We start from the raw sequence: 57671 nt of genomic DNA on the forward strand, positions 1-57671 counted from the left end.
TGCCCCGGAATACGAATCGGCTAACGCCGCGTTGTTTATTCTGCCGGACGAGCGGTGGAGCCGCCGGGTAAGCGGAGTGTGGAGCAATGACTTAGCCAACCGCTATCCGGACAGAGCGCACGCCGTGCTCAGCCACAATCGGCAAGGCGGCTATACAGTAAGTGTTAGGGCTCCGTTACACAAAAAAGCCGGCGCCGACGAGTTATGCGCCAAATTTCCTACCGGCGGCGGACGCAAGGCGGCGGCGGGGATCAATCACTTACCGCACGAACAACTCGACTCGTTTATCGCCAATCTTACTCTACAATACAGCTGATATTTTGCCGTAGCGGAAATGAGTCAGTGAAAAAACAATTATCTATAGTATGCGTTTTATATACGATATTTGTTGTCTACGGCAGCTTGGTGCCATTGGACTACAGACCGTTTCCTCTTGCGGAAGCATGGTCCAAGTTTCAAAATATCCGTTATCTCAATCTAGGCATAGCCTCCAGAGCGGACTGGGTTGCCAATATATTATTATTCATTCCGCTCGCCTATTTATGGTGCGGCAGACTTTCGCTGGCCACGCAAAACAAACTATTAAGAGGTATCGGCAATACATTGGTTTTATTTGCCTGTATTCTGCTGACATTTTCGATAGAATTTTGCCAATTGTTTTTCCCTCCTAGGACGGTTTCTCTAAACGACATTATCGCCGAGACCCTAGGTGGATTTATCGGCTTATTTGCTTGGCTTTTCAGCGGAAATAGTTTTTTTGAATGGCTTAAAAAATATTATTTAAACAAATCGGATCCACTGATTTATTTAAAGCTTTATATCGGCGGATTGTTGTTTTACAGCGTAATTCCGCTGGATTTGACGCTCAGCCCGGTGGAATTTTTTCATAAATGGCAAGAAGGCCGAATCGTACTGATTCCTTTCACCCATTTACAATCCGACGTCATTCAAAACATTTATCAAACAGTCGCCGATATACTGTTGTGGTGCCCGGTACCGTGGTTGTGGAGCCGGAACGGAAATTTCACCCGTTCGCAACTATTGATTAAAACGCTGGTTGCCGCGACTGTAATCGAATTTTTGCAATTATTTGTCTATAGCCGAACCACCGATACTACCGATATTGTTACCGCTTTGATGGGAAGCGGCATCGGCTTGCAACTCGTTTCACAATCCGGGCAAAGCTTGCCTGGCCGAATTACACTGTTAAAACCGCTACTGATAGGCGCTTTTATCGCGTGGTCTTTTATCATAGCGGCAGTATTTTGGTATCCCTATCATTTCGATTCGACACTCGGCTTGACAAACTGGACGGCAAGTTTCTTCAAGCTACCGTTTTATTCTTATTATTACGGAACGGAATATCGAGCTATTACCGAGGTATTCCATAAAACCTTATTTTTCTTCCCGCTAGGCGCGCTTGCCGCACTATATCCGCTCAATAAAAAAACCGATAAGATTCCGGCATTAATTTTAGCCTTAATAGGCTTGATCGCATTCATGATCGAATTCGGTCAAGCCTTTATACCGCAAAAAAGCACCGATATAACCGATTGGCTGCTGGAAGTATTGGGCGGTTACGCCGGATATAAAATCATCGTGTTACTCGCCACCGCTCCGGCGCCTGTACCAATCTCGCAAAGCGGATTTTTCACCGACAGAAAATCCAAAAATCCGACCGGCCAGACACGGCCGATTTCGACAAGCGCCCCCGCACCTTTCGGTTTATTTTTCTCCGCCTTACCCTTTTTAGCGACTTTTATAACTCTGACATTACTTAAAAACAGTTCTAGGATTCCTTATAATTTTCGAGAATTGTTTGCCTCGGAATACCCGCTGCTGAATACATTCGGTTTCACCGTTTTACTGTATTGGTGTTTCTCGTTTCCGATGTGGTATTTACTGAAACTTGGCGGCAAATCGAAAAACCTTGGTTTTTTCGTCATCAAAACCGTGTCGATTCATGCCCTAATCGCCTGGCTATTGGTGAGAATCACATTACCTATGGAAAGTATATACGACGTGATCGGCAATCCGGTTTTATCGCTGCCGTCGGAATTGGAAATGGGGCTGCGCTTCGTGTTTCTATTTGGAATATTTTCCACCATGATAACAGCCGGAACATTCTTCTCCATCTACTCGGCCGTCAATCCTCGCCATTCCTTATTACCCGTTATTTTAGGAGCGATTGAAAGCGGAATATGTATAGGGCTGGCATTTTGGGTAGTGATCGTAGAAGCAGGCACAGACAACCTGATAGAGTTATTGCCAAACGCCGGTTATTCTTTTAAAACAATCAACCTGTTAATCTATTTATTTTTATTTGCTTGGCTCGGCAGTTCCCTGGCGGCTGCATTATCCTATCGCCAGTATATCAGAACCGGTATGCTAGGCATTATATTTGCTGTTTCATTACCCATGAGCTATCAATTGTTTAACTGGGGAACCGAACAATTTATATTTAAATACGGCCGATTATTCTCGGCAGCACAATTTCTACTGAGTTCCAACCGGGAGCAACTGACGTCCGGAGAAGAATTAAGCACGCGTTTTTATATACTGCATACTGCGCTAGTATTCTGCACGACGCTCGCGCAGTGGTCTATCCTAACCTTCCATAAGTCCGTATCCATCCGCACACCCGCCATACGCTCCTAACGCTATATAATATCGATCCCTTATCGTTTTTGACGCAGTAACACAATGAACGACTTTATTCCCGGCCAGCGCTGGATTAGCAACACCGAGTCCGAACTGGGCTTGGGCATGATCTTGGAGGCGGATTACAACCGCGTCACCGTAATGTTTTTAGCTACCGGCGATAAGCGGGTGTATGCGCGCGACAATGCGCCGCTGACCCGCGTCAAATTCGCCGTCGGCGACGTCATCGAGTCCAGCGAATTCATCAAGATCACCATACAGCAGGTCGCTCAACAAAACGGTTTGTTAAGTTACCTCGGCTTGGACCAAGATGGCCAATTGCAGCAAATCGACGAAATGGAACTGAATCACACCATTCAGTTCAACAAACCGCAAGATCGTTTGTTTACCGGCCAATTCGATCCCAGCGCTTGGTTTAGCTTGCGTTTCGACACCTGGCAACGCCAACAGCGTCACCAGCAATCGGCCGTTAAAGGCTTGCAAGGCGCGCGCGCCGCGCTGATCCCGCACCAAATTTATATCGCGCATCAAGCCGCGAATCGGGTAGCGCCGCGCGTGATGTTGGCCGACGAAGTCGGCTTGGGAAAAACCATAGAAGCCGGTTTGATCTTGCATCACCGCTTGGTGAACGGCTTGAGCAAAAGAATATTGATCTTGGTGCCCGAAGCTCTGATTTATCAATGGCTGGTGGAAATGCTGCGCCGTTTCAACCTGCGTTTTAGCTTATTGGACGAAACCCGCTGTCTGGCCTGCCAAGAAGACAATCCGTTCGCATCGGAACAATTGGTGCTTTGCAGCCAGCAATTCTTCGCCGATTTCCCGGAACGACAATCACAAGCCCTGGATGCCGGCTGGGATATGGTTGTAGTGGACGAGGCCCACCATCTGGCCTGGAGCGAACACGCACCCAGCGCCGAATATTCGTTCGTGGAACGGCTGGCCCATAACGTAGACGGTCTGATTCTTTTGACCGCCACGCCCGAACAGCTCGGCAAAGAGAGCCATTTCGCCCGCTTGCGTTTACTCGACCCGGACCGGTTTTACAGCTTCGAACACTATTTAAACGACGAACGTCAGTTCGCCCCGGTTGCGGAGTTAGCCAACCGCTTGTTGTCCGGTCACCCACTGGACCGCGCCGCACGTGAGCAACTGAAAAAAATTCTGCAACAAGACAATGCCGATGCCTTGCTGGAGCGTCTGCAGGCCGCCCCCGAACAAGATGCCGTGCGGGAAGAATTGATCGGTTTATTATTGGATCACCACGGCACCGGCCGAATCCTGTTCCGGAATTCCCGGCATACGGTGCAAGGCTTTCCCGAGCGACAACGCTTCGACTATCCGTTGCAGGGTGAAGACAACCTACCCCTGGCAGACAGCCCCTACTTTGTATGGTTGTTGGACTTTTTAAAACGGCTGGGCGAAGAAAAGACTTTGTTAATCTGCCGACGGGCCGAAACCGTCGTGCAACTGGAACAATTGCTTAGGCTGCACGTCGGTCATACCGGCGCGGTATTCCACGAAGGCATGAGCATAGTCGAACGGGACAGAGCCGCCGCCTTTTTCGCGGACGACGAAAGCCGCGCCCAAATACTGCTATGTTCGGAAATCGGCAGCGAAGGCCGCAATTTCCAGTTCGTCCGCCATCTGGTGCTATTCGATTTGCCCGATAACCCTGACCTTCTACAGCAACGTATAGGCCGACTCGACCGGATAGGCCAAAAACACGTCATTCAGCTGCATATTCCCTACATAGTCGGCAGCGCTCAACACGTGCTGTTTCGTTGGTACGACGAAGGCTTGGACGCGTTCAGGCGAAATTGCTCGGCGGCAGGACACGTGGCCAAACTGTTGGACCAAGAGCTACAACGCCAGCTTAGCACCCGCCACTCAGGCGAATTGACGGACTTTATCGAGCAGACGCGCCGGCTAACCTCAAAAATCGAGGACGAACTGCATAACGGCCGCGATCAATTGCTGGAGTTGAATTCCTGCCGAAGGGAACAAGCCGACGCGCTGATCGCCCAACTAACGGAAGAGGAAAACGACGGCAGCCTGTGGCCCTACATGGAAGCCATGTTCGATTGCTACGGGGTAGACGTCGAATACCATTCCGCCGACTGCCATATCCTGTGGCCTAGCGAAAACCTGCGTATTGCACACTTTCCGATGCTGCAAGACGACGGCTTGACGGTAACCACCAACCGGCAAATCGCACTGGCGCGCGAAGACATGCAATTTTTGACTCAAGAACACCCTATGGTGCTATCGGCCATGGACTTGGTACTTTCCAGCGAAACCGGCAACGCCGCGGTCAGCATCGTGAAGCAGCCGCAACTACGGCCCGGCCAGTTTTTGCTGGAATTGTTGTTTTTAGCCGAATGCAGCGCCCCGGCTCACTTGTTGCTGGGCCGCTTTATGCCGCCCACGCCCATTCGAATTTTGATCGATCAGCATAAAATAGATTTGTCGGCCGCGGTCAGCCATGAATCAATGACCGATACCAACGACAACGGGCTGGATAAAGAACAAATCGTACAGTTCTTGCACAATCAAAGAAGCTTGATTCAGGACATGATCAAAGTGGGCGAACAGAAAGCCCAAGCCAGAATGCAAAACTTAATCAACGAAAACAGCAACAAAATGATTACCGCGCTAACAGGAGAAATCAAGCGCTTGGTCAGACTGAAAAAAATCAATCCCGGCATCAAAGACAGCGAAATTCAGCAACTGAAAGAAATGACCATGCTGTCGCACGAATGCATCCAGGAAACCCAATTGCGTTTGGACGCAGTGCGCTTCGTTATTACCGCATAACACAAGCAGACGGTACGGGGCACACGCCCTGTGCCGCCTTGCGTGCCTTTAATGGGTTTTGATAAAAACGGTGGTTTCGTCCAGTTCCACGCATTCGAACATTAAATCGTCGATCGAACCATGGACGTGATCGATGTAATGAATCCCGCACTCGTCGTCTGCGCTTTGGTGCTTTAACACCCCATGCACGCAAAAAGGGGCGTTGGACTCCGGTAAAATCAAATTGATTTTAATGTTACCGGTTAAATGGGAAGCGATGGGTTTTTTCAATTTAACCCGAATTCCGCTGTAACTGATATCCAAAATATCCGCGTCCAGGGAAATTTCTCTATCCGCAGCGCTAACGGTTAAACCGGCTTGCAAACCTCTCGGTTTAATCCTTTTATGAACGCGCTTTTCTGACTTCATGCACCCTCCCTCATCTAGCACCCATACTTAACCGACCAAGTAGGTATTTTTGTTTCGATGTAGTGTAGAGACTTTTTTTAAAAAAACCATATTTTCATGGGGAATTAATGCTCCGCGCCGGCCCGAAGGCACATCCAGAAACCTAAAGTCCGCTTGGTCAAACCTGCGAGACCCGCAGATAGGCCACAAGCTGCAGCCGAAAATCAAAACTCAGCCTAGCCGTAAATGCAGCTTCCTGCGCATCGCACTGACCGGACACGCCTGAGCCACGCCGACCACCACTTTGTTCCAGGAGCAGCAAGCCTATCGAACGCTAGCCGCCTCGCTTAAGGTATCTCTGAATTCGGCCTGGACGCTGCCCGGCGCCGATACCAAATCGACAAACAGACGCCAGTTGCCGGCGATGTCGGCTTGACCTGTCGCCAACACGTCGCCGCCGGCTTTCAACTGCACCACTTCGACCAACGCATTGGCTTTGACGCCGCGCGACACGCCGCGCTTCCAGACGATTTTACCCCTAACCTCCAACTGCTGGCTTTGCGCATGCCAACGTGCAGCGCTTATCCGCACTCTCTCTACCGCCGCAGCCAATTCAGCATCAGGCAAATTCGCTTGTTGCGGCAACAGCACCTCGACTGTCAATTTCCGGTTCATAGATGATTTTCTCCCGTACAAACCGCTGGCCGATGCGCTGAAACGCACGCGTTTGCGGCGTTGAGCGTCGCTAGCTTGCGGCGTCCAACGCAGCACACCGGTTTGTTTTCCGCTCGCCTGATCGAAACTTTGCTCGAAGGTGGCACCGGCCGGCAGCCGGCCGGTATTCAAGGTAAGGATACGGTTCCAGCAATCGGACGCCGATACCTGCACTTGCAAGGTCTGGTTTGCCGGAATCGTCAATCGTTCAGGCAAATCATCCAACACCGGTCTACTGAATTTGCCGCAATCCGCGTCGTGGTTTTCCGGCGGTAGCACTCGAATTTTGACAGCGCTACCGATCACCTGTTTGCGTCCGTAAATTCCACTTACCGTCGCGCCGAACCGGATGGTTTTGACGGTGTCCACCTCGCCCTCGTTAGGTTGCCAAGTGAATTCGCCGATTTGCTTGACGGCGCCGGCATCGTAACGTTGCGAAAACTCCGCGCCCGCCGGCAATTTGTAGGTCTGCAACGCGATTTCACGCTGCCAGCAATCGGTCGCCGCCGTCGTTATATGCAGGGTATCGCCTACCCGGACGCTCCACACCGTCTGCATCGGCGCCATTTGCGGCTTGCTGGCGGGATTGCAAACCGCTTGTCCGGCTAACACGGTATAGCTTAATGATTTGGAATTGGAGGCCAGATTGCTACCGTCACCGGAATACAAGGCTCTAATTTTATGCATCCCTTGTTTCAGCGTGGCCTTGGTGCAACTCGCGCTACGGTGTTCCAATACCACCCCGCTGCACAGCGTTTGCGTTCCATCCATAAACGTGACGAGGCCGGCGGGGCCTAAACCGCCGCGGACACTGGCAGTAAAAGTAACCGACGAACCGGCGGCGCTGCTATCCTGCGACGCGCTTAACACTGTCGTGGTCGAGTTGTCGCTGACCGTGCTCGGCTCGTCGACGTCTTGGCGTAGGATTTTCGCGGCAGTAGCCGGGTTAGACCCGTCGCCTGCATAGCGCGCGTTTATCCAATAGGTGCCGGTCAATATTTTATTGATCCGACACACGGCTTGGCCGCCGCTCAGCGGCACCGCCTCGCAACCGGCTATAGGCGTGTTGCCGTCGCTGAAGCTCACCGTGCCGGTCGGCGCATTCCCTCCCAACAGCAAGGCAGTAATATCGATGTTCTGCCTGTCATCAGCCGGATTGCCGGACGATATCAAACTCAATACAGCCGGAGCCTGGTCCGGAATATCGACCTCCAAAATCAAGTTCGGCTTCAGCCAATTGTTAACTCGGCCCTCGCTGCTGATAAAGCGCTTGACGGTGCGGGTTTGCTTCTCGTTGCCGGTCATGATCCAGCCGAAATTGCTTGACGGATCGGTCAGCCAGGCGTTCAACGCGTCGGTCATCGCCGCGCTGTTCCATACGTAAACGGAACGCCTATCGCCGCCGACGCTCAACGGCCCGACTTGCCGGCTGACCAACACGGCGGAATCGAAGGAAGCGCCCGGCGTATTCCAGGTCAAACCGTTGGGATTGTCCGTGCTCGGCCAGCTGCGGTAATACCAGGTACTGTCGCCCGGCTCGGCGGACGCTCCCTGCCCTGGCGTGCCCAAGGCATCGGAATTGGAAGCCCCGGTGCTCCAGGCTTCGGTAACGGTGTGCAGCGACAGCGTCTGATAATCGCTGCTCGGCTCCCGGTCGCAAAATAAGGTCAAGCGCGCATCCGTTACCACGCTGCCCGCCGGCAATACGTTCAGGTCGAATTGCAGCAGACTGCGGCGCGCACTGCCGGTACCGTTGGTACCTACAAACAGCGTTTCACCGGCCCCGTTGGAATGTGTGGCAAAAGTAAACGTCGTCACGCCGTCGTCGGCGTATATCGGCGTGTCCTGAGAGGCTAACAGAGTCACCGTCGTCGGCCGGACCGGCGCAGACCACGCCATCGCCAAAATCACTCCGCAACACGCTAACGGATTCGACCGGCGTTGAGCTTCGTAAGCGTATCCATATAAAAACGCGCTCATGGGTGTACCTTTAACACTTTAGCCTCACTCGTTCTCCCGCGAAATACCGCTGAAACGCTGGTAGGTGTAGAGCTCATACTCGAGGGCAAAGCGAAACTGGCTTTCCACTGACCGGATAGCGGCGCTTGAACCTCCAGCAATAGGTTTTGTCCGTCGCCATCCAGCACTTGCACGGCTCTGGCAATTGCCAGCGCACGTTGTGCGCGGGTGCTGCCTTTTTGCCAAACGATACGCCCCCGCACGTCCATTTGATTGTTACCGGTACGGTATAGGGCACGACTGACAGTAATATTCGCCACTACCGCTTCGGCGGCGGCATCGGTATCAGTACCGGGCAGCGGCGGCAATATGCTGATTTTGCTTTGCCGGACCAGCGATGATTTGCTACCGGTTTGGGTTTTAAGCACGGTTTTAAAGCGCACACTTTTGCTTTTACCCACGTCGGCTAAAGACGGCGTCCAGTTGAACAACGCTTTCTGTTTGCCCAGTTCGTCATCGAAGTCCTGAGTAAAGCTGGCGGTTTTAGGCAATCCCGCCGCGCGAATTTCCACCGAGCGGTTTTGGCAATCGTACCCCGTTACGTAAAAGCCTACAGCCTGCCCGGCGCGTACTTGCCATTGATTTTGAATGGCATCTTCCAACGGTCGTTTATCGCTACAAGACCAAACCGGCGTCGGGGTCTCGCCGTTCGAGTCGTCGTCACCGCCGGCCGGTTTAAGATCCGCAGTCACCCAAATGCCGGGGTGCGCGTCCGGCTTAGTCAGTTGATTGATGAGATACACCACTTGATTGTCAGCCGGTGTTCCCAACAGCGACAGATAGCCGCCCGCTTTGATGTCGTTGAGCAGATTTACGGTTTTGATCAAAGAATACGTCGCCGAAAAACAGGGCGGCTGAGTCGGAGCAAAACTGCCGCCCCCGCAGGCCGTAGTGCCGTTGTAATCGCCGCCGGCCCAGTAAAATCCGGAATCAGGTGCAACGGTTTCTATGGTCGCACCGTTGAAGTAACTTTCGCGGTTGTTCCAGGTAAAGTCCGGCCGACTGCGGCCGGTAGCGCCGGCGGCGGAAGGGTCGAACCAAGCGTCGTTACTAAGCCAGGACAAATTGAAATATCCCGGATTCGGCACGTTGAATTGGGCATTGTTCGCCGGTACGCCGGTGATGGAAAAGTTGGAATAGAACCTTACCGTCACGTCGGTCACATCCCATTGCCCGGCCCCGAACTGCGCATCGAAACCGGCCTTGATGCCGGCCATGTCGTAAGCCACGACGGCATACATCGTCCTGGGATAGCTCACTCCTTGCACCGGGTTGGCGACGTCGGCGGAGATCATCATCGCCCCGTAACCGGAATTGTCGCTGCTTGCGCCCGCGCCGCCGCTGCCGGTTCCCGGATCGGAACTCAAAAAAGTATCGGCAATGGCCTCGACGCCAAGCGTGGTCTCGGCCGCAACGGAACGCATAGGCAACATCGCTCCGAATAGCGCGGCCACCGCACACATGCGGCCCGAGCTTGTCATATACCCGCAACTTATAAATCTGCGTTTCCGCACCGATATTGTCTGTATCACCGCAACCTCCGCTCCGATCTTGCATTCGGCAAAGTCTGACTAAAAGCATTTTATGTATTTTTATACATAAATTACCCTATGAACAACTTTTCACCCCGAAATCCCTTCCAATCCGAGCCGGACTACCCCCTAAGCGCCGGACGATGGCAGCACAATGGCAAAAATTTTTAACAAACTGTTTTAAATTGATTTTTTATAAATTTCCTTCTCAATTACCGGTTCACATTTGCAGTATGACGACACCCTCTCATTAGCGAGAATTTCCTCCTATTGCAACACGAATAGAAAATGATCATTTCCTTACCATGCATAATGACATTGTGAAAAACTGAATTTATTTTACATAAATTATTGTATTTATTAAATTAAATACACAATAACACCTGGAACATTAGCAGAGGTGCTTTGCTGCTAGTCGGCACATCAACAGCACTCGCGCCGGACGGCCCAATTTTTAGCCGATTGACCGCCAGTCTAGTTATGTATTAATGTTCATTTCGAAGACTGAATGTGAGACAGATCACACTGGCAGCAGCCGATGTCGGCTCGGTTTATTCAGTCTGACGGCGATACGGAGCCACTTAATTCGAATCAATATCGCCAAGTTGTTGCGACATCTCGCTTAGGACCGGCACTGCGGCCGGACCTTAAGCTCCATTTTCCATAGGAGACATTCAAATGAACCAAACCAGACACATCCCTTCCGCCGTCGCCGCAGCCGTAGCGGCTACTCTGGCAGGATACGCCGACGCTTCTTTCGCCTCGCTGACGTTGAGCACCGAAGCCACCGCCGACACCTTTCTTACCAGCTATTCGGTGCAAGCCAATTCCAATATGTCCAGTTACGGAGCGATGATGATTTCCTCGCCGCAGGCCGATCTCGTGCAAGGCATCAGCGAGGTGCGCAGCATGGAAAATCTGGTGTCTTACGATACGGCGGCCATCAAGTCCGGCTTCGACAGCGCCTACGGCAGCGGCAACTGGCACGTTACCGACGTACAACTGAAGTGGTATACCAATTTCGACATCGAAGGCGTACCGGCTAACAACAACCAATTCAACGTACCCCACGCCGGCTACTTCGGCATTTCCTATTTCAACGACGACGATTGGTTCGACCCGGCAACCGCCGGATTAACCGGTTTAACCAACAGCGATCTGACCTGGAATTCGGTTTACGGTAGCGGCGGCACCTACAGCGATTTATTTTCGGGCGAGGAAGCCTTAGGCACGTTTTATTATCCGACCGGCACCACCAACGGCACGACCGACTGCGTCAGCACGCCTTGTGCACCGCGCTTCTGGGATTTGGATTTAGCGACCGCCCTGGTGAACGACATCATGTCCGGCGACTTTTTGTCTTTCCACGGTTACGCCGCCGACGATCAAGTCGTATATCTGATCAACCAACTGACCAAGCCCGGCGCACACCCGCAAATTTACATCACCGCCGACGTCAATCCGGCGCAAGTCCCGTTGCCGGCCTCGGCTTGGCTGTTTTTAAGCGCGATAACCGGCTTGTTGAGCTACAACAAACACCGCCGTTCCCCGTACACGGCGGTTTCGGCTTAAGCCGGTTGCAGTTATGTTGCCGCCGGTTGCTTCCTGCCCCCAACCGCGCAATGCGGTGCAATCGGCGGCAACGCCCAAGCGGCGTTTCTCCGGAATAGCGCTGTTCAGCATAGCCTTACGAGTACAAGCCGAAACCATGATGCCCGAATTCGTGGTTACCGCGAACCGGCTCAGCGAGATGGAGCAGCGTTACCCCGACTTACAGGAAGACAGCGGACTCAATCCTTACCGGGTTGCGCCCAGCAGCCGCTTATCGGTACAAAAATTCAGCGCCGAACAGATCGAAGCCTTGAAACCTACCGACATCTTCGATTTGCTGAACCATGCGGTCGGAGTACTGACACTGTATCAGGGCCGCAAAATTCCATACTCGGTGCGTATTCGCGGCGATTTGTATTTCGGCTACATCATCGACGGCGTCTACGTGCCGTCGGAAGCCGGCGCCCGCATCTTGCAAAACTTGCCGGTCGCCGCAATCGAACAAGTCGAAGTTGTGCGCGACTCGACCGCGCTGACCTTAGGGCCCATGGTCGATTTCGGCCGTCCATCCGGCGCACCGAACGACGGTTTCATCATCGTCCGCACCCGGCGGCCCTTGAAAACCGAAGCCGGCGCATTGGCCCGCACCGAAAGTTTCCAGACCGATTCGGAATCGGTCCACGCCGGCAGCGCAGGCGACTTGGGTTATGCCTCCGCCCGTCTGAATCACTACCAAACCGACGGCAAAACCGACTATTACATGGCCAAAGAGTCCAATTCCGGCATGTTGCGCGCCGGCTTGGATTTATTCGGCCTGCGCGGCGAATTCGCCGCCTACCATGACGAAACCCGCCAGCAAATCCAAGCCGGCGAACCGAAAGAAACGCTATTAGGCTTGCAGCGCTGGCAACTGGCGCCGCTGCGCACCACCTTCTGGGGCGGCACGCTAAGTCGACAATTTCACGGCATTTGGGACGAAGAACACTCCACGGTATTCACCGCATCCGGTTTTCATGTAAATGCCAATCAGATTAACGGCACCCTCTTGCCAGGCATTGCGCCCAGCATGATTCCCAATCTGGAAGATTTGGCCGGCTACGATCTGAAGCACACCGTCCGTTTCGGCGACACCTTGCTGCGCATCGGCGGCCAACACATGCATTGGGATACGCCGACCGGTGCCTCCTATTACGAAAATTTTCCGCGTGAGGAAATCATCCGCGGTGCATTCGCTACCTTGGAACAGGGTTTGTTCGACCGCTTGCTGACTATCGACTTAGCCGGCCGTTTGGACGATCAATTCATCATCGAAGGGGTAGACCATTATTACGCCGATCCGATGCGCTATTCTCTGCCGGACATTGTCAACCGCGACTTGCCGGCCAGCCGTTTCGCAACGTTAGGCTTCTCTTTGCAACCCGGCGATTATCTGAAATTCAACGGCCGCGCCTATTACGCCCAACAAGGTGCGGTACAAACCGTGATTCCGCTTCCCGGCATACAACTGCATCCGGAAGGGCAAAAGAAGGCCGAACTCGGTTTGACCTACGAACGCTGGGCCGCATTTCATCCGGCCTTAACCGGATTTTTCGTCCGTATCCAAAACGTCAAATACCCGGCCCGCTCGGTACGCGACCGCGAAGGCATCGTCACCACCGAGTGGAACGAGACCAACACCAACCGCTACGGTTTCGAGTTCATGCTGAACGGCCAATTCCGTTCGGCCTTAGGCAACAGCCGTTACCGATTCGGCTGGACGTACATCAGCGGCGATACCACCACCCAAGACTACGGCCGCACCGCACCGCCCAACACCTATACCTTCAGCCTGCAACACGACGCCGATCCCTGGCAAATCAATCTGTCCTTATTGCGAGTGGAGAAGTTTTTTTCCAATTGGAAAGCGGTAGACGGCCGCTTGCATCCCATCGGCGACTTTTTGCGCATGGACGCCAATCTGTCCCGCAGTTTTCAAGCCGGCCCGGCTGTTACCCGGCTGTCGTTGTACGGGCGCAATTTGCTCGGCCAAAACTACGAAACCCAGCTCGGTTTCCGCGATCCCGGTGCGGTGCTTGGCATCGAATTACGACTAGACCTGTAGGACTTACCATGAAAATCAAGTCACTGCTCCACCTGCTACCCTTGCTGCTACCGATTTTTTCGGCTTGCCCTCTCCCCGCCGGCGCCGACCCGAACCCACTACGCGTTGCGGTGGTCGGCGGTCTGGCGTTATGCGGGGTTTGGGACAAACTCACGCCGCGGATCGAAGCGGCCACCGCTATCAAACTAGTCACCGTCTCCGCGGATAACAAAGAAGGCATTCTGCCGGACTTCAGCAACGGCAAAGCCGATTTGTTACTGGTGCACGGCGGCGACGAAACCTTTCAACTGCAAGCCTTAGGCATAGGCGGCCGCCAGCAAGTTTGGGGTTTTAACGAACACGTGGTGGTCGGGCCGGAAAACGACCCGGCCGGTATTGGCGCCGCACCCAATGCCGCAGCCGCGTTTAAACGAATCGCCGCAGCCCACGCGCCGTTCCTTGCGTTCCGCGACCCCGGCAGCCACGCGATGGTACAGAAAATCTGGCGCCGTGCCGGCATTCGGCCGACGCCGGATTGGGTGCTACCGGACGAAACCGCCGACCCGCACGACATCCTGACTTTCGCCTCCGCCCGCCGTGCCTACGTGGTGGTCGGCCACATCCCGGTCGCTTTCGGTAAATTGCGCGGCGACGGCCTGAAAGTCTTGCTGAAGGGCGACGCCAACCTGCGTAAAGCCTACGTTGTCATGGAACCCGGAAAAATCCATTCCGCTTCGCCGCAAACCAGACAGCAAGCCGCCAAAGTCGCCGACTTTCTGGTATCGCCGGCCGGCCAGGCCGCGCTGGTCAGTGCCGATGCCGAAGCAGGCGGTCCTTGGCTGTTCTCGCTGGCCGGCGCCAAGGACACCGGCGGACCGGGCAGCGACCAAGGCCGCAGGCAAACAAGCAGCGGGGAAGAATGAGACTGGCGGCAGGATTCGCCGATTTTCCGGTCTTCCCGTTCGAGCCCGGCCGGGGGGATAGCGCTTAGCCATCACAAATTACTTCCCGAAGTTGAAAGGCTGCCGCTTTTTGAGCTGCTGTCGCGTCGGCTTCATTTAACGTCGGCTCGCACCGACGCCGCCGCAGCGCGAGAGCCTGGAATGCCCGAGTCAACCGACACCCGGCCGCTACTTGATCCTGAACCTAAAGGATTTGAACGAAGTTTTCCGGGGGAGCTAATACTCGGGTGCATTCATATGCCGATCCGAACTATCGTCCGTTTTACCCATTTCGAACGGGTTACCTACGCTAGTCCGTACCTCGCTTTCGTTTCGCGCGGCCAACATTACTGCGTTGCTTTTGAACATGGCACCGACAATGACGCCGGGTTTTAACCCCATTCGCCCTGCGCTGGTTTGGGTAATCGTCGCAACCACACTGTCGGCGTAATCCAAACGAATCAATACTTCGGCGTCAACCCCATCGTCGCGAATTCGCACGACCTGTCCGACTAAACAATTGCGCGCCGAAACGTGTTGTAGACTCCAATCCGCAATGACGCCTATTTCCGCGGCATTAACCGATACCACGACGTCTTGATTCAAGCCGATTTGCAACGGCGCGAGTTCCGCTAAAGCTAAGGTCACCACGATGCGGGCGCCGCTTTTTAAGATCACATCGATTTCTGCGTCTATCTCCCCGGCCCGCATGCTTTTGACCGTACCAAACCATTGGTTAGCCGCAGTCGTCTTAATCGCTAAAGGTTTTAACAGTCGCAACAACTGCGGGTCTTCGGCTAAGCGTCTATTCAAATGGTCGATAAATTCGGCATGTTCTTGTTCCAGCTGCTTGAAAACGCTAACCAAATACTTGCCGGCCGCAGTCAATTTCGAATTACCGCCCCGGAAGCCGCCGCTGGCCGCCGACACCAACACCGTGGGCGCTAAGTTATTGGCCCGTTCCAACATCAGCCAAGCGCCCTTGTAGCTCAAGCCTACCCGCTTAGCCGCCATGTTCAACGAGCCGACTTCTTCGATAGCCGCCAACAAGCCGATGATGCGCCTATCCAGCGCCCCCACTAAGCGCAAATCGGCGCTTAACCATGTCGGCAGTCTGTCACTGGATTGCGACTGTTCTCCCATATTGAATTCCTATCTCGTCAAATTGACCGCACAGATCAAACTCCCCCTTTAATCGTCCCCCCCAACGATGGCCGATTGAGACGAATGCCTAGCCCACCCTATTGAAGCGCCATAGTCTTCAACCTCTCGGCCGACCGCCATATTATCGCTCCGCCGCATAAACAAGTCGCCCCGAACAGCTTCTCATCGGCCATAATAAAAATAACATTATGATTTTTAACGAAAAATACCAATTTTAGCGACAAACATGCGCGAACCTCATAGCGAAAGGTCGTCAACGCGCACTGAAACCTTTGAAGGATAAACGGACATAGATCCTAGGCCGAAACAACCGAAGACAGCGGGCTGCATGCGCGGTTGCTGTGCCGGCAAATCGGCCGCCCTGCCGATTTGCCCGTTCAAATCCTTCGCTACTCGGCGCGGCAAACGCGGAATCCAAGCCGCGTATCGGTAAGTTTGAAAAATTGGCGAATCAATAGCGGAGCGCGGGACGGCCGCGCAATCGTTCAAAACCCGGCCGACCTGTTTACCAAGGCCATTGCCATTGATCTTCTTCCGGCAAATCGGTGCCCATTTCATACGCGTAATTGCGGCATTCGATTTGCCGGTCGCGCAATTTTTCCTTGACGTGGGCGCCGGACACTTGCAAGACCGGAATGCGATTGATCGCATCGATCGCCAGACTGAAACGGTCGATCTCGTTTTGTATCGCCAGTTCCAAAGGCGTATTGATACTGCCCTTCTCCTTGTAGCCGCGCACGTGCAGGTTTTTGTGGTTGTTGCGTCTATACGCCAACCGATGGATCAACCACGGGTAACCGTGAAAGTTGAATATCACCGGCTTGTTCAAGGTAAACAGGCTGTCGAAATCGCGGTCGGACAAGCCGTGTGGATGTTCGCCGGCCGGCACCAGTTTGTATAAGTCGACCACGTTGACGAAACGGATTTTCAGATCCGGAAAGTTTTGCCGCAACAACACCGTCGCCGCCAACGCTTCCTTAGTCGGAATGTCGCCGGCGCTGGCCATGACCAAATCCGGTTCGCTGCCGCCGTCGTTGCTGGCCCAGGCCCAGATGCCTATGCCTTTGGTGCAATGTTTGATCGCCGCGTCCATGTCCAGATACTGCAAATGTTTTTGTTTGTCGCAGACGATCACGTTGATGTAATCGACGCTGTTCAAACAATGGTTGGCCACCGACAACAAGCAATTGACGTCCGGCGGCAGATAGATGCGGCTGACCTCCGGGCTTTTGTTGACCACCACATCCAGAAAGCCCGGGTCCTGATGGGTGAAACCGTTATGATCCTGGCGCCAAACGGTGGAAGTAATCAATAAATTCAACGAAGCCACCGGCGCCCGCCAGGACGCCGCCCTGGACATTGCCAGCCATTTGGCGTGCTGGTTGAACATGGAATCGATTACGTGCACAAAGGCTTCGTAAGTGGAAAAAAAGCCGTGTCGGCCGGTCAGCAAATAGCCTTCCAACCAACCTTCCAGCGTATGCTCGGACAGCATTTCCATCACCCGGCCGTCCGCCGCCAGCTCGCCGCCGTCCGCATCTTCCGGCAGGTAATCAGCCAACCAGACCTTTTTACTGACCTGATACACGTCGTCGAGTTTGTTGGAGGTATTTTCGTCCGGGCCGAACACCCGGAAATTGTGCATGTTCTCCTGCATGATGTCGCGCAAGAACTGGCCCAAGGGCCGGGTGTTTTCCGCCGATACCTTGCCCGGCGCCGGCACGATTTGCGCATACTCTCTGAAATCCGGCATCCTCAAGGCCTTGCGCAACAAACCGCCGTTGGCGTGCGGATTGGCGCTCATTCTGCGGTTGCCTCGCGGCGCCAACTCTTTCAGTTCGGCATGCAAGCTGCCGCCGACATCGAACAACTCTTCCGGTCTGTAGCTGCGCAGCCACTGCTCCAACTGCTGCAGATGGGCCGGATTGTCGCGCACCCCGGCCAAAGGCACCTGATGGGCCCGCCAAAATCCTTCCACCTTATGCCCGTCCACTTCGCCGGGGCCGGTCCAGCCTTTAGGGCTGCGCAGCACAATCATGGGCCAACGCGGCCGGCTTGCTATCCCGCTCATCCTGGCCTGTTGCTGAATGCGGCGGATTTCCAATACGCAGGCTTCCAAAACGACGGCCATACGCTGGTGCATCGCGGCCGGCTCGCTGCCTTCCACAAAATACGGCTGGTAGCCGTAACCTAAAAACAACTGCTCCAATTCCTGGTGGGAAATGCGCGACAGCAGCGTCGGATTGTTAATTTTGTAACCGTTCAAATGCAGGATGGGCAGCACCGCGCCGTCGCGTAGCGGATTCAAAAACTTGTTGCTGTGCCAGGATGTCGCCAGCGGCCCGGTTTCCGATTCGCCGTCGCCGACCGCCACGGCAACCAGCAAGTCGGGGTTGTCGAAGGCCGCGCCGTAAGCGTGCGAAATGCTGTACCCCAATTCACCGCCTTCGTGTATCGAACCCGGCAGTTCCGGCGTGCAATGGCTGCCTACGCCGCCCGGAAAGGAAAATTCCTTGAAAAATTCCAGCATGCCTTGTTCGTCTTCCCCCTTGTTCGGATAGACTTCGGCATAAGTCCCTTCCAAATACACCGGCGCCAAAACGCCGGGCGCACCGTGACCGGGGCCGGCCAAGAAGATGGCGTTTAGATCGTATTTTTTGATCAGGCGGTTCAAATGCACATACATAAAACTCAAGCCCGGACTGGATCCCCAGTGCCCCAGCAATCGCTGTTTGATGTGTTCCGGCTGAAGCGGCTCTTTCAACAACGGGTTGTCGCGCAAATAAATCATTCCGGCCGCCAAATAATTACAGGCGCGCCAAAATGCATCTATGCGCTGCAATTCGCCCACGTCGGGCACGGTTACGGAGTCGGGGGAAATAGGCGTCGCATGTTCTAACATTCGGGGTCTCCTTTCTGCAATACGTCCTCATCCCGCCAGGCGCGGTAGTCGCAAAAGATAGGTCGGGCTGAACGCAACAACGCCCAACCTGCATCATTGCTTTTACGACATTCCCCTAGGCCGGAAGAGTCGCCGGTCGAATAGTAACGATAACCCGATAATAGTAGCCGTTAACCGCTAACAATGTATGACAGTGGCATGTCGGCGCTCAAACGGGCGCGCGTCGACCCGGCTCGGCTAAACCACCATTTCCGCCTGCAGTAATTTAATTTGATCGCGAATGCGCGCCGCGTCCTCGAATTCCAGATTTTTGGCGTGCTGATACATCTGTTCTTCCAATTGTTTCAGCAATTTCGCTGCCTGCTTGGGCTTCATCGCCTTGTATTGGGCCGCGGGTTCGGCCACTTTAGCCCGCGTACCGGCAATAGAGCTCCCACCGGCACCGGGGATAGACAATTCCAAGATGTCCTTAACCGATTTGAATATCGTTTTCGGTTGAATGTTGTGCTCCAAATTAAAGCGAATTTGCTTGTCGCGCCGCCGTTCGGTTTCCTCTATGGCTTGCTGCATGGAATGAGTGATCTTATCGCCGTACAAAATCACCGTGCCGTTGACGTTGCGAGCGGCCCGGCCTATGGTTTGAATCAACGAGGTCAAAGAACGCAGAAAGCCTTCCTTGTCCGCATCCAATATCGCTACCAGCGATACTTCCGGTATGTCCAACCCTTCGCGCAACAGATTGATCCCGACTAACACGTCGAATACGCCCAGGCGCAAATCGCGGATGATCTCCACCCGTTCCACGGTCTCGATATCCGAATGCAGATAGCGCACTTTAACGCCGTGTTCCATCAAGTAATCGGTCAAATCCTCGGACATGCGCTTGGTCAAGGTGGTCACCAACACCCGCTCTTGAACGGCGACCCGCTTGGTGATTTCCGACAATAAATCTTCCACCTGCGTGCTTGCCGGACGCACTTGCACCTGCGGGTCCACCAAGCCGGTCGGCCGCACCACCTGCTCGATCACTGCGCCGGCATGCTGCTTTTCGTAAGCCCCCGGCGTCGCCGACACGTAAATGCGCTGACCGCAAATCAGTTCGAACTCCTCGAAGCGCAACGGCCGGTTATCCAAGGCCGACGGCAGGCGAAAGCCGTATTCCACCAAGGTTTCCTTACGCGAGCGGTCGCCCTTGTACATCGCGCCGATTTGCGGCACGGTCACGTGGCTTTCGTCGATGATCACCAACGCATCCTTGGGCAAATAATCGAACATGGTCGGCGGCGATTCGCCCGGACCGCGGCTGGACAAATGCCTCGAGTAATTTTCTATGCCGGAGCAATAGCCGACCTCCAAAATCATTTCGATGTCGAACAGCGTGCGCTGCTCCAGCCGCTGGGCTTCGACCAATTTATTGTTATCGCGCAAATACTCCAAGCGTTCGGCCAGTTCCAGCTTGATTTTTTCCACCGCTTCCAGCAATTGATCGCGCGGCGTCACATAATGGCTTTTCGGATAAATCGTATAGCGGGCCATGCGCTGCGTGACTTCGCCGGTCAAAGGGTCGAACATGGACAGCCGCTCCACTTCGTCGTCGAACAACTCTATCCGCACCGCCTGTTCTTCCGATTCCGCCGGAAACACGTCGATCACCTCGCCGCGCACCCTGTAGGTGCCGCGCCGCAATTCGGTGTCGTTGCGGGTATATTGCATCTCGGTCAAACGGCGCAGGATGTCGCGCTGCTTGATCAAATCGCCGCGCACCAAATGCAGCACCATCCGAAAATAAGACTCCGGCTCGCCCAAGCCGTAAATCGCCGACACGGTCGCCACCACCACGGTATCCCGCCGTTCCAGCAAGGCTTTGGTAGCCGACAAACGCATTTGCTCGATGTGTTCGTTTAGCGAAGCGTCTTTGTCGATAAAGGTATCGGAGGACGGAATGTAAGCCTCCGGCTGGTAATAGTCGTAATACGAGACGAAATACTCGACGCTGTTCTCCGGAAAAAACTCCTTCATCTCTCCGTACAGCTGCGCCGCCAGCGTTTTGTTGGGCGCCAGTATCATGGCCGGCCGCTGGGTGCGTTCAATCACGTTGGCGATAGTGAAGGTTTTGCCCGAACCGGTGACTCCGAGCAAGGTTTGATGCACCTCGCCGTCGTGGATACCTTCCACCAACCGGGCGATAGCGGTCGGCTGATCGCCGGCCGGTTGATAGCGCGATTCGATTTTGAACTCTTTGTGCGCGGGTTGGCGCGGGGCCGGTTGCGGCTTTTTCTCCGGAATAACCCCGGTAATCGCCGTCTGACTGATTTCCATGCGTCGCCTGACTGCCATCGTCGTTCTCGATAAGGTTGCAAGAATTGAAAACTTACTGAGTGTTAGGGTTTTCTGCAAGCCGCAATCGCCACCAGCTTCAGTACAAACGCAATTCCACGCCGGACTGATGCCAAGTATTGATGTATCCGCCTAACCGGTTTTCAAGATAATATTTCGGCTGATTCAAGATAATATGTCAGCGACGTAACCGTAACTTTTTGATATTGTTTGTCAATACAAACGATATTAAAGATATAAGAAACGTCACTTCAAGAAAACCGATACCATGCCCGCATTTAACCACTACGATTTGGCTCTGCTCAATCCGGCGTTCGATTCGCCGTTGGTGGACGTGTTGACGGAGCTCGAATACCTGCGGCGTTTGCAATTGAGCGGCACCACGCCACCACAGGTGTTTTTTCAACTGAAACGAATTTTCCACATGCTGGAAAGTTTGGGCTCGGCACGGATCGAGGGCAATCACACAACCCTGGCCGATTACGTGGAGAGCAAGCTGGGCGGCGGCCCGCAACCGCCGAGCGACCAGTTGCGCGAAATGGTCAACCTCGAAACCGCGATGGACTTCATCGAAGAACACTTTGATCCCGGCAAGGAACTGACCGAATACTTGATCCGCGAACTGCACGCGATGACGGTCGATAGCCTGGAACGCGAAGGCGACGCCACGCCCGGCGCGTATCGGCAACGGCCGGTACAAATCGCACAGGCGGAACATTTACCGCCCGAAGCACTGTTGGTGCCCGGTTACATGGCGGAGCTAGTGACTTTTATCAACGCGGGCGATCCCAAAAAATACGACTTGATTAAACTCGCCTTAGCTCATCATCGCTTTGGCTGGATACACCCGTTCGGTAACGGCAACGGCCGCGTCGTCCGATTGTTAACCTATGCGCTGCTGATCAAATACGGATTTAACGTCAATACCGGCGGCCGGGTACTAAACCCGACCGCCGTATTTTGCAACGACCGCGACCGCTATTACGCCATGCTCGCACAAGCCGATAAAGGCACAGTCGAGGGTTTGGAAAGCTGGTGCGTCTACGTACTGCAAGGCATTTTGGACGAATTGCGCAAACTAGACCAATTGGCCGACTTCGGCTATTTGGGCGCCAAAATCCTGGCCCCGGCATTAGCTTACGCCCGCGAGCGGGAATTGATCACGGCGCAGGAAGAAAAGATTCTGCACATCGCGGCAAAAGCCGGAACAGCCAAAGCCGCGGATTTTGAAAGCGCCATGCCCAACATGACCGGCATGCAACGCACCTATCAAATCAAAAAGCTGGTCGAACGCCAAATGCTGCAACCCCTCAAACCCGGCGCGAGACTATACACGATAGGCTTCAGCAGCAGTTTTTTGATACGCGGCGTGATATTGGCGTTGTCGAACGAAGGGTTTGTTCCGGCTTCTTTGCACAGTGCGCCGGGTTAGTTAGAGAAACCGGATGTATTACCCTGGGGCGGTTACCGCGAAGGCCGCTACGCCTCCACCAAGGTCAGAAGCTTCATCGATTTGATTGCCGAGCGCTTGAAACGGGAAGCGAGGTGGTTGTGAGGCGGATAAGCGCGGCTTTAGGTGCCACTGTCTGTAACAGCGCTCGTCATGGCATCCCTGGCAAAGGTTTGGCGTGATATGTTCAACGGCGGTTTTCAAAACAACCGTCCGGCTGATTCAAGATGATTTTTTAGCGATGCTTTCGTAACTTGCACGGACAAGAATACGATGTCATTTTCAGTCAAATCAGTTTGTTCGAGATTGCGATTAAACAAAAAATCGGCAAACTGCCCGACTTTACCGCTGAGTTAGAGGCGATTTATCGTCAATCGCTACGTGCCGGTTTTCGGTTCTTGCCCATCCAAAACGCCCGTCTGTTTGGCTATCACAAAATTCCGCTATTCGAACAACATCGTGATCCGTTTGATCGGTTGCTGTTGGCAAGTGCTTACCAGAAAAATTTGATTCTGTTGTCCGCGGACAATCATTTCGCCCTTTACAAACAGTGGGTTCAGGTGTTTTGGCCGCAGTGATAGACTATCTGCGTTCTTGGGTTATTCTGTATTTGCCTGCGCACTCAATAGGATGCCGCCGTTAGGCGCATCGTTCGCGACCGTTACGCCTCGCCGCCGGCTCGCAACCTATGTGGGGTGCGGGCTTTATTGGGTTGAATAAGTTGCTCGAATGCTCAACCTGACTCCGGTCTTCCCTGTCGTCGCCGTTGTAGACGGTCTGGGTGACGCGGTTGCCGCCCTCGGCGTCGCAGGCTTGCCTGGTGAATTTGCCCCGGACATTGGCAATGACAGTTTGCTGCACGTAATTGTTGGCGTTGTTGGTGTGCCTTCAATTCCTTATAATGAATGCACAACATGCATTATAGCGAGGTGATTTCATGGCAATGCTGACAGTACGTAATCTGCCCGACGACGTGCACCGAGCATTACGGGTACGCGCCGCTCAACATGGGCGCAGCACGGAAGCCGAGGTTCGCGAGATATTGACGATGAGCGTCAAGCCTGAAGAACGTATTCGTATGGGAGAAGCGCTGATGGCATTGGGTCGTCAGATCGGTTTAACCGACGAGGATGTCGAGGTATTCGAACAGATAGAAGACAAGGCACCAGCCGACCCTGTGAGGTTTGATTGATCGTCCTCGATACCAACGTCATTTCGGAAGCGATGAGGCCCGAACCACACCCGGCGGTGCTGGCTTGGCTGAATGAACAAGTTGCGGAAACACTGTACCTACCCGCCATCACACTGGCCGAACTACTGTTTGGCATCGCCGCGCTGCCTACGGGTAAACGCAAAGACATGCTGACAAAAATCTTGGAGGGTTTATTGCAACTATTCGGGGATCGGGTGCTGCCTTTCGATACCGACGCCGCAAGGCAATATGCCGAGCTTGCCATCACAGCCAGGACCGGCGGACAAGGATTTCCAACGCCTGACGGCTATATCGCTGCAATTGCAGCTTCACGCGGTTTCGTGGTGGCATCACGCGACACCACGCCCTATAAAGCAGCTGGCGTGTCGGTTATCAACCCATGGGAAACATAGAGCTAACATGCGATACCGGCCGAGGCTTATTAGTGGATCAGGATTTGCCTCCGGCTCTGGTGCTGGTCAGGCGGTGTTCTAATCACATGCGTCCGAATACGCTCGCTATTCGGACCTACGCGGGCTTGCACCCCATAAGTTCATGCCCATGCTGGGCGTACACACGTCGCTCCACCCGACCAAAAACCGCTACGCGGTTTTTGGTCGGGTGAGCTTGGCGTTAGGCTAAATCTCTTCGGGCATCGTAGTAATGACAGAAAAGCTCCTCATGATCCTGGGTGTCGCATACATCATTGCGTTGCTCGCTTTTGGAATCTATACAGCTACGATTCGTCCTTGGTGCAAATATGTAGCCGGCATCATAGTTTTTCTATTAGTCCTATTCGCAACTTCGATGTTGGCAATGCAGGGCGCCGATGGTCCTGACGGGTTTGCGGTCGGCTTGGTTTTCGGCTCGATGTTTTGGCTAGCCGTACTTGCACATATTGTGCGTTGGCTAAGGGTGTTGGTTGTAACGCTTTGGCAGCTACTAGCACGACAAAGAAAGGCTAAATCATCCAATTAAGATTAATTTGCTAGATTTAGCTTAATCGGATAGCCGGGGGATTTTCTCCCCCAGCCTCCACAACACCCCGCATGCGGGTCCGCACGGGGCGTTTCCTCCGTAACGCGATAACGTGCGCTAAATAGGATGTGCTGAACAACGTGAAGCGCATCGTTCGCGACCGATGCGCCTCCAAACGTCGGCACATCCTATTTGTGCGGCGCTTATCGAGTTATTCGACACCTTCAAGCTCAAACCGCTCGTTGCTCTCCCAATTCTTTGAATAAACGCCTTGTTCGACATATCGGTGAAAACTCGAATACGGCCAATCCACAACCCTTGTGACTAAGCCATGATTTACCGGATTCCAATGAATATAATCGAAATGCCGATTAAAGTCGTCTTGGTCTGTCATTAAATGCGCCCAAAATCGGCGTTGCCATATGCCGCGTTCCCGGCGTTTTTGCCGGCTTTTCGAAACTCTTTCGCCAGGATCGATTGTTCTGGAAAACCGGCCTTTCAACAAATTCCATCGGGTTGAATAATCGCCATCGCCCTGCGGTAATGTCCAAATGCAATGTAAGTGATCGGGCAAGACGACTATCGCCTCTATTCGAAAGGGCTTTTGCCGCTTTACATATCGAAAGGCATCGCGTAATTCGCACGTCTTTTCGACTAACAACTGATTGTTTTTCCGCTCGGCAAGATTGACGGTAAAAAACCAGGTGGATTTCGAAATATAAAATCGGCGGTAGTCGGTCATGGCGGGATTTTATATCCAAACGATGGGCATTCTGACGCCGGCACATCCTATTTGGCTATGTCCGCCAAAAGAAAATTATTTATCCTGGCCAATAAAGCGTCCTGATCCTTTACCTCGCATTCCCAAACCACCAGCACCTCCCAGCCCATTTCAGTCAATCCGGCCTTCACTTTTTTATCCCGCTCGATATTGCGGTTTAATTTAGGCAGCCAGTATTCCTGGTTGGACTTGGGCAGATGACCGCCTTTACAGCCGGCGTGCTGATGCCAGAAGCAGCCATAGGATGTGCTGAACAACGTGAAGCGCATCGTTCGCGACCGATGCGCCTCCTGACGTCGGCACATCCTATATGGCGCATCTTATCGCGTTGACTGGGAGCCAAATGTAGTTACAAAAACAAATTGCTCCGCTGTGTTTCTGTAACTACAATAATATCCATGAAGATTACTTGCGACCCTGTTAAGCGAGCCAAAACTCTTGAAGATAGAGGGCTGGATTTCATGGATGCCGCGTATGTGTTTGCCGATCGGCACTTTACCATGACGGATGATCGCAAGGATTACGGGGAAATCCGTCAAATCACCGTCGGCTTTTTGCAAGGGCGAACGATAGTGGTTGGCTGGGTTCAACGCGGCGAATGCCGCCATGTTTTTACGATGAGGAAAGCCAATGAACGCGAAATCAACAAATATCGGCAGCGACTTGAGCAAGGTTGATGCGCATGACATTACCGCCGAGGAGTATGAAGAAATACCGGAACTGACCGATGAGTTTTTCGAGCATGCTGATCTGTATGAAGGCGAAAAGCTCATTCGTGCAGGCAGGCCAAAGGCAGAACGCCCAAAAGTGTTACTGACTGTGCGATACAGCCCGGAAGTCGTCGAAGCCTTCAAGGCTACTGGAAAGGGTTGGCAAACGCGCATGGATGACGCGCTGAAAGAGTGGCTACGCGAACATCCGGCGTCGGTGTAGTCCATAGGATGTGCTGAACAACGTGAAGCGCATCGTTCGCGACAGATGTGATCTGTACCCTAGCGAATCACGAACTAGCGACGAGCGAGCGGGTAGCAATGGCTTGTTTGCGCTATCATATTTTGATAGCATCATCAAATGAATTCAAAACATAGCAAAACCTTGCAGGCTATTTTCGCCAAACCGACGTCATCCACACTGGAATGGGCTAAAGTCGAAGCGCTTTTTATTGCAATCGGCTGCCAAGTGATTGAAGGGCGCGGATCGCGGGTGAGGTTTGCATACAATGGCGTGGTGGCGACCTTCCATCGTCCTCACCCGTCTAAAGAAGCGAAGCCGTACCAGGTTGAGCAAGCCCGCGACTTTTTAACCGTGATTGGAGTTAAACCATGAATACCATGACCTATCAAGGCTATACCGCCCGTATCGATTTCGACGATCGAGACAATCTGTTTGTCGGCCGTTTACTGGGCATTCGCGACGTGATTGCTTTTCACGCCGATAGCGTGGCCGAATTACGTGCGGCGTTTGAAGAGGCCGTGACCGATTATCTTGAAACCTGCGCGGCGATTGGCAAAAAGCCCGAAAAGCCCGCCAGCGGCAAGCTGTTGCTCAGAGTGTCGCCGGAATTGCACGCTGCCGCTTTGGTCAAGGCTCAATCGGTCGGCAAGAGTTTGAACCAGTGGGCCACCGAGGCACTGAGCCGCGAAGTCAGCCTTTAGCCCGTAGAATGCGCTGAACCAAAGCTCGTAGGCTGGGTTGAGCAAAAGCGATACCCAGCATTGAAGCCAAGTCGCTGGGTTTCATTGCATTTAACCCAGCCCGCGTAGGTACGATTAGCTCTGCGTAATCGTACGAATGTTTCGACTCCATACCTCCGATAACGCTTTCGCTGATCGGAGCTGAGAGCTCTTGCAATCAAACGCGATAACGTGCGCTAAATAGGATGTGCTGAACAACGTGAAGCGCATCGTCCGCGACCGATGCGCCTCCTAACGTCGGCACATCCTATATGGCGCATCTTATCGCGTTGCTATTGATATATGGGGGATACGATTGATACCATAAATTCGCAAAACCCCACAAGTACATATAGTGAAAAAGGAGGTAATTAATGACTATTGAAGTATTGTTTTCTTTACTGGCGTTTATCTTCTTTTCTTGGCTTTTATGGGGAGTAATATTTGCCTTTAAACAGCTATTTGATGTAAATAGCAAATACTATCACAAATTTAATAATATATCACCGAAGCTAATTTTTACTTTAAAATTTGTTTTTCCAGTCATGGCTATATTGTTCGTATTTGAAATTATTCTTACTGTCATTTTTTTGCTGAAATATCTACCTGAATCCGTGACTTAACAAGGCGCACAAGAATATATCATATTGATTTATAAGATATATTCTTGGATAATACGCGCATTCCATTTTCATCCAACGCGATAACGTGCGCTAAATAGGATGCGCTGAACAACGTGAAGCGCATCGTCCGCGACCGATGCGCCTCCTAACGTCGGCACATCCTATTTGTGCGGCGCTTATCGAGTTATTCGACACCTTCAAGCTCAAACCGCTCGTTGCTCCCCCAATTCTTCGAATAAACGCCTTGTTCGACATATCGGTGAAAACTCGAATACGGCCAATCCACAACCCTTGTTACTAAGCCATGCTTTACCGGATTCCAATGAATATAATCGAAATGCCGATTAAAGTCGTCTTGGTCTGTCATTAAATGTGCCCAAAATCGGCGTTGCCATATGCCGCGTTCCCGGCGTTTTTGCCGGCTTTTCGAAACTCTTTCGCCAGGATCGATTGTTCTGGAAAACCAGCCTTTCAACAAATTCCATCGGGCCGACAAAGAAAGGATGATATACGGAAAAAATAAATCGTTGTGACTACAAGCTTATTTGAGCAACTCATCTTTTATGGTAGATAGATGAAATTCTCTAATCACTCATTAGGCCTAGAAAATATGAAGGATATCGACAAAGTAAAAACTGTCGCCAGACTCTTCTGGATTTATTTGTCATTAGTCGTCGTGGTAGGTGTAGCTGGCCACGAAATGGAGCATCTTCGCGACGCCCTCAACATCTCGGCCACGCTAATTGGCTCTTTTTTAATTTTTTTGTGGGTGCACTATGACAGTAAATCTGTCGGCAAGTTACTTAGTCCTCTGTTCAAAGTTGGGGTCGTGGGGCTGCCCATCGTATTCGTCCCAATCTACATTTTTATAACCAGAGGGGTTGCTAAAGGTATTGTTGTTATATTGGTGTTTGCCTTAAAGGTTATTGGCTTCTATGCGCTGATAGGACTTCTTTTAACGGGCCTACAAATGGCGGACTTGTATCGGCTTCCGGCCTAACATGGCGCTCATATGGCCGTAGGCTGTTTTCGCGATAGCAAAACACCTGTGTTGGCGGATTGCTATTGCGAATCCATCTTGCGGTCTTGTGGAACCACCCCGCATGCTCGTTGGCGGTCCCCGGTTTGGCGGAGAAACCGCGTCGAATGGACAGGGTGGGCAGTGATCTGCGAGCAGGCCATTGCGGTGCAAAGCGCGTTCCGTCAATAATACGGCGCTGACGTGCGACAGGGACGAGCGGGTTTCTGATGCACCTCGCGCCTATCTGGCTTCCAACTTATTAATTATTGAGCGGAGAGAAATGATGGCTACCGATTACCAGAAGCGTACGGAGTTAGGCAGAACGGAGAGTGTCGACAACCCAGTTACTTGCAAGAATGCTGACGTTTCCTGCTCGGAATCGGCGACCTTGTATGTGAGTGAACTACAATGCGAGGAGAACGCAGTTATCTCTGTCGACCACACTGCAAATGTCACTATCGGAAGGCTCATCTGTAAGAATGGGAAGCTGAATGTTTCATACACAAGCACCCTGAACATCCAGTATATCGAGTGCAGTGGAACGTTAGATATTCACGACACCTATTCAAGCACCATTAACATCGCTGTTCCCAATATCATAGGTGTGCTCTTGAGCCCTGTTATCCATCCTACCAGCAATGGCAGCCGCATCGGCAAGACAACCGGACTCGTGGATTATAGCAGCACGGGGCAATGCGGTGCGTGGATCGAGCGAGACGAAGTCAATACCGATCATTTGTCAACTTGGCGGGCCATACCGGCGGCCGGTAGTGGACATCAGGGATGGTCGGGATAGATCGTGATTTGGAAAGCCAAGGCAGCGACAGCAGACGAGCTGACCGAATAACGGCTCGGTCGGATTTCGGGTCTTGGCTGTGGTATGGCTCTCCGAACTCTCACAAAATTTGCGAGGATGTAAGGGTCGGGGCCGGGGCGCATGAACGCCAGACTGCTTCGAGCGCTGGTATCGCCCTGATTTGCCGCCTTCCGATACCAATTTACGGCGACTGCCTAGGGCCATAGGATGCGCTGAACAACGTGAGGCGCAACAGTCGCAAATGATGCGCCTACTTGCGTCGGCACCATCTTATCTTCGCATTCGAATAGCAAAACCTATTCGACTTATACAACTTACCGGCCCAATTTTTTCGACTTACTCAAGCGTGCAACGCCGCGTATTCCTTGGCCGAAAGAATATGTTGCGGCAAAGTTGACGCCGGTGGGGCGCACGGCTTCCCAGCCCAGGCAGGCCAGCCAGATCGCGCAGGGAATCGGTTTTTCGCCGTCGCGGAAATAAATCAGCATCCGGCGCGAAATCCCCAAAGCCTCGGCGGCTTGCTGCAGCGTGAGTCCGGTGTCGTGCAACCAATGCCGCCGGACTGCTCGACCGCCAGATTACGCAGGTTATCAGCGGCCGGATCGAGTTGGTGTTCGATCCAATCCACCGTTCTTCCCGCAAATCCGATTTTAGCTTACACAAACAAGGCCCGATTCTTTAATGGAGGCAGCACTGCGGTTGACGAATGCGCCCAAGCCAGTTCCGCTCAAAACCTTGGCCGGCCACGGCAACGCCGGTTCCGTCATTGGAGTGCCGTTACCAACTCCACTGTTACTCTGAAAGTCATGGTGGGAGCGACGCCCTCCTCGCGACGGGGGCGTCGCTCCCACAGAAAAACTTTTATTTGCTGGGGTGATGCCGCTTTTTCATGAACGTTAGCTTCGAACCGGGGAAGCGGAACAGTGATAAAAAACACTCCCCGGCGAACAACATTGAACCTTTGGCAGCATTCGGCACATTCACCCACTGGGTTAGCGCCAGTAACCGGGCGCTATTTATCGTTACTCAGCAAACAAGGAATGAATCATGAAATTAATCGCCGCTATTGCCTTAACCTTTTCCGGCTCGGTTCTTGCCGCCGAAATCATCACCGCTCCCGAGGCACCGGCCTACAGCATAGTCACCATCACTTCCGCAAAACTGAAAACCTCGCTGGCCCAGGCCTTGGTCGCCTGGCCGGGCAAGGAGTGCACCTCGTTTGCGGATCTGAACGGCCCCATCAACTGCCCCGGCATCGCCATCGCCGGCATCAATACCCTGGACTTTGCGCCAGTCGGCTTTCCGGAGGTGACGACAACGACAGTCGATAGCAAAGGCCGGGTGAAGACCACAACCCCCAGAGTCGACGGCCTCAAACAGAAGTATTTTCTGAATGCATTGGTAAACCGTAACGCGCCGTTGTCCTTGTTCTGTCCGCCGGATCTGGGTCTACCGTTCCCGCAACCGCAAGGGCGGCCGATCGAAGTGCTGGCCAACGCGCCGCTGACGGAATTCAGCATGGAAATCTATAACAACGGCGCGCTGACCGAAATTGAAATTGAAATCGACGGCGCGCCTATCGGCAACTACATTCCGGTGGAGGGCGTTCAAAGCGTCGGCGTCAGCGAACCTGCCGGCATGCGCCACATCAAATTCATTCCCCGCGACATTCAGCGCGGCCAGCCCTACAATTGCACCAGCAACTACGAGTACGGCTGGATAACCGGCAATCGATTTTTTTATCAATGAGGTATTCGCTATGCCGAGTTACGCTCGGCATACCGCTAAAAATCGGAACGCTGCATCGACCGACATGTGGCTCGGCTGATATCCGGTGGATTAGGTCAAAGCGCCGACCTCGTACGGCTGTCGCTGGATGGGCTTGAATGTTAAGGCTCGCCACCGAGCAACACGGTTATTTGCTTGCCGGGCACGGTCAGCAATGAACCGCTCAAAAACAACCATCTCGCGCCGGGAACGGCTACCGCAGCAAGATTGCTCAAGACATGCCGGACGGTTGCCGAGCCGGCCTGAAGCGGAGGCTTTGCCGGTTGGATGGCGGCGAGTAGACTGAGACGTTTCGTCTTCTTATTTAAAGTCAAAACCGCTGGACGGAGGTCAGTATGGACTTGAACAGTTTCAACAAACCGAGAACGGTTCGGCCGGGTCGCGAATGAACTTGGAACGACATCGGCACAACCACGTGGCGCAAGCCGTGCTGCAAGACCTAATCCGCATCGATCGCGGCATTCTGAATTGCGCGCTAATCATCGTGGCGGCACTGATGACTTGTCCCGCGCTGGCGGCAAAAAATCAAAAACCCATAGCGAATGCCGGTATCGGCCAAACCGTAACCTTATCTACTCTCGTAAGCTTGGACGGCAGTCTTAGTTACGACCCCGAGGGTTCCTCGCTCACGTATCGCTGGACGCAAACCAAAGGACCGAGAGTCAGGCTAAAAAGCGCGTCAACCCCAACCCCGACATTCTTGAGTCCTGTCACGTTAAAGAAACGTAAGCCCGTCGTGCTGAGATTCAAATTAACGGTGACCGATAAGCGTAGCGCATCGGCCAGTGCCGTTGTATCGGTGACCTTGGCCAATTGCCTACCGCCAAAAACCTTGCAAAACGGCAATTGTGTCGCGCGTTATGCCGCTCAAAGCGTGCATGCAGGGCAACACAATTGCGCGCTGCTCAGCGACGGCTCGATCAAGTGTTGGGGCTTCAACGAACGAGGCCAGCTCGGATTGGGCGACACCAAAAATCGTGGCAGCAAACCCGAAGACATGGGCGATAACTTGCCGCGCGTCGACATGGGCGACAATCTTCCGGATTTTGTGCCGATTGGGATGCGCACGGCCAAGGCATTGGCGGTCAACGTTTACCATACCTGCGCCATTCTGGACGACAACACAACCAAATGCTGGGGGCGCAACGACGCCGGCTTGCTGGGCATAGGCGATCAACAGGATCGCGGCGACAATCCCAATGAAATGGGCGGACTCTTGCCGCACGTGGATTTTGGCGAAGGTCATTTCGCGACGTCGTTGGCGCTTGGACTATTTCATTCCTGTGCGGTATTGGAAAATCGAAAAGTCAAATGCTGGGGTTTGAATTATGACGGCCGCCTGGGCATTGAAGAAATCGTGGCGCGAGGCGACGAAGCGAACGAAATGGGCGACCATCTTCCTTACGTCGATTTGGGGAATGGCAGAACAGTCCAAGCACTTGCTGCCGGAAACTCCCACACCTGCGCGCTGCTTGACGATAACACCATCAAATGCTGGGGTGCCAACGTGGCGGGTTGTTTGGGAACCGGCGATACGGCCAACCGCGGTTCGCATGCCGAGGAAATGGGCGATAACTTGCCACCGGTCAATTTGGGCAGCGGACGCACCGCAAAAGCCATCGCTGCCGGCGGTTATAGCGCCTGTGCGATCTTGGACAACGGACGAGTCAAGTGCTGGGGATATAACGACATAGGCCAATTGGGACTCGGCGACACCCGCAACCGCGGCACGAATGCGGGCGAGATGGGCGACAAACTGCCTTACGTCAATTTGGGCAAGGGACGGACCGCAAAGCAAATCAGTGTAGGAGGCTACGAAACTTGCGTCATTCTGGATAACGATCAACTGAAATGCTGGGGATCAGGTAGTCTTACAGGTCTGGGTGATTCGATGAATCGCGGCGGCTCTCCGGACACCATGGGAAATCAACTGCCCGTTGTTAATTTGGGCACGGGGCGCACGGCCAAGGCCATCTCAACAGGCATAGGTCATAGCTGTGCCCTCCTCGACGACGCCACCATCAAGTGTTTCGGCTCCTGGGCTGCCTACGGAGCACTCGGCCTTGGCGACACCGAGACTCGGGGGGATCAGCCTAACGAAATGGGAGACTATTTGCCCATCGTCGACCTAGGCCACTGACAGGCCCGCCATCGCGACCGGGCTACGAGGCGTTGCGGTATAGGTTGCACCAAACCAGGCGTTGAGATTGTTAGCTTGCGTTTAAACCGGGCGATTTTTCCGCACAGAATGCGCTAAATTCGTCAATGCGCCGTTTAGCAACCTGCGCGGCGACTGGTCATAGCGTGGTCCAAGGATGCACGGCTATCGCCGAATATCCGGATTGCCGCAAGCCGCCTTGTTTTGGACGTACCATCGATTTCATGCCGACGATTGGATTTAGTCGCACCGATCCGCGCTACTCGGACTACAGTTATAGCGGCGTAGACGCCATGGTTTTGTGTCCGCCTCCTACGTCTGATCCCATAAGCCGCGATACGCGAGGGGTGTTTCGCCGCTTGTGGTCCTTTCGATGTATGCAAAGGAGCTCTTATGTCAAAGCGTACACCTTGGCATGGTTTTGTCGCGGTTTTATTGGTGATGACCTTTACCTGTTTTTCTTCGGTCGCGGACGATGATGATTACGAGGTGGGAACTTCGGCGGTTCCGCTACCCGCCGGACGCCCGCAGAATAATCCGCCCCCGCCTCCTCCACCGCCCAAGCCCAAACCCAAGCCGCCGACACCCAAGCCGCAGGTCTCGGATCGGCTGATTCTGATTCCGCATGCCGTTCAAGCGGAAAAAACGGCGGGCGATTTGTTGTATTACCAGTACCTGGGGATCGGCGACGGTTCTGCGTCCTGGGGCAAGACCGGCATCAAAGTCGGCAACGGCTGGAACTTCAAGCAGGTGTTTTCCGGCGGTAACGGGGTGCTTTTTGCGGTTAACGATGCCGGGGAATTGTTTTACTACCAGTATCTCGGCATGCGGGACGGATCGTCGTCCTGGGGCGCTGCCAGCGCTAACAAAATCGGCGACGGCTGGAACTTTAAACAGGTGTTTTCCGGCGGTGACGGGGTTCTGTTTGCGATCAACCATGCCGGGGAACTGTTTTACTACCAGTATCTCGGCATGCGGGACGGGTCGTCGTCCTGGGGCGTCGCCAGCGGTAACAAAATCGGCGACGGCTGGAACTTCAAGCAGGTGTTTGCCGCTGATGCCGGGGTGATTTTCGCGATCAACCAGTCCGGGGAGTTATTTTATTACCAGTATCTCGGCATGGCCGATGGGTCGTCGTCCTGGGGCGTCGCCGGCAATAAGATTGGCGAGGGCTGGAATTTCCGCGAGGTGTTTTACGGCGGCAACGGGGCGATTTTTGCGGTCACCGACGCCGGGGATTTGCTTTACTATAAATATCTCGGCTTGCGCGACGGGTCGTCGTCCTGGGATGCGACAGGCAACCCGATCGGCAACGGCTGGAACTTTAAGCAGGTGTTTTCCGGCGGGCACGGGGTGATTTTTGCCCGGCCGTAACAAGCGGGTTGTCCACATCGTTGTGCGTGGACACTATCTTCGGCACTTTCAATCGGAGGAGAAACGCGGTTCAGTGAGCGTTTGCCTTGAATCCTGGTGCGATTAGCTTAAGTAATCGCACATTTGGAGATTCGCATGCCTTCGATTACGCTCCTTGCCGGTTCTCATCCCCTTCTGCGGCTTTTAATTCGCTGATGAATTGGATCAAACGGTTGTTGGACAGCAACGTTTCCATCGTGCGCGCCTGGGCAGGACCTAGCGTGCTGTCAATGTCAATGCCGGCAGCCAACACCACCAACACGTAGCCTAACATTTGTTGAGTGTTGACTTCGTTCAGCATGGCTAAAGCTGCCGAGAACGCCGTCATCAGCCGAGTCGCGGATTCGGCCGAATCGCCTGCGGCAAGCGAATTGTCCAGCGCCCCCAGACCCGCATTTGCGATGGTCTGCAACTGCGCCGCCAATTCGTCGGTGCTAGTGGCTGCCGCAGTGTCGCACACCTCGGCTGGCGACGATGTTACCGGGCGACTCAGTCGCATTTGTATCGCTTGGGTAAACGCCGCCTGCCCTACCAGATAAAGTTGGCTTTGGGCGGTAACGGCATTCTCGATCGCCAAGCCAAGGCCCTGCAGCACTTTGCCTTCCAACGCGTGTTGAAAATCGCCGGCGACGCCGGCATCGCGGTCTTGATGGAAAGTCGTTATGGTCATAAAAGCGGTCTCCGTAAGATGATGGTTGTCGACGATAGAGCATAGGTTATCTTTTGAGATTGCCCTAAACGACTCGCACATTCGTTACAAAGCCAGCGGCGCGGAGTTTGCCGGAAACATTTCAAACCACGTTTGCTCGGGTAATTTTCTAAGCCGCCTGTGCGGCGGCGGACAAATCCTGCACCGTGGCCGGGTCTACCGCGTCTTTCTAAGCCGCCTGTGCGGCGGCGGACCTTGGGAATTGTCCATCTCGGCGTAAAACAGCTTTCTAAGCCGCCTGTGCGGCGGCGGACCTTCTCTTGTTAACAATTTGTCAGGCTCAAAATTTCTAAGCCGCCTGTGCGGCGGCGGACTTGACGAAATAGCTAATTTAAACAGCGTGCAATTTCTAAGCCGCCTGTGCGGCGGCGGACGTGCTGCAAACCCTGCGCCGCCTGCGCGACCTTTTCTAAGCCGCCTGTGCGGCGGCGGACCATTACCGGTGGTTGACCACCAGATTCCAGCCTTTCTAAGCCGCCTGTGCGGCGGCGGACGCTTTAAATATTTCCGCTCTAACGCTGTCGACTTTCTAAGCCGCCTGTGCGGCGGCGGACTATGGTCGGCGATGTGGTGAGTTTCGGGAGGTTTTCTAAGCCGCCTGTGCGGCGGCGGACAATATGTTGTAAAGCGTTAAACATTCGTTCTTTTTCTAAGCCGCCTGTGCGGCGGCGGACTTGTTCAACCTGGAGCCTTACGACAGGCCGCTTTTCTAAGCCGCCTGTGCGGCGGCGGACTCGTTGTTCATTTGTTGTCCTCTCTCGATGTATTTCTAAGCCGCCTGTGCGGCGGCGGACCTCGACGTCTACACCGTGAAATTCGATTTGCTTTTCTAAGCCGCCTGTGCGGCGGCGGACTCATCAACCCAGCAAATCAAAATGCGACCTTTTTTCTAAGCCGCCTGTGCGGCGGCGGACTATCCGCATGTCTGGGAAGGTGAGCATATCACTTTCTAAGCCGCCTGTGCGGCGGCGGACAAGGCGGATTCGTCAATCACCCGGCAGACAACTTTCTAAGCCGCCTGTGCGGCGGCGGACGACTTAGCAAAGACCGCTGGCGACGTTGTGTCTTTCTAAGCCGCCTGTGCGGCGGCGGACGTAGAACATTCTATGTAGACTCGTCGTTTGATTTTCTAAGCCGCCTGTGCGGCGGCGGACTCACCGTGCACTATTCCCCAGCTGAGGTAGGTTTTCTAAGCCGCCTGTGCGGCGGCGGACTGATTATAAATAAACGGGAAGCCGGTTGCGACGAAGGCTGCGGGTTGTTTTGGGTATTTTTACCATCCGTAAACCACTTACCCATAACTAGTTGATTTTATTCGCACCGTTAAAGCGAAAATTTTTTTGGGTGCAAAATTCAGGCTCGGCGGCGAGGCTACGCCACCCGCTAGGTACGGTTGCGCTAAAAACGATAACCCTAACGACAGCCTCTTGTGCAGATATAGTATCCATCAATCTTACCGCGCATGCTGTCACTCACAATCCTCATTGAAACCGATAGGTGATTGAAAAACCGGAATACTCACATCTATGGAATCGGCGCAGCCCGCATTACACTCCGCACGCCCAAAGCGAGAAAATGTAACCTGACACTATAACTTTGCCGGTAGAATATTCGCCATCGGCAATTGCCGCAAACTTGTCCGCCAAACGCAACAAATCATACACATCCCACCGTAACTCAACAAAATAGCGCATCACAATGAAACCATGGATTTTGGCTTTGGGCCTACTTGCAATTTTTATCGGCAACCAACCTAGCGCGGAGACTATAGAAACGTCGATTGCCCAAACGATGGATCCCCATGCCGATCCTTGTCAGGATTTTTATCGCTACGCCTGCGGCGGCTGGCTGGACAATCATCAACTGGCGGACGACGAATTGCAATTGATCAAAGGCTTCGACCTGGCTAACCAGGCTGTCGAAGACAAGCTGTATGCGCTGTTTCAAACCGCTGCCAAGCTGTATCCCAGCGGCGATAGCCTCAACGACCAAGTCGGCCCGTTTTTTCAATCCTGCCTGGACGACGATCTGCAAAGCAGCGCAATAACCGGCTTGCAGCCTTATTTGGACGCGATAGACCACATCAAAAACCAAACCGAGTTCATGCAAGTCGCCGGGCAATTGCGGGAGATCGGCGTCCTGGGTTTGTTGAACGCAACCGTCATTCCCGATCTTTTCGACGCCAGCCGCTACAGCGTGTTGGTTACGGCCGGCGATCCCGGATTTTACGACGGCGATATCTATACCCGTAAATCTCCAACCAACAACAAGCTAAAAACAGCCAATGCCAACGACATTCAAAACATTTTGCTGCTGCTGGGCGAAACGGCGGAACAGGCGGCGCGCCACACCCGGCAAATCATGGCGATAGAAACCGTGCTCAGCAAACACCACGGGTTGTTCGGCACAGTTAAAGATTTAGATTATTACGGCGCGCCGCAGGTATTGGATCAATCCGCTCCTTATTTTCCGTGGTCGGCTTATTTCGAAGCTACGCAAATGCAAGGCATCACCCATTTGTATTCGTCGCCCAGCTTATTGAGAGCCTTGGCCAAAGTGCTGCGCAAAACCCCGCTGGACGGCCTTAAGGCTTATTTGCGCTGGACGCTGATCTCAAGTTACCGTCCCTATCTGCCGGAAAGCTATTCGATTAGTCCGTACTTTCAGTACCTGATCAGCGTTCCGCGCTGGAAAACCTGTTTGCGCATCACCTCCACGATACTGAGCGACAAAACCGGGCAACTGCTTAAGGCAACCGAGGATTATCAGACCACAGCCAATTTGACCCAGTCGATTTTCAACAACATCAAAAGCCAATTCCGCAGCCGACTGCCTACGGTTGTTTGGTTGAACGAAGATGCGTTGACCGCCACACAGCTCAAGCTGGATGCATTGACGGCCCAATTCGCCTATCCGACCGAATGGCCGGAATATGCGCTATTGGGCTTTGACAGCAACGATTTTCTCGGCAACGTCATCAGCGCGCGTGCCGATCTCGCTCAACGCGAATTCGCCTTATACGGCCAAACGGTAGATAGAAACAGTTGGGAATACAATGGTCCGGGCCCACAGCAGGTCAACGCGTTTTATCAACCGTTGAAAAACCAAATCCATTTGTTGGCCGGGTTGCTGCGCAAACCCTTCGTCGATGCCGAGTATCCGGATGCCGTCAACTATGCCGCAGTGGGATTCGTCGCCGCCCATGAAGTCATGCACGGCTACGACGACGAAGGCCGCTATTTTCTGGAGGACGGACGCGCCGGCTATTTATGGCCGAAAAAAGTCAACAAAAGCTTTAACAAGCGCAGCCAATGTCTGGTTGGTCAATACAACGCTTACCGGGTCCCCGACCTAACGCTGAAGGTTAAAGGTAAACCGACCCTGGAAGAAAATCTGTCCGACGTCAACGGCCTAAAACTGGCCTATCAAGCGTTCATCACTTCCGGCGACTCCACCAGCCAATACACCATCGGCAATCTGACCCTGTCGGCGCAACAATTGTTTTTCGTCAGCTTCGCGCAAAGTTTTTGCAACATCAGCCGTCCGGAAATGGACGAATACACGTATTCCCGGTCTTGGCAGCGCTATGCTCCGCCCCGTCAGCGGGTGATAGGCCCGATAAGCAACCGGCCGGAATTCGCCGCGGCGTTCAATTGCCCGAAAAATTCGGCTATGAACCCCAACCGCAAATGCCAAGTTTGGTAAACGCTTTCAATCGAGATTGCCCGGCATAATCAATGCCGGGCGGACGCCGGTTTAAGCGACAGCCCGCTCAGCCCGGATAACGTTGTTTCATGAATGCCAGGGCCTTACCGGCCAGATCGTCCGAGTCGTGCCACAAGTTGCGCCATACGCACAAGGTATTGGATAACTTGGGATCCACGACTTCGGACGAGAACGATTCGAACGTGATGGGTCCTCGAAAATCGATCCGCTTGAGCGCATTGAAAAAGCTATCGAAATCGACGTTGCCGGTACCCAAATAACCGCGGTGGCTTTCGCCGATGTGCACGTAACCCAGCCGGTCCTTGGCGGCCAGCACCGACTGTTCCATGCCGTTTTCCTCTATGTTCATATGATAGGTGTCCAAATGCAGATAAGCATTGGGCCGATCGACTTCGTCCAAGAACGCCAAGCCTTCCAGTCCGGTATTCATGATGTTGGTTTCGTAGCGATTGACCACTTCCAGATTGATGTTGATGCCTTTCTCGCCGGCATAATCGGCCAGACGTTGCATGGCGGCAATCGAGTTGGCCCGGTTTTGCCCGGACGCCGGGCCGGGATATTTGCCCAGCGCGCAATAAATGACTCCGCACAACTCGGTACCGCCGATCGCATGCAACACGTCGGTGGCCTTGCGCAATAGTTCGTCGCCTTTGGCAACCACGCCCGGATCGGCGCTGCTCACGTCGGTCGCGGCGGACAAGCCCAGGGACGCATGCGCCCGCAGATGGTGCTCCTGCAGCAAATCCCTGGTTAGCACGGGGTCGACTTTCCACGGATCCAGCAAGGCAATTTCGATGTAGTCGTAGCCCGAGCGCGCCGCGCCGCCAATCGCCTTGCGCGCGCCTGCCGGCGTCCAGTCTCCGGACCACACCAAGGCGTGGCCGCCGAACTCCAATGCTTTACCGTTTGCCATAGCCTGATTCCTCCACAAATGAGCGAAGCATAAAGCCCTTGCCTTTAATTGGCGAGCGAGATGTGCAACTCCATATCGCGCACTTGCGTATAGTCCCCGGAAGGCATGGCGTCAAAGCATTGATACGCGCCGGAAGTGCCGAAGCTTTCCCGATTGTCGACCAGCCAAGCAATGACTCTGGGTCTTAAGCGAATCAAGCACTCCAAATAAGTACTGCGAATAGTAAAAACCACAAAGCGGGAAGGTTGCATTTCGAATTCCGACCAACAATCGGGCAATTTCATACCGGGAACCGGGTCGATGGCGCAGCCGTAACGGATATTTTCCGGCGCAGTTATATCGGGGTCGTCGAATACCAACCCATAACACTGACCGGAACCATCGATTCCCAAGCGCTCGAGTTCCGCACGAAATTTCGGCCAATGATTGAGCGACGCCTCGTAAGGTCCGAAATAGCGCTTGTACCACAATATTCGGTTTTTTTTCACAGGCACGATGCGAACCGGTATAGAGCCGATCTCCGTTTCATTGAGTAATTGCAGATACTTATGCGTTGCCGCCAAGCGCATTTGTTGCGGTGTTTGCCCCCAACGGCGGCGGAATGCGCGAGTAAACGCTTGCTGCCCGGAATACCCCATGTTAATGGCGATGTCCAGCAACGACATCCGGGTATGGCAAACAAATACCGCGGCTAACTCCAGCTTCATTTGCAAAATAAATTGGACGAGGACCAAACCGGTTTGCTGTTTGAATAATCGCTGCAATTTAAAACGGCTAAACCCATATTCTTCCGCCAGTTGTTGGATATACGCTCTATGATCCGATTGACCATGGGCTTGAATGTAAATGTCTTGCTCAACTCGGGAGATAATCTGGTTGATGAATTTTTCCATGTTCGGCAATCCCTTAAATTGACAAGCAAGCACGAAAGGTTTTGTTGAGGATGGTCAATACTTTAAATTCTAACATCTTAAAGCAGGTGCACAAAATGCTAAACGGCTTGAGTCGATTTCACTATAGCATGTCGCTGCGATACAGCACCTCGGCCAATATGCTCGCTAAAATAGCGATATAACAACAAATTTGCAATTAGCGAACGAGAAGCCGATGTTGTGCTGAAACCTTGCGTCCGGTAATAGCGCACCATGCTGGCCGTAAGATTGAACGGATAGTAAACGCCGCTGAAACCGTAAGCCGGATTCCGCAACACTATTGTGCCTGGGAACGCTGTTATTCAATATACATTAATTAAAAGTCGGCACTATTCGAATTCCTCCGTTGAGCAGAGGTGGCACGCTTTTTATGTCACCCGCTCGATGCGTGAATATTGACATACTTACCGGCTAATTCTCGTTAGCTGAATAGTTATAAAAATTGTTCCGGATGAAATGTGGAAACGCTAAAACTAAACAGAGTCCGGCGCGGACTATATTAAACATCGACCCAATATTGACAGTCACATCCTAATCTTGATAACCCTAACGAATAGATTTCACAATGGCAATTTTATTGAATAAAGAAACTGGTGAAAATGTCGAGTTATTACAAACGCATTTGTTTGGCTGCAATGCGAATCTTTCGAATGCCTTTCTTTACGAAGACACAACCTGTCCTTCGCACGCATTACTCCACTGGAATGGGAAAAACTGGTCGGTAATTGATTTAAGTGAATGCGGAACTTACCTGGACGGCAAACGAATCCCGAAGGGTAATTGCATCGCCTTGCGAAGCGGACAACAGTTGCAATTTGGTTCTACGGACAATCACGTGTGGCACGTGACAGACCTCTCCGGCCCTAAAGCTAAAAATCTCACGCCCGTGAGCTTGATTGATAGCGACGTAAAAGAACAGATTATAGAAGCGCGCAACGATACGCTTACATCTCAAAATGCGGCGTTACAAACAGAATTAAAATTGATATTGAAGACAATTACAGAAACCGGAAGCGTCAAAAACAACATTGTATTAAATATTGAAGGTGAAAAATTTAATATTCAGATTGATAAAATCGCCGAAAAAAATAACGGCACCATAAAAAGCCCAGTCCCAGAAAAATTACACATGTCGTTTTTTATTAGTACGGACGAAGAGCATACTAAAGTCAAGCTTTATTATGCCGGCAAGCTATATCAGTTAGGAGAATACGTACACCATTATTTACTCGTAACCTTAGCCCGCAAACGTCTTACCGATGTTTCGGCAAAAATAGACTCGACCGCACAAGGTTGGCTGGAGGTAGAACAACTAGCAAAAATGTTAGGCGTTAATATCCAGCATGTAAACATTTACATATTCAGGGCCAGACAACAAATTTCTCGCTTATTATATAAAAATAAATCCGTCGAAATTATTGAACGCCGGCGCGGCAGCATTCGCCTAGCTCCGTTTTCTTTCGATATTTATCGAGGAGAACGTATGGAAGGAAAATACTCACCATTATTCCCTCCAGAATAGAATACCTTAACCTATTTTTATTAAATATTTCGCTCTAAATGTCTAAAAACCGGAAATAGGCCTTTATAAAAAAGGCCTATTGAACTAAAAGCGCTTATCCCACCGATGTTTGCCGAGAATATACGGCCATACTCAAAACGCCTATCACCAACAAAGCCAAGGAAGTCGGTTCAGGAAGCGGCGGATTGGGTTGACTGGCGATAATAGTCCAATCAAGGTTATCGAAAATCGGAAACTCGCTATCGCCGGAAGGTCTGGATAGACCACCGTTGCCGCCGGTCACAAATTTGCCAATATCAAGCCCCGGGAATGTGGCGTTTAATACGGTGACTTGAAAACCGAGATTGGTGTTAGTAATTGCGGTTGCATAGGCGACAGACAAAAATTCATCCACATTCAGCGGCGCAATTGAACTGAAATAATCGTTAGGCCCGGATAAGCCAAGCGTAAGCCTAAGCTCCCCGTTGGTGGCGCTATTGATGCCATCTTGCACGAAACCGTCCCGGCCATAGTCGTTCGCGCTGTCTTCGTATAAGGCCCCGACAAAAATTCCGTCGTTTTGCGCGCCTAACTTTGCAGCATCGAACGTATACATACCGCCTAATATGTTGCCCGTAGACCAATCAAAATAAGCCCTATCGTTAGCCTCCAAAGCACCGAGCCGGTATTGCCAAAGGTCGACATTTTGCGGGCCATCCTGATCGTCAGGGCCTAACGGTCCTAAATCAACATCTCGCCCATCCATCACTTTTACCGCGGCAAATGCTGTGAGTTCGTTAATACTGGTGCCGGAACCGATATTCGTTCCACCTATGCTATTGAAACCTACAATTGCGAACAAAATATCGCCTTTTGTTAAGGTAGCGCCGCCCGCCGCATTAACACTGTCATCGACGTTAATTAAATATTCGGCACTGTTATCGGAAAGCAATGCGGGTGACTGCTTTAAAAGTAAGTCATTAATATTGGTTGCATTCGCTTGTAAAGAAGCACTAGCTGCAAGTAATGTCATTGCAAGTTTATCTATTTTCATTATTTACTCCAAATAGGTATATTGTTTACATCAAGGCTATAAATTTACCTAGACAATAAAGACTCCGTATAACTAGAGTCTATTGTTATCTGCCTTGAACAACATATCCATTACGGATGATTACATTGAATTACAGCGGACGACCGAATGAGCGGTATTTTTCGGATTATATCGTGCGTGTTGGTGAAACCATACTCGCCGCACCTCAAATTTCGGCAATCACCCCTACCCTATGATTTGGAGCCGATCAATCAATATGAGCGCAAGGCGCAGAGATGTTGATCAAAACAGAAAATTGAAGTGCGAACTATGAAGCTATTTCATCGTCGAGTGTGCGTAATTGCGGACGCCACAAAAAGTGCAAACACATGGCTAGACAGAGGAGTATAAAATATCGAAAAACTATGTTATTTACCAAAAACGCTTAAGTCATCTAACACACAATTGATCTAAAGTATTTCTCACGTCGATATTATCAAAAGCATTATTGGCACACTGTGCCTGGGCAAAAGCGATTTCGAAGCCATCGAAAACCATCGCGACGACGAGTATTTCAAAGCCGCGCCGGCCATTGATCAAGTGCCGTCCAGTGCCCGCGGAATCCTGGTCGACGCCACGGAAAATCAATTCTCCGCTTGCGTGGAATTGACCGACGACAAGGCATCGAATCGGTTCGACGCCTTAGTCGCAACTCTTAAAAGCAAGAGCAAAAGCCGGTAGCTCACCGCAGTAGCAGTTAGCGAAAGATTGACGCCGTGCGCTTCGACCGAACCTCTGCATGCTCCCTAAGCTCTAGCCGCAGCCGCATCGATAGCAAAACAACTATTCAGCGTCTACAAAGAAAGAGGCGGCATTCCCCTCCGACGGGAATTTGTGCCAAGGCTAAATAGTTGCCGGTAAACAAAGGGCAAACTTGCTTATCAAACCGATGGTTAGCGCCACTGCACCGCCACCTCGAATTTTTGCATCCTTCCGAGTAATTGGCGCGCCAGTAAATGCGAGGAATCTTGGTTAAAGGTCTTCAATTGCAGTACCCGCAGGGACGAGTTCTTCCATATTTGCGGGTTTTGCAATTGTCCTTCCACCGACATATGCAAGATGTCCGGGGTCTGCTGAATAGTCAAAGCCGTAAATTCGTCTTCGAACAAGTACAGAGCGACGGCCGGCGACAGCTGCGCGTAGTGGTAAGGTGGCAAGCGGGTTTGATCGGCAGCCGTCACAAAGACTTGCAGCCCCGGCCAGCCGGCCACGATGTTGGAACGCAACAAAAAGCCGGTCAGTTTTTTATTGGCGAACTGCTCCGACAGCGCGGCTTCGCCGTCTTCGCAACAGGCTTGATGGGTGGACGGCACCCGCGCCGCGCCGAAGACGCCGTCGATCAGAGCTTGCATCCACAGCGAATCGACAGTAAAAAACCGAATGGATTCCGGCGGCAGCATGCGCTCGTCCGCCAACAAATAGTTCAGAGGTACGCCTTTGAATTTCTGTAAATCCTGTAACCATTGCGTCAATTCCTCAGGCGGCTGCGGACATTCGCAAACGCAAGCGCATTGCACACTCGGCAAGTGGCTGCCGGGTCTGCCAGGGGCCGCCGCCGCTTGTGCATGGGCGTGGTGAATTTGCTGCCGGCGCCACTTTTGCAACGCGCCCAGAATGCGCCGGTTTTGCAACACCAGCAAGCGGCCCAGTTCCCATGCCGCGGCGTATCCGACCGTCAGCATGCCGATTTCCGCTTCGTAAGCCAGCAGACTATCGGCGCAGGCCGCCGGCAATTTCACCGCTAGCGGCGCGGCAAGCAAAGAGCGCGGCGGAATCAGCGGACCGGCGTACCAGGAGACACCGCGCTCGCCGCTGCGAAATGTGTGCTGCAGCGGCACCAAGCCTCGATTCAGATAGCGTTCGGCATCCGGATTCAAGGCCGGCGGCAATTGCAACCAGCCCGAACCCAGCCGTGAAAACAAACCGGCCAAGGTTTCGCTCTCCGGGTGGTCGGCGCATTCGCAGCTAAAACTCCAGCTATGCAGCACCACCAAGGTGCTGCCGGCTTGGCCGCCGCTGTCGAAATCGTGGCTGCGATAGCGATTTTCCACCGAAACCAGATGCACGGTGTTGCGGCCCTTGGCCGGCAAGCGTTTTCCAAGTACAACCGCCACGCTTTCCATCGCCTGGCCGTCGACCTGCCGGGCGCGCACGTGGCATAGCAGCTTCAGCTCGTCGAGGTCCGGCATGCAGTCGTGCAGAATCTGCGCCGGCACATCAATGGCCTGAACCGGATCGGAATCGTGCTGGCCGGAGAGATGCTCGCCTGTCTCTGACTCTCTGGCCTGCGGCGGCAGCTTCCCCAAGGTGGTGGTGTAGACCTTGCTCTGTTGGGCTTCCGCTTCGTGCAATAACAACAAGACCAGCCAAGGCGCTTTGCCGTCGTCGTCGGCCTGCTTGCCCGTCGCTGGCAAATTGTTTGCGTGACTGCCGCGCTCGGCGCTGCGCTCCCACGGCAGCGTGTCCCGGCTTAACATCACGTGCGGCAAGCTGTTTTCGTAACTGCCGCGCCCGCCCTGCGGCGGGTACACCGAATGAATGTCGGCAGGATTCAAACTGAAACGCTCGCCGGCCACCCAAAATTCGACTTTGCTGTCGTGTTGAACTTCGGTTTTTTGGTCGACGGCCACCCGCCAATTTGCGACCAGTGTGTAAGCACCTGCCGGCAGTGTGGGCCGGTGCTCTTTGCGTAAAAAGTATTGGGTTTGGGCATCTTGGGTGAACGTCGTTTCCGCCATACTTTGATCCTCCTGTTCTAAGCCAATCTGCCTATGCCGCTGGACGCGAAACCGCGCCAGCCTTCTGCCATTCCATCAACACCGGCTCGCTCAGCCAAGACGCTACCGTCACGCTGCTGCAATCGCCGTCGTTGCCGGCATACAGGCCCTGCAGCACGTTTTGCCGCGCTTGCCTCACCGTCGGAGCTTGCAAAGTAGTCTTCACCTTATCCAGCCGGCCTTTTTGATCCTCAGCCGGAATAAAGCTTTGGGATACGTTCGAACTTGCCGGAACCAAGCGTTGCCGGTGCGGGTCCGCGGTGCCGCCGGCGACTTCGACCTCTTCGGCGTGTGCCTTGATCGGATTGATCACCCGAATTTCGTAAGCGCAAATCGCGTTTTGCAACAGGTCTTGATGCCGCTCGGCGGGGTCCATTTTCTCGCCCCATAGCGACGCGGGCACCGCTTGCCGAATCGGCACGGCCTGAAAATATTTCCGGCTGACATCGTCGCTACCGAACTTGATAATGATCTCTTGGTGCATATCCCACGCCACCCGCGCTTTATTCATAGGCGCTATGCCCAACACCGGCTCAACCACGCCGGGGGCCTCAACCGGCGCGCCGAGCAAAGCCCCTTCCGGCTGGGTAATCGGTATCGCCGAATTAACCGTGATGACCAATTGGCGCGGATTGATCGCCCCTAAATCGGTCGCCGAATTGCTGTTAGTTTGCTGGTCGGCTTGAGCCGGACGTGCCACTTTGCCCGCCGTCACCGTCACGGCACAAATGTCGGCAGTGGCGGGTAAAAACGATTGTTGGAACTCCGACCATGTCAAAGCTTGCGGCACCGGACGCTGCTGGTTGCCAAAGGTTACGTCAAACGAAATGACGAACCAATGCACCTTGGCGACCCCGGAGAACGGCGGTCCCCACACAATAAGTAGCGCGCCCAGTTCCACGCTGACGGTGTGCCAGCCGAAGAATTTAAAGGTGTAGGAAGCGCCTATCGAGACGCCGATTTCGCCTTTATAAAAGTAAGGCTGCCAGCCGATCAGGAAATCCACCCCGGCAATAAACCAGGCTTTCAGGTGATCGCGTTGCCAAACAGCCTGCAAATGCCCGCCGGCCATCAAAGCTGACGGGGTCAGCGCGAAATAGGCGTCGGCTTTGACCGACAAATTGGCGTCGACTTGCCAGTTCATGCCAATGCGCGGCACCAGCGGATAATGGGGGGGTACCTTAAAATCCTTGTGATAACCGCCCAGCGTCAATACGAAATCGCCTTTATTTTTATGATTAGCAAACCAGCAATAAAAGGCAAAGCCGCCGGTGATGTGGCAATCGGGGGAAAACACATGGCTATCCGGCAGCAATTTGGCCATCACCATCAGCACGCCGTCGTCCGGCACAAAACGGGCGATCAAGGCCAAGCTGGCCGAAATCAGCGGCGGCTTGCCGGTGTTGGTCTGACGCGGCGGCGCAATCAAGGTAGCCTTGCCCAACACGTCGATTTCGAAATGCTGGCCGAACAACACGCTGAGCAGCACGAAACCTTCGATATTCTTGAACGAATTGAAGCGCACGCCGACGGCCAGAAAATACTCGCCGATGGCCGGGGTAATCGCGGCGCTGAGCTGCTCGACCACCTGCATCGGCGTACTCGGCGGGCTGGGCGGCGAAATGGCTTGCTTGACCAGCGGAAATTCAGCCACTTGATCGATCTGCGGTATGTTCAGGGTACGGTTGTAGCCAAAACCGGCAGCCAATCCTTCCACATAGAAAAACACCGTGCCGCCCAAGGGATAATCGATCAAGGCGTAAACGAACAACGACGGATGTTCTTGCTGAGTCGCCGGGTCTTTCAACGTACGATAAGCGCCCAAAGCTTCGATAGCCAGTTTGTTGTAGCCTATGCTCAGTGCGCCGTCGTATTCGCCCTCTGCCATACGCAGCAACGCACCGCCTATTTTCAAGGCGCCGGCGCTGAAATCCACGCCGAGTCCGTTCAAATGGAAGGTCGGTTTGAACTCGCCGCTGCTCAGCGCACTCAGCGCGCACTCGGCGGCCAAGCCCTGCAAGCTGATGCTCAAGCCGCCGGCCATCAGCGCGGCATCCAGCAGAAAATCCAGGTTTTGTCCGGACAAGCCTATGCCTAAGCGCTGAAAATGCACCGGCCCGAAATTCTTTTGCAGATTGAACCATTTAACCGCCAACTGCGCTTGCGCGCCGCTAGCCGCGATAGCTGGCGCGGTCGAGCCGGCCGGTTGTCCGTTGGCGGCGGCTTGCTCGATGTTGGTGGCTAGCGGCAAATCCAATTGCTCGGAAATCTCGCCCATCCGCAAGGCGGCATTGACTTTGACCTTGCCGCTGGCGGTATCGAACTTGGTTTCCGCCAGCTTGGTGGCGGTATCGGCACTCAGCGCGTTGATGCGCTGGATTTCGGCGACCTCGAAATCGGCGCTGCCAGCCAACAGCTGGAACACCACATTCAAGGTTTGGCTACGGCCTAACGCGGCGCCGACCAGCGGCAACTGTGACAGCTCCAAGCCGGCTTGCAATTCCATGCCGAACAAGAACTTGCTGACCTCGCCGGTTTTGCCGAAAGCCAGTTGCACGTGATCCAGACCGATATGAATGTCGGCCGGAATCAGCTTGGAGACGGATTCGGAAATTTCGGCGACGAAGGCGCGCAAATACACTTTATCGGCACCGGCGCTACTGTATGACGCCACCAGCAGGCTGGTACCATCGGCGTAGCTACCGAAGCCGACTTCGAAATCGCGCTGCAACACGTGCAGCGATCCGCCGAAGGTCAAGTTGTGCGCGGTTTGTTCCGGCACTTTGGTCAGATCGGCGCGCACGGTCAATGTGGCCAAACTAGTGCTACCCACCTGACCGTCTATCGGGAATTGTGCGGTGGCGTGAAATGAAAAATCTTGGGTTGCGGTGTTGAATTTGACGCCCAAGTTGTACAGCTGCAATTCTCGCACCGGCCCCGGCAACTGCGCAGCATCGGGTAGCTTCAACAGCTCGCCTATTCCCACCAACCATTGGCCGGCCGGAATCTTGCTCTGCTGGTAAGTACCGCCGGCAAAGCTCCAGCCGCTGCCGTTGCTGACGTAATCCGCCTCCACGAACAAGCGGGCGTCGGCCAAATCGAAGGAGCCGACGGCCTGAAATTCGGTGTGGGTTTCCCCGGCGTGGTTGAGCTTGAAAAACACCCCGCGCAAGGCGAAGGATGGCAGCTCGGGAATAGTCCAGACCCCTTCCAGTTGGATTTCGCCTTGATAGAGCTTGGCTTTGGGCCGTACCGAAAAGGCGAAATCCCGCACCGCCAATTTTTCCAATTGCGGATGTTGGTTTTGGCCGACGAAATGATCCAGGATTTCGATGATGTCGATTTCGCTGTTGTCGATCAACTGGCCGCTGAAACCGTAATCGGTCTCCCCGCCGGCATAATCGAAATCGGCGGTCAGGCGCAACACCCCGGTTTTGCCTATGCCGAACAAGCCGGACAAGGCCAGATTGATCCCCGGCCGGGTGGCCGGGTTTCTGATCACCACATCGATGTCGATGGCGTTCAACGCCAGCACGTTGTCCACCAATACCCAGCGGTTGGTGTCCTGGTTGGTTTCGATATTCAGGCTGACCCAATCCAGTTCGAAGCTTCCGTCGCTTTTGTGTTGGGCCAACAGTTCCAATTTGGTCAGAGTGACCAAGCCTTTTGGCTGAAAATCGCTGGTCGGCAACGACAGGCGGCAACCGGGCACGAAACCGGCCACCACGTCCCAGGCCAAGTCCATGCCTTCACTGAGATCGGACCAGAAACGCAGCGCGCCTTCTGCCTGATAAACCTCCGCACCGAGCGGAATTTGATAACGGTGGGATTCGCCGCCATTGCCGGCCGGCACCTCAACCACTAAATCGGCGGTCCAGGTCAAATTGCAGGACGGCTCCCGCTGGCCGGTCGCAGTGCTGAAGCGCGGCGCGGCTTTCAGCACGTATTGCACGTTCTCGACCGCAAACAAACCGCCCAGCGGCGCATCCGGCGCTTGCGGCAAGCCGCCGTACAACGACACGTACGGCGCGACAACCGTAGGTTCTTCGTCCTCCGCGAACGCGGCGATACTGCCGAACAGAGGCAAGTACTTGCCCTCGGCTGCCGAACTGAAAAACAAGCGGGGATTGCTGCCCTTGACCGAATCCGCCGCCAACAAGCCGTTGAACAGCATGCCGGCCGGGCGTTTCGCCTCGTCGTTATCGTGCGAATTCAACACCAGAAACGGAAATTGTTGGTTAGGCGCGGAAAATTCCAGATCGGCCAACAGCGAGTTCAGATAGAACGGGAAACCGCCGGCCAAGGTCCAATTGTCTTCCGGTTTTAAACCGGCGGTCAGCGACAAATGCAATTCGTAACCGCCGCCGACCGGCTCGCACCAAAGTTCAAAACTAACTGCCATACCGTTTACAGGCGGCTCGCTGCCCCAGCCTTGCAGGCTGATGCGCCCGCCGGTCGACGGCGGATTGACGACGGCAAGCCGGCTCAGACGCAACGTACCGCGCGGGAAATAGCCGGCGACGCTATCGCGAACTTTATCGGTATTTAGTTGCGCGCTGGATAAGCCGGCAAGATAGGCTTTGTCCAAAGTTAAGCTGGCCTCTCCCCCCGGCAATTTACCGTCGGCGAGCAAACGCCGGTAAAGTTCCTCGGTATTCATAAGCGCTCCCGGCGGCAGCCGCGAATCGATGAAATAGAGTCGGGATGAGTCGATACACCCCAGCTACAAACGCGCATTCGACCGGTCAACCTCATATGTTGACGACATCCTTGCTAAACGCCCCGGTTTTGGAAATTTTATAGATAGTCCGAGTCTTTTTTTCGGTCACTTCCCTGATCAAATCGCCGGCGGAATTGATGGTGAAATACAAATGGCCGTTGCTGTCGGTTGAATAAACCCCGAAGGCTTTATAGGTTTTGCGCCATTCGCTACCCGCCATGTCAAGCCAGCCGTCATCTCCTCCACATTTGATATCGTGTTCATCCATGCTGTTGCACAAACGATACGCTGTGGTTCTGCCGCTCAATTTCGTCGCGTTTACATACTTTTCTACGGTCTTCCAACGCGGGTTGGTATCGCCTTCGTGCGGCCCGGAACTAATAGCGGCCAAATAAGGATTCACTAATTTCACAAAGTTATCCCCTGCGTGCTCGGTGCCGGAACCGTGATGTTCCAATTCCATAAGGTCGACATTCTTAAGCAAGTTGGTATGGTTTGCAGTCAGAAAATCTTCAGTGGAGTAAGTCGCATCCGCACATAACAAAATTTTTCGGCCATAGACTTGTACCAAGGTAACGATGCTGGCGGCATTGGCTTCGGTGTCGGCATAAGCCTTGACCACCTCGCCGCTTAACAAATCGATGCTGCAACTGCTTTCATTGACGACTCGGATCGATTTTCCGGTTACCGGATACAATTTTTTCCAGTCGTCTCCGGCACTCGATTCCAAACTGACCTGAGCAGTATTAATAGACACTCGATTGACGATACCGGCCTTGTCCATATAGTCGAAGGTTTTATTTTCAGCATAATCGCTCTTCTTTATGGTGAAAAATAAATTATTTACCTTGCTGACCACCGGTTCTATTATCCTCGTTACTTCGTTGTAATGATCCAAGTCGGGATGACTTAAGATCAGAGTATGCAATTCTTTCTTCCGACCATTCAAAAAATTCGGGCCAACCAACACATCGCTAATCGTGGTCTGATAATTCGGATCTGACGGCGATTTGCGTTGGCCGCAATCGATGACTACCGTATCTCCAGCCGGGGTGCGCATGAAAATACAATCGCCCGAACCAATGCTCATGAAGGCGATGATAAAACTGTCTTTGTCGTTAGCTTTCGGCGACGAACTGCGGGCTAAAGCGGCCTTTATTACATCCTCGTTGGCTTTTTTGATGACATCGCGCGCATCCTTTTCCTGTTGTGCTCTCACATAAGTGGCTTTCAAATTATTGAACGTGTCGGCATCTACCGTATCCGTTACCACATTGTTAAGCGCCGTTCTGCCATCACCGTCGAACCAAGTCCATAGCGGGTGATCTTTGTTTACCAATTTAAGCTTGTCATAAACATCGCGGTCCGCTGTTCCTAAGTCGGCAGGATTGATACCTGTCGGTTTTGCAGATCGGTCAGTTTTACTATAGCTGCGAGGTTTAAATTTCTTGTAAGGATTGTCTTGCGAGTTATCATCATCACCGTCGTCATAACTTCTTTTCATTATCCGCTTACTCACTACTTGGTATCAGTCGTCTAAATAGGCCTTTGCGCAATCGGGGTTCAACCCGCAACCGGGTAAGTAATGCCGTCTAAAAACACATGCACTTGATACATGGCATTGAGCATTGCCTGTGAAAATACGGAGTTAATGCTGACGCCCAAGCTTGCCGACCGCAACGGATCGCCGTTCAAATACAAAAGACTCCATATTTGCGTCGGTGTCGGGCTACCGGCGATCACGCATTGCACCCGGTTTGGAAAGCGCAATTGCCGGTTGGGCCCCGGCGCGCACAACCCCGGCAGCGTCAGACAATTCTGCCACTTCCTCAACCACTCCTCTTTTTCCGGCCAATTCGTCGGCAACTGATAAAAAGCCTGCCCGAACAGATGCACCATGCCTAATGCGTCCACCATATACTGCGGTTTTTGCTCGTCCGCAATTTGCCAGCCCGCTTCCAGTTGCATCGGCGACAACGGTGGCCGGCGGGAAATGAACAAATTGTCCGCCTTGATAGTGCCTTTAACGTCCAGTTCCGCGCTGGGCGGGGTCACGCCTATGCCGACTCTGTTATCCACCCAAGCGAACGGCGCCTTATCGATGACGCAGGTGAAGCGGCCGTCCCAATAGCCGGGTATGTTGCGGTAATCCAAATACAGGTTGGAATGGCCGTAAGCACCGGTCGCCGAGACATTGTCCAAGCGGATTTCCAAATATTCGCCCGGCTCCAGTTGAAAATCGGCCAAATCCAACAGCCATTGCCACGGCTTTTGCTGCGAGCCGGCGATGCGTTGCGCCATAGGCGACTGCTCGCCGACCTTGCCCTTGTCGTAGCGCACCTCGATGGCGCCTAGTTTGTCCGGCGTAGTCAGCGCCCAATCGGTGCCTTCGGCTTCGTCGAAGGAGAGTATGAATTGCGAATTTGCGTCGAAGCGCATCACGCCGCTGCCCGGACGCGGGCGAGCGTCGTCGAACAAGGCTTGATCCGGCACCACGTTGGTCACCCGCAAGCGCAACGGCGTTTGGCTTCTGCCGCTATTGTTCAGCAATACGTTGCTGCCGGCGAAACCGACGTGCAGCGGGATGTTACGCCGCCCCAAATGGTTGACCAAATTCAGGTTTTGCTGCGTTCCGCCGGCGACGGTTTCCCCGCCGCCGCTTTGCAAATTACGGTAGCCGAAGTCGACCAGCGTGCTGCGGGTGCCGTAACGAAAATCCGCCTGTACGTGCTCCAAACCCAGTATCAAACCGGCTTTAGGAATCGGCCCCGGTTTTGTGCACAACAAATACAGCGAATCGCCGTCGGTTGGACTGGTCCAGGTTTTGTAGCCGACTTTCCAGTCCGGCGGATTGCCCTCCAGCGTAATCTTGGCCAGTTCGCCGGGGGCGATAGCGCCGGGGCGAAAAGTCAATTCGAAGTGGCAGTTGTCTGCGTTCGGCGCATCCGCCGGCAGCGGTGCCAAATGCAATTCGGCGCTGGAGACGTTTTGCACCCGCAAATACATTTTTTGGCCGTCGGGATGATCGTCCATAAACAGGGTCGGGTCGGCATCGCGATTTTCCAGCACGAAGTCCAAGGGGTGAGTGATGCGGTAACGGTATGCCACCGGCCTGTCGGCTTCCATGTCCCAGTTAATTTCCTCAGCCGACAAGGCCCGCTTGTATACCCGAAACTGCGCCATGCGGCCGGCGAAGGCTTCGCCAATCTGTTCGCTGACCGGCGTAGATCGCGCCAGCATGCCGGGCTGCTTGGTAGCGTCGATGCCAGCGGGCGCAGCGCTTTGCCATTCGAAATTCGAGCGTTGGCTTTGCAAATCGCTCGCGGCGATTCCGTTCAAATACGCTCTGACATCGCCGTTGCGCGCTCTGACCCAAGCCACGTGCACCCATTCGAAGTCGCGGGTCTTGATGCGTACGTCGTAGATGCTGTCGCTGATGCCGCTACCCTTAGCGGTTACCCCGTCGAATGCCAAAAGCATCAGTTCACCGTCCGCCAATCGCTTAAGGCTAAATGCCCAGATGCGGTCCGGCCCGGCAAATGGATCGGGCATCTGCAGCAAACACAGGTTTTTTTCCAACGCCATCGGCTTGATCCACATCATCAAGGTTAACGCTTCACTGGCGGCTGCAACGTCGCCCAGAACCGGCAATTCCACGTAACAGTCGCGATTGCCGGTCAACTCCAGGCACAGTCCGAATTCCGGATCAGTCAGCGTGGCTGCGGCATGCACCACGCCGTTGCGACGGGCATCGGTGGTATCGTAAAGCGCCGTTCCGTGAATTTCGTCCAACGGTAAATGCAACAACAAATCCAGGTCGGTCATGGTTGCTCAGCTCCTTGGGTTTTTTCGTCGTCAGTGGGATGGGGAGTTAATTTCAGCCAGCCCTCGCGCAGTTCCGGGGTGGCGGTAAACGGCGTGTACAAACCACCGGCGCTGATCGGTACGCTAGTCCAATCCTGGCCTTGTTTGTCTATCCACGACCAAGTGATGCCGGGCGCGTCCGACACCGGCAAGCCTATTGGCCGACTGGCGTCCGCCCGTTGATCGACCAGCACCGGCGCGCTCAACAGCATGGTTTCGATGCGCTGCAGCGCGGCGGCATACTGGTGCGGCGGAATCTGGATGGCTTTGACCGGCAAAATACCGCTGCTGGCATGCACCAGACCGCGCGGATCGATCAGCATGCCGACGGTTAGCGGCGCGTCGTTTACCGATTGATACAAAAAATCGCACTTAAGTGCGGAACCGGGCGCGGTCGCCGGATCGTAAACCGGAATCACGTAGGCGTTGTCTTGATAACCGCCCTGCTCGTCCTCCAGCCAGTACACGGTCAGGCCGTCGTTCAATTGATCTTGCTCGCCCAAGCGGATCGGGAATTTAACGGCGGTAAACTGGTCGTCGATCGGCCTGTGCTGAGTTAGGCTGGTGCGAAACTCGTTCCAGCCTTGATGGGTGGCCGGCGGCCCTTGCAATTCCAGGCTCAAGCTGGCACGTACCAACGCTAAGGGCCGGCCCAGCAGCAAGGCGTCGGCGGTCTGTTCGGGTTCGATCAGCATTTGCGCGTTGACCAGATCGGTCAGCAACTGATCGAAAAAAGCCGGCGAAGCCGCCAGTAAAAAGCCGATCAAGCGCCGCAAATGGGTGTTGCCGATTTGTTCTAGTTGCACGACGGCCGGCTGCAGGCCCGGCGCCGAACGCCAGCGCACGAAACGGCTGGCATCGCGCTGCAGATAGCCTAGCGCCTTGCCCTCGGCGTCGTAGAAAAACAAGCTGCTATCCAAGGTATTCGCCAAGGCCCAGCCGCAAATCGGCGAGCTGTCCGGATGCGCATTCGTTTCCATTTGCCCGTCTTGCGCCGCCAGCCAGCGAAATTGCAGGCGGGCCGGCTGCACCAGTCGCGGCGGCAAAACGATGCTGGCGTAACGGTCGCGGGTTTTGGCCGGCATAGCATTGGCGCTGCCGCATTCCGTGCAATCGAAATCCTTGATCCGCCCGAAGGTACCGATCAAACGCAAGCGTTTAATTTTTAATTCGCCACTGCGGATGGGGCTGAAATCGTCGTAAGGCTGAGGCGCGCTGAAAATCTGATCGCCGACCGCCGCTCTAACCCGCGCCGCAAACCGGCGCTGATCGGCGAAACCGATGGGATCGTCTATCGGCAGCTGCAAGGTTTGTTTGTGCATCAGCAACGCGTCGTTAAACCCGCTGAGCGATTGCGCCAGACAAAAAAATCGTTGCGACTTCAGCTGGTCCATGGCTTTGTGCAAGCGGTCGCGGGTAGCCTTAGTCAGCGCGGTGCGGCCGAGTTCGCCGCGGCGCTCGCGTTGGTCCAACCTGTCTAGATAATCTTTAAGCCGCTCCACATACAAATCGATGGCCTGGGGCGTTAACAGCGATGCGCCGTTATACAGATAAGCGCCTTGCGCCAGCGCCGGCTCGTCGATTTTAGGGGTCAGATCGGGCGCGTTACGTTTCAGCGTGTAATTGCGCCTGATGAATTCAGGGGCATAATTTCTGCCGGAGGTTGCCAAATTACCCAGATGTTTGGACGGCGTCAGCTCCACTTCCCAATGCAGCAAAAAGGGATGCCAGGGCTGCTCACGCCAAATGACCGGTTTCAACTTGCCGCTGGCGTCTAGGTCTTGCGCCAGGCGTTCGACCACTTCGCCCAAAGTTTCCCGGCCGATGTCCAGGGTGTGGCAGATCAGTTTGTTATCTTTATCCAACTCGGCGCTACGGGCATGCCAGTCTTCGGTATCCACCATTTCCCCGGTCAGCAGTACTACCGGCTCGGTCGGCCGCCAATAACGCGGGTCGGCAATCGGTTGCAACACGTAGTGCGATTGCGGATTGGTGTCGTGGTGTTCGGCCAGTTGCTGTATCAAACCCAGAACGGCCCGTTGTATACGAATCGCGATGGTGTGCGGTGCACCACTCGCTCTAACCGGCATCGCAGACTGGCTGTCGAACTCGAGCTGTCCGGTTTGCGCCAGTTTTTTTTCCAGCGCCGGCAAGGACTGGTGCTCGATGTAATAGCGGATTTGCGCGATGGGCGGATAATCGGCTTCGTCGTTCTCCGGCGGGTACACGCTCAGCATGTATTTGTACCAATCGGCATACAACTGCCGGCGCATCGCATCTATTTCGTCACATGCGGCGTTGTAAGCGCGCTGCAGAGTGTTTAACTCGGCCAAGCTACTGGCAACGTCCGGCCAGAGCGCTACCGGTTGCACCTCGTCGTTACCGGTAGCGGCGGACGCTGCCGATTGCGGCCTGACCGACCAATGGAAACCGGCATGCA

The 57671-nt window shown here is 53.7% G+C and carries 41 protein-coding genes and 1 CRISPR repeat array (2 of these 42 cut by a window edge); of the genes, 23 read left to right on the top strand and 18 right to left on the bottom strand.

The genetic code is table 11. From position 1 onward, the window contains the following. The 3 genes in view from AB0A83_RS13010 to rapA are tightly spaced (at most 45 nt apart) and all read left to right on the top strand, a layout consistent with a single transcriptional unit that may run on beyond the window. A protein-coding gene (locus AB0A83_RS13010) for a DHH family phosphoesterase (RefSeq protein WP_150049062.1) crosses the window boundary here: on the top strand, positions 1 to 316 show its end. The gene continues 644 nt to the left of window position 1, outside the view; only the last 316 of its 960 coding nucleotides appear in the window; the start codon falls outside the window, past its left edge; it ends in the stop codon at positions 314 to 316. Continuing rightward, the gene (locus AB0A83_RS13015; RefSeq protein ID WP_367154396.1) at positions 205 to 2658 is read left to right on the top strand and encodes a VanZ family protein; all 2454 of its coding nucleotides are present in this window, start codon (positions 205 to 207) and stop codon (positions 2656 to 2658) included. Before AB0A83_RS13010 ends, AB0A83_RS13015 begins: the two co-directional genes overlap by 112 nt. A gap of 45 nt (positions 2659 to 2703) precedes the next feature. Further along, entirely contained in the window at positions 2704 to 5475 is a 2772-nt protein-coding gene (gene rapA / locus AB0A83_RS13020; RefSeq protein ID WP_367154397.1) for an RNA polymerase-associated protein RapA, read from the top strand. A gap of 48 nt (positions 5476 to 5523) precedes the next feature. On the opposite strand, the gene AB0A83_RS13025 is transcribed toward rapA, so the two are convergent. The 3 genes from AB0A83_RS13025 to AB0A83_RS13035 form a co-directional block, all read right to left on the bottom strand. After that, positions 5524 to 5883: a PilZ domain-containing protein gene (locus AB0A83_RS13025; protein ID WP_367154398.1), complete on the bottom strand. Its 360-nt coding sequence runs from the start codon at positions 5881 to 5883 to the stop codon at positions 5524 to 5526. A gap of 303 nt (positions 5884 to 6186) precedes the next feature. Next, positions 6187 to 8556, bottom strand: a complete 2370-nt coding sequence (locus AB0A83_RS13030; RefSeq protein ID WP_367154399.1) for an Ig-like domain repeat protein — start codon at positions 8554 to 8556, stop codon at positions 6187 to 6189. Then, positions 8553 to 10019: a hypothetical protein gene (locus AB0A83_RS13035; RefSeq protein ID WP_367154400.1), complete on the bottom strand. Its 1467-nt coding sequence runs from the start codon at positions 10017 to 10019 to the stop codon at positions 8553 to 8555. The genes AB0A83_RS13030 and AB0A83_RS13035 overlap by 4 nt, the downstream gene beginning before the upstream one ends. Positions 10020 to 10805: 786 nt before the next feature. Here AB0A83_RS13035 and AB0A83_RS13040 point away from each other — a divergent pair. The 3 genes from AB0A83_RS13040 to AB0A83_RS13050 are packed head-to-tail and all read left to right on the top strand — an operon-like array spanning position 10806 to position 14681. Continuing rightward, on the top strand, positions 10806 to 11699 hold the full coding sequence (locus AB0A83_RS13040; protein WP_367154402.1) for a hypothetical protein: 894 nt from the start codon (positions 10806 to 10808) through the stop codon (positions 11697 to 11699). A 13-nt stretch (positions 11700 to 11712) separates the two neighbouring features. Then, positions 11713 to 13779 (top strand): TonB-dependent receptor plug domain-containing protein, encoded by a 2067-nt coding sequence (locus tag AB0A83_RS13045; protein WP_367154403.1) that lies wholly within the window; start codon positions 11713 to 11715, stop codon positions 13777 to 13779. 8 nt (positions 13780 to 13787) lie between these two features. Continuing rightward, a complete protein-coding gene (locus AB0A83_RS13050) occupies positions 13788 to 14681 on the top strand; it encodes a tungsten ABC transporter permease (RefSeq protein ID WP_190303133.1) in 894 nt (297 codons plus the stop codon). Positions 14682 to 14936: 255 nt separating this feature from the next. Here the strand turns inward: AB0A83_RS13050 and AB0A83_RS13055 are convergent, their stop codons facing one another. The 3 genes from AB0A83_RS13055 to uvrB form a co-directional block, all read right to left on the bottom strand. Continuing rightward, entirely contained in the window at positions 14937 to 15842 is a 906-nt protein-coding gene (locus AB0A83_RS13055) for a TOBE domain-containing protein (protein ID WP_150049076.1), read from the bottom strand. 526 nt (positions 15843 to 16368) lie between these two features. Further along, on the bottom strand, positions 16369 to 18765 hold the full coding sequence (locus AB0A83_RS13060; RefSeq protein WP_367154405.1) for a phosphoketolase: 2397 nt from the start codon (positions 18763 to 18765) through the stop codon (positions 16369 to 16371). 237 nt (positions 18766 to 19002) lie between these two features. Further along, complete coding sequence (gene uvrB / locus AB0A83_RS13065; protein ID WP_150049081.1) at positions 19003 to 21102, bottom strand: excinuclease ABC subunit UvrB; 2100 nt, start codon at positions 21100 to 21102, stop codon at positions 19003 to 19005. A gap of 268 nt (positions 21103 to 21370) precedes the next feature. Here uvrB and AB0A83_RS13070 point away from each other — a divergent pair, with 268 nt between their 5' ends. From AB0A83_RS13070 to AB0A83_RS13090, 5 genes are all read left to right on the top strand, one after another. After that, complete coding sequence (locus AB0A83_RS13070; protein WP_367154407.1) at positions 21371 to 22534, top strand: Fic family protein; 1164 nt, start codon at positions 21371 to 21373, stop codon at positions 22532 to 22534. Positions 22535 to 22806: 272 nt separating this feature from the next. Continuing rightward, the gene (locus AB0A83_RS13075; RefSeq protein ID WP_150049085.1) at positions 22807 to 23130 is read left to right on the top strand and encodes a type II toxin-antitoxin system VapC family toxin; all 324 of its coding nucleotides are present in this window, start codon (positions 22807 to 22809) and stop codon (positions 23128 to 23130) included. 359 nt (positions 23131 to 23489) lie between these two features. After that, complete coding sequence (locus tag AB0A83_RS13080) at positions 23490 to 23744, top strand: plasmid stabilization protein (RefSeq protein ID WP_367154409.1); 255 nt, start codon at positions 23490 to 23492, stop codon at positions 23742 to 23744. Continuing rightward, on the top strand, positions 23741 to 24157 hold the full coding sequence (locus AB0A83_RS13085) for a type II toxin-antitoxin system VapC family toxin (protein WP_367154410.1): 417 nt from the start codon (positions 23741 to 23743) through the stop codon (positions 24155 to 24157). Before AB0A83_RS13080 ends, AB0A83_RS13085 begins: the two co-directional genes overlap by 4 nt. Before the next feature lie 250 nt (positions 24158 to 24407). Then, positions 24408 to 24722, top strand: a complete 315-nt coding sequence (locus AB0A83_RS13090) for a hypothetical protein (RefSeq protein WP_367154411.1) — start codon at positions 24408 to 24410, stop codon at positions 24720 to 24722. A 211-nt stretch (positions 24723 to 24933) separates the two neighbouring features. On the opposite strand, the gene AB0A83_RS13095 is transcribed toward AB0A83_RS13090, so the two are convergent. Beyond that, positions 24934 to 25464 carry a transposase gene (locus tag AB0A83_RS13095; RefSeq protein WP_367154412.1) on the bottom strand — a complete coding sequence of 177 codons (531 nt, stop codon included), beginning with the start codon at positions 25462 to 25464 and terminating at the stop codon, positions 24934 to 24936. A 47-nt stretch (positions 25465 to 25511) separates the two neighbouring features. Next, positions 25512 to 25772: a hypothetical protein gene (locus AB0A83_RS13100; protein WP_150049097.1), complete on the bottom strand. Its 261-nt coding sequence runs from the start codon at positions 25770 to 25772 to the stop codon at positions 25512 to 25514. Between the two features lie 129 nt (positions 25773 to 25901). Between AB0A83_RS13100 and AB0A83_RS13105 the strand changes: the two genes are divergently transcribed. The 7 genes from AB0A83_RS13105 (at position 25902) to AB0A83_RS13135 (ending at position 29616) form a co-directional block, all read left to right on the top strand. Continuing rightward, positions 25902 to 26180, top strand: coding sequence for a BrnT family toxin (locus AB0A83_RS13105; RefSeq protein ID WP_150049099.1), 279 nt, complete (start codon positions 25902 to 25904; stop codon positions 26178 to 26180). Then, positions 26134 to 26436, top strand: coding sequence for a BrnA antitoxin family protein (locus AB0A83_RS13110; RefSeq protein ID WP_150049101.1), 303 nt, complete (start codon positions 26134 to 26136; stop codon positions 26434 to 26436). The genes AB0A83_RS13105 and AB0A83_RS13110 overlap by 47 nt, the downstream gene beginning before the upstream one ends. Before the next feature lie 138 nt (positions 26437 to 26574). Beyond that, positions 26575 to 26829: a type II toxin-antitoxin system HicA family toxin gene (locus AB0A83_RS13115; RefSeq protein WP_150049103.1), complete on the top strand. Its 255-nt coding sequence runs from the start codon at positions 26575 to 26577 to the stop codon at positions 26827 to 26829. Beyond that, positions 26826 to 27158, top strand: coding sequence for a type II toxin-antitoxin system HicB family antitoxin (locus AB0A83_RS13120; protein WP_150049105.1), 333 nt, complete (start codon positions 26826 to 26828; stop codon positions 27156 to 27158). The genes AB0A83_RS13115 and AB0A83_RS13120 overlap by 4 nt, the downstream gene beginning before the upstream one ends. 392 nt (positions 27159 to 27550) lie before the next feature. Then, a complete protein-coding gene (locus tag AB0A83_RS13125; RefSeq protein WP_150049108.1) occupies positions 27551 to 27799 on the top strand; it encodes a hypothetical protein in 249 nt (82 codons plus the stop codon). 610 nt (positions 27800 to 28409) lie between these two features. Further along, positions 28410 to 28799: a hypothetical protein gene (locus AB0A83_RS13130; protein WP_367154413.1), complete on the top strand. Its 390-nt coding sequence runs from the start codon at positions 28410 to 28412 to the stop codon at positions 28797 to 28799. Positions 28800 to 29103: 304 nt separating this feature from the next. Continuing rightward, positions 29104 to 29616, top strand: a complete 513-nt coding sequence (locus AB0A83_RS13135; RefSeq protein WP_150049113.1) for a hypothetical protein — start codon at positions 29104 to 29106, stop codon at positions 29614 to 29616. A gap of 335 nt (positions 29617 to 29951) precedes the next feature. Here the strand turns inward: AB0A83_RS13135 and AB0A83_RS13140 are convergent, their stop codons facing one another. Then, complete coding sequence (locus AB0A83_RS13140; protein ID WP_150049115.1) at positions 29952 to 30185, bottom strand: hypothetical protein; 234 nt, start codon at positions 30183 to 30185, stop codon at positions 29952 to 29954. A gap of 499 nt (positions 30186 to 30684) precedes the next feature. Here AB0A83_RS13140 and AB0A83_RS13145 point away from each other — a divergent pair, with 499 nt between their 5' ends. The 3 genes from AB0A83_RS13145 (at position 30685) to AB0A83_RS13155 (ending at position 34957) form a co-directional block, all read left to right on the top strand. Further along, the gene (locus AB0A83_RS13145; RefSeq protein ID WP_150049117.1) at positions 30685 to 31386 is read left to right on the top strand and encodes a hypothetical protein; all 702 of its coding nucleotides are present in this window, start codon (positions 30685 to 30687) and stop codon (positions 31384 to 31386) included. 424 nt (positions 31387 to 31810) lie between these two features. Beyond that, on the top strand, positions 31811 to 33565 hold the full coding sequence (locus tag AB0A83_RS13150; RefSeq protein WP_367154414.1) for a hypothetical protein: 1755 nt from the start codon (positions 31811 to 31813) through the stop codon (positions 33563 to 33565). Between the two features lie 411 nt (positions 33566 to 33976). Beyond that, on the top strand, positions 33977 to 34957 hold the full coding sequence (locus AB0A83_RS13155; protein WP_150049121.1) for a tachylectin-related carbohydrate-binding protein: 981 nt from the start codon (positions 33977 to 33979) through the stop codon (positions 34955 to 34957). Positions 34958 to 35102: 145 nt separating this feature from the next. On the opposite strand, the gene AB0A83_RS13160 is transcribed toward AB0A83_RS13155, so the two are convergent. Further along, the gene (locus AB0A83_RS13160; protein ID WP_190303135.1) at positions 35103 to 35666 is read right to left on the bottom strand and encodes a RebB family R body protein; all 564 of its coding nucleotides are present in this window, start codon (positions 35664 to 35666) and stop codon (positions 35103 to 35105) included. A gap of 145 nt (positions 35667 to 35811) precedes the next feature. Continuing rightward, positions 35812 to 36919: a CRISPR direct-repeat array (repeat unit 28 nt; unit sequence TTTCTAAGCCGCCTGTGCGGCGGCGGAC). Between the two features lie 484 nt (positions 36920 to 37403). On the opposite strand from AB0A83_RS13160, the gene AB0A83_RS13165 reads away from it, so the two are divergent. Further along, entirely contained in the window at positions 37404 to 39410 is a 2007-nt protein-coding gene (locus AB0A83_RS13165) for a M13 family metallopeptidase (protein WP_150049125.1), read from the top strand. Positions 39411 to 39477: 67 nt separating this feature from the next. On the opposite strand, the gene AB0A83_RS13170 is transcribed toward AB0A83_RS13165, so the two are convergent. Together AB0A83_RS13170 and AB0A83_RS13175 are read right to left on the bottom strand one after the other, a co-directional pair. Continuing rightward, complete coding sequence (locus tag AB0A83_RS13170; RefSeq protein WP_150049127.1) at positions 39478 to 40344, bottom strand: sugar phosphate isomerase/epimerase family protein; 867 nt, start codon at positions 40342 to 40344, stop codon at positions 39478 to 39480. Between the two features lie 44 nt (positions 40345 to 40388). Beyond that, positions 40389 to 41237: a helix-turn-helix domain-containing protein gene (locus AB0A83_RS13175; RefSeq protein WP_150049129.1), complete on the bottom strand. Its 849-nt coding sequence runs from the start codon at positions 41235 to 41237 to the stop codon at positions 40389 to 40391. 604 nt (positions 41238 to 41841) lie between these two features. Here AB0A83_RS13175 and AB0A83_RS13180 point away from each other — a divergent pair. Continuing rightward, positions 41842 to 42798: an FHA domain-containing protein gene (locus tag AB0A83_RS13180; RefSeq protein ID WP_367154415.1), complete on the top strand. Its 957-nt coding sequence runs from the start codon at positions 41842 to 41844 to the stop codon at positions 42796 to 42798. A gap of 94 nt (positions 42799 to 42892) precedes the next feature. Here the strand turns inward: AB0A83_RS13180 and AB0A83_RS13185 are convergent, their stop codons facing one another. The 6 genes from AB0A83_RS13185 to AB0A83_RS13210 form a co-directional block, all read right to left on the bottom strand. Continuing rightward, positions 42893 to 43831, bottom strand: a complete 939-nt coding sequence (locus AB0A83_RS13185; RefSeq protein ID WP_367154416.1) for a hypothetical protein — start codon at positions 43829 to 43831, stop codon at positions 42893 to 42895. 932 nt (positions 43832 to 44763) lie between these two features. Then, a complete protein-coding gene (locus tag AB0A83_RS13190) occupies positions 44764 to 46608 on the bottom strand; it encodes a hypothetical protein (RefSeq protein WP_150049135.1) in 1845 nt (614 codons plus the stop codon). Between the two features lie 31 nt (positions 46609 to 46639). Beyond that, positions 46640 to 51307, bottom strand: coding sequence for a DUF6603 domain-containing protein (locus tag AB0A83_RS13195; protein ID WP_367154417.1), 4668 nt, complete (start codon positions 51305 to 51307; stop codon positions 46640 to 46642). 91 nt (positions 51308 to 51398) lie between these two features. Then, complete coding sequence (locus AB0A83_RS13200; RefSeq protein WP_367154419.1) at positions 51399 to 52871, bottom strand: ComEC/Rec2 family competence protein; 1473 nt, start codon at positions 52869 to 52871, stop codon at positions 51399 to 51401. A 59-nt stretch (positions 52872 to 52930) separates the two neighbouring features. Then, a complete protein-coding gene (locus AB0A83_RS13205) occupies positions 52931 to 55192 on the bottom strand; it encodes a LamG-like jellyroll fold domain-containing protein (RefSeq protein ID WP_367154420.1) in 2262 nt (753 codons plus the stop codon). Further along, positions 55189 to 57671, bottom strand: the 3' portion of a protein-coding gene (locus tag AB0A83_RS13210; protein WP_367154421.1) for a hypothetical protein. The gene runs 1117 nt beyond the window's last position; 2483 of the gene's 3600 nt are visible here — the last part of the coding sequence; its start codon lies off the right edge, out of view; the stop codon is at positions 55189 to 55191. Before AB0A83_RS13210 ends, AB0A83_RS13205 begins: the two co-directional genes overlap by 4 nt.

This window comes from Methylomonas sp. HYX-M1, from assembly GCF_040741385.1.
Classification (GTDB): Bacteria; Pseudomonadota; Gammaproteobacteria; order Methylococcales; family Methylomonadaceae; genus Methylomonas; species Methylomonas rhizoryzae.

Excerpts from the sequence above, each read along its gene's own strand:
- AB0A83_RS13015 (WP_367154396.1), top strand. The coding sequence starts at position 205 with ATGCGCCAAATTTCCTACCGGCGGCGGACGCAAGGCGGCGGCGGGGAT.
- rapA (WP_367154397.1), top strand. The coding sequence starts at position 2,704 with ATGAACGACTTTATTCCCGGCCAGCGCTGGATTAGCAACACCGAGTCC.
- AB0A83_RS13025 (WP_367154398.1), bottom strand. The coding sequence starts at position 5,883 with ATGAAGTCAGAAAAGCGCGTTCATAAAAGGATTAAACCGAGAGGTTTG.
- AB0A83_RS13030 (WP_367154399.1), bottom strand. The coding sequence starts at position 8,556 with ATGAGCGCGTTTTTATATGGATACGCTTACGAAGCTCAACGCCGGTCG.
- AB0A83_RS13035 (WP_367154400.1), bottom strand. The coding sequence starts at position 10,019 with ATGCGTTCCGTTGCGGCCGAGACCACGCTTGGCGTCGAGGCCATTGCC.
- AB0A83_RS13040 (WP_367154402.1), top strand. The coding sequence starts at position 10,806 with ATGAACCAAACCAGACACATCCCTTCCGCCGTCGCCGCAGCCGTAGCG.
- AB0A83_RS13045 (WP_367154403.1), top strand. The coding sequence starts at position 11,713 with ATGTTGCCGCCGGTTGCTTCCTGCCCCCAACCGCGCAATGCGGTGCAA.
- AB0A83_RS13050 (WP_190303133.1), top strand. The coding sequence starts at position 13,788 with ATGAAAATCAAGTCACTGCTCCACCTGCTACCCTTGCTGCTACCGATT.
- AB0A83_RS13055 (WP_150049076.1), bottom strand. The coding sequence starts at position 15,842 with ATGGGAGAACAGTCGCAATCCAGTGACAGACTGCCGACATGGTTAAGC.
- AB0A83_RS13060 (WP_367154405.1), bottom strand. The coding sequence starts at position 18,765 with ATGTTAGAACATGCGACGCCTATTTCCCCCGACTCCGTAACCGTGCCC.
- uvrB (WP_150049081.1), bottom strand. The coding sequence starts at position 21,102 with ATGGCAGTCAGGCGACGCATGGAAATCAGTCAGACGGCGATTACCGGG.
- AB0A83_RS13070 (WP_367154407.1), top strand. The coding sequence starts at position 21,371 with ATGCCCGCATTTAACCACTACGATTTGGCTCTGCTCAATCCGGCGTTC.
- AB0A83_RS13080 (WP_367154409.1), top strand. The coding sequence starts at position 23,490 with ATGGCAATGCTGACAGTACGTAATCTGCCCGACGACGTGCACCGAGCA.
- AB0A83_RS13090 (WP_367154411.1), top strand. The coding sequence starts at position 24,408 with ATGACAGAAAAGCTCCTCATGATCCTGGGTGTCGCATACATCATTGCG.
- AB0A83_RS13095 (WP_367154412.1), bottom strand. The coding sequence starts at position 25,464 with ATGACCGACTACCGCCGATTTTATATTTCGAAATCCACCTGGTTTTTT.
- AB0A83_RS13100 (WP_150049097.1), bottom strand. The coding sequence starts at position 25,772 with ATGCGCTTCACGTTGTTCAGCACATCCTATGGCTGCTTCTGGCATCAG.
- AB0A83_RS13105 (WP_150049099.1), top strand. The coding sequence starts at position 25,902 with ATGAAGATTACTTGCGACCCTGTTAAGCGAGCCAAAACTCTTGAAGAT.
- AB0A83_RS13110 (WP_150049101.1), top strand. The coding sequence starts at position 26,134 with ATGAACGCGAAATCAACAAATATCGGCAGCGACTTGAGCAAGGTTGAT.
- AB0A83_RS13115 (WP_150049103.1), top strand. The coding sequence starts at position 26,575 with ATGAATTCAAAACATAGCAAAACCTTGCAGGCTATTTTCGCCAAACCG.
- AB0A83_RS13120 (WP_150049105.1), top strand. The coding sequence starts at position 26,826 with ATGAATACCATGACCTATCAAGGCTATACCGCCCGTATCGATTTCGAC.
- AB0A83_RS13125 (WP_150049108.1), top strand. The coding sequence starts at position 27,551 with ATGACTATTGAAGTATTGTTTTCTTTACTGGCGTTTATCTTCTTTTCT.
- AB0A83_RS13130 (WP_367154413.1), top strand. The coding sequence starts at position 28,410 with ATGAAGGATATCGACAAAGTAAAAACTGTCGCCAGACTCTTCTGGATT.
- AB0A83_RS13135 (WP_150049113.1), top strand. The coding sequence starts at position 29,104 with ATGGCTACCGATTACCAGAAGCGTACGGAGTTAGGCAGAACGGAGAGT.
- AB0A83_RS13145 (WP_150049117.1), top strand. The coding sequence starts at position 30,685 with ATGAAATTAATCGCCGCTATTGCCTTAACCTTTTCCGGCTCGGTTCTT.
- AB0A83_RS13150 (WP_367154414.1), top strand. The coding sequence starts at position 31,811 with ATGAACTTGGAACGACATCGGCACAACCACGTGGCGCAAGCCGTGCTG.
- AB0A83_RS13155 (WP_150049121.1), top strand. The coding sequence starts at position 33,977 with ATGTCAAAGCGTACACCTTGGCATGGTTTTGTCGCGGTTTTATTGGTG.
- AB0A83_RS13160 (WP_190303135.1), bottom strand. The coding sequence starts at position 35,666 with ATGACCATAACGACTTTCCATCAAGACCGCGATGCCGGCGTCGCCGGC.
- AB0A83_RS13165 (WP_150049125.1), top strand. The coding sequence starts at position 37,404 with ATGAAACCATGGATTTTGGCTTTGGGCCTACTTGCAATTTTTATCGGC.
- AB0A83_RS13170 (WP_150049127.1), bottom strand. The coding sequence starts at position 40,344 with ATGGCAAACGGTAAAGCATTGGAGTTCGGCGGCCACGCCTTGGTGTGG.
- AB0A83_RS13175 (WP_150049129.1), bottom strand. The coding sequence starts at position 41,237 with ATGGAAAAATTCATCAACCAGATTATCTCCCGAGTTGAGCAAGACATT.
- AB0A83_RS13180 (WP_367154415.1), top strand. The coding sequence starts at position 41,842 with ATGGCAATTTTATTGAATAAAGAAACTGGTGAAAATGTCGAGTTATTA.
- AB0A83_RS13185 (WP_367154416.1), bottom strand. The coding sequence starts at position 43,831 with ATGAAAATAGATAAACTTGCAATGACATTACTTGCAGCTAGTGCTTCT.
- AB0A83_RS13190 (WP_150049135.1), bottom strand. The coding sequence starts at position 46,608 with ATGGCGGAAACGACGTTCACCCAAGATGCCCAAACCCAATACTTTTTA.
- AB0A83_RS13195 (WP_367154417.1), bottom strand. The coding sequence starts at position 51,307 with ATGAATACCGAGGAACTTTACCGGCGTTTGCTCGCCGACGGTAAATTG.
- AB0A83_RS13200 (WP_367154419.1), bottom strand. The coding sequence starts at position 52,871 with ATGAAAAGAAGTTATGACGACGGTGATGATGATAACTCGCAAGACAAT.
- AB0A83_RS13205 (WP_367154420.1), bottom strand. The coding sequence starts at position 55,192 with ATGACCGACCTGGATTTGTTGTTGCATTTACCGTTGGACGAAATTCAC.